The 51,458-nt window shown below is 71.7% G+C and carries 34 protein-coding genes and 1 pseudogene; 30 read left to right on the top strand and 5 right to left on the bottom strand.

All coding sequences use genetic code 11. The features are described 5' to 3' along the window. The first annotated feature begins 61 nt into the window (after positions 1-61). The 3 genes and pseudogenes from ACZ37P_RS26915 to ACZ37P_RS26925 all read left to right on the top strand — a co-directional run. Entirely contained in the window at positions 62-1,756 is a 1,695-nt protein-coding gene (locus tag ACZ37P_RS26915; RefSeq protein ID WP_467349010.1) for an aromatic amino acid ammonia-lyase, read from the top strand. Positions 1,757-1,922: 166 nt separating this feature from the next. Further along, entirely contained in the window at positions 1,923-3,425 is a 1,503-nt protein-coding gene (locus ACZ37P_RS26920) for an IMP dehydrogenase (protein ID WP_467349011.1), read from the top strand. Between the two features lie 194 nt (positions 3,426-3,619). Continuing rightward, positions 3,620-5,362 (top strand): annotated as a pseudogene (locus ACZ37P_RS26925) (AAA family ATPase); the annotation flags it as partial. 251 nt (positions 5,363-5,613) lie between these two features. Here ACZ37P_RS26925 and ACZ37P_RS26930 read toward each other — a convergent pair. Together ACZ37P_RS26930 and ACZ37P_RS26935 are read right to left on the bottom strand one after the other, a co-directional pair. Further along, positions 5,614-6,873 carry a hypothetical protein gene (locus tag ACZ37P_RS26930; protein ID WP_467349013.1) on the bottom strand — a complete coding sequence of 420 codons (1,260 nt, stop codon included), beginning with the start codon at positions 6,871-6,873 and terminating at the stop codon, positions 5,614-5,616. Continuing rightward, positions 6,870-8,108, bottom strand: a complete 1,239-nt coding sequence (locus tag ACZ37P_RS26935; RefSeq protein WP_391044476.1) for a DUF4032 domain-containing protein — start codon at positions 8,106-8,108, stop codon at positions 6,870-6,872. Before ACZ37P_RS26935 ends, ACZ37P_RS26930 begins: the two co-directional genes overlap by 4 nt. Positions 8,109-8,284: 176 nt before the next feature. Here ACZ37P_RS26935 and ACZ37P_RS26940 point away from each other — a divergent pair, with 176 nt between their 5' ends. The 15 genes from ACZ37P_RS26940 (at position 8,285) to ACZ37P_RS27010 (ending at position 30,427) form a co-directional block, all read left to right on the top strand. Then, entirely contained in the window at positions 8,285-10,006 is a 1,722-nt protein-coding gene (locus tag ACZ37P_RS26940; RefSeq protein ID WP_467349015.1) for a hypothetical protein, read from the top strand. Between the two features lie 368 nt (positions 10,007-10,374). Beyond that, positions 10,375-11,907: an MFS transporter gene (locus ACZ37P_RS26945; protein ID WP_467349016.1), complete on the top strand. Its 1,533-nt coding sequence runs from the start codon at positions 10,375-10,377 to the stop codon at positions 11,905-11,907. Between the two features lie 781 nt (positions 11,908-12,688). After that, on the top strand, positions 12,689-14,047 hold the full coding sequence (locus tag ACZ37P_RS26950) for a TrpB-like pyridoxal phosphate-dependent enzyme (protein WP_188281833.1): 1,359 nt from the start codon (positions 12,689-12,691) through the stop codon (positions 14,045-14,047). Further along, a complete protein-coding gene (locus ACZ37P_RS26955) occupies positions 14,044-15,648 on the top strand; it encodes an aldehyde dehydrogenase family protein (protein ID WP_355344320.1) in 1,605 nt (534 codons plus the stop codon). The genes ACZ37P_RS26950 and ACZ37P_RS26955 overlap by 4 nt, the downstream gene beginning before the upstream one ends. A gap of 4 nt (positions 15,649-15,652) precedes the next feature. Next, a complete protein-coding gene (locus ACZ37P_RS26960; protein WP_467349018.1) occupies positions 15,653-17,221 on the top strand; it encodes an NAD(P)/FAD-dependent oxidoreductase in 1,569 nt (522 codons plus the stop codon). Positions 17,222-17,223: 2 nt separating this feature from the next. Continuing rightward, positions 17,224-18,663, top strand: a complete 1,440-nt coding sequence (locus tag ACZ37P_RS26965) for a flavin monoamine oxidase family protein (RefSeq protein ID WP_355344315.1) — start codon at positions 17,224-17,226, stop codon at positions 18,661-18,663. After that, the gene (locus tag ACZ37P_RS26970; RefSeq protein WP_355344312.1) at positions 18,653-19,777 is read left to right on the top strand and encodes a saccharopine dehydrogenase family protein; all 1,125 of its coding nucleotides are present in this window, start codon (positions 18,653-18,655) and stop codon (positions 19,775-19,777) included. The genes ACZ37P_RS26965 and ACZ37P_RS26970 overlap by 11 nt, the downstream gene beginning before the upstream one ends. A 37-nt stretch (positions 19,778-19,814) precedes the next feature. Further along, on the top strand, positions 19,815-20,189 hold the full coding sequence (locus ACZ37P_RS26975) for a hypothetical protein (protein ID WP_188281828.1): 375 nt from the start codon (positions 19,815-19,817) through the stop codon (positions 20,187-20,189). Further along, positions 20,189-21,559 (top strand): flavin-containing monooxygenase, encoded by a 1,371-nt coding sequence (locus ACZ37P_RS26980; RefSeq protein ID WP_467349020.1) that lies wholly within the window; start codon positions 20,189-20,191, stop codon positions 21,557-21,559. Before ACZ37P_RS26975 ends, ACZ37P_RS26980 begins: the two co-directional genes overlap by 1 nt. A gap of 5 nt (positions 21,560-21,564) precedes the next feature. Beyond that, a complete protein-coding gene (locus ACZ37P_RS26985; RefSeq protein WP_355344300.1) occupies positions 21,565-23,274 on the top strand; it encodes a class I adenylate-forming enzyme family protein in 1,710 nt (569 codons plus the stop codon). 72 nt (positions 23,275-23,346) lie between these two features. Beyond that, a complete protein-coding gene (locus tag ACZ37P_RS26990) occupies positions 23,347-24,786 on the top strand; it encodes a flavin monoamine oxidase family protein (RefSeq protein WP_391044485.1) in 1,440 nt (479 codons plus the stop codon). A gap of 39 nt (positions 24,787-24,825) precedes the next feature. Beyond that, positions 24,826-25,557 (top strand): spheroidene monooxygenase, encoded by a 732-nt coding sequence (locus tag ACZ37P_RS26995; protein WP_355344294.1) that lies wholly within the window; start codon positions 24,826-24,828, stop codon positions 25,555-25,557. A 76-nt stretch (positions 25,558-25,633) separates the two neighbouring features. Beyond that, a complete protein-coding gene (locus ACZ37P_RS27000) occupies positions 25,634-26,479 on the top strand; it encodes an alpha/beta fold hydrolase (protein WP_391044487.1) in 846 nt (281 codons plus the stop codon). Positions 26,480-26,690: 211 nt separating this feature from the next. Next, positions 26,691-28,955: an FAD/NAD(P)-binding protein gene (locus ACZ37P_RS27005; protein WP_467349022.1), complete on the top strand. Its 2,265-nt coding sequence runs from the start codon at positions 26,691-26,693 to the stop codon at positions 28,953-28,955. Further along, entirely contained in the window at positions 28,952-30,427 is a 1,476-nt protein-coding gene (locus tag ACZ37P_RS27010; RefSeq protein ID WP_467349023.1) for a nitrosuccinate lyase, read from the top strand. The genes ACZ37P_RS27005 and ACZ37P_RS27010 overlap by 4 nt, the downstream gene beginning before the upstream one ends. Positions 30,428-30,465: 38 nt before the next feature. On the opposite strand, the gene ACZ37P_RS27015 is transcribed toward ACZ37P_RS27010, so the two are convergent. Together ACZ37P_RS27015 and ACZ37P_RS27020 are read right to left on the bottom strand one after the other, a co-directional pair. Continuing rightward, positions 30,466-31,005 (bottom strand): DinB family protein, encoded by a 540-nt coding sequence (locus ACZ37P_RS27015; RefSeq protein ID WP_391161562.1) that lies wholly within the window; start codon positions 31,003-31,005, stop codon positions 30,466-30,468. Positions 31,006-31,058: 53 nt separating this feature from the next. Beyond that, complete coding sequence (locus ACZ37P_RS27020) at positions 31,059-31,739, bottom strand: type 1 periplasmic-binding domain-containing protein (protein WP_355344279.1); 681 nt, start codon at positions 31,737-31,739, stop codon at positions 31,059-31,061. A 295-nt stretch (positions 31,740-32,034) separates the two neighbouring features. Here ACZ37P_RS27020 and ACZ37P_RS27025 point away from each other — a divergent pair, with 295 nt between their 5' ends. The 9 genes from ACZ37P_RS27025 (at position 32,035) to ACZ37P_RS27065 (ending at position 43,051) form a co-directional block, all read left to right on the top strand. After that, positions 32,035-33,297 (top strand): HupE/UreJ family protein, encoded by a 1,263-nt coding sequence (locus ACZ37P_RS27025; RefSeq protein ID WP_401852369.1) that lies wholly within the window; start codon positions 32,035-32,037, stop codon positions 33,295-33,297. A 120-nt stretch (positions 33,298-33,417) separates the two neighbouring features. Continuing rightward, positions 33,418-35,394 carry a purple acid phosphatase family protein gene (locus ACZ37P_RS27030; protein WP_401723674.1) on the top strand — a complete coding sequence of 659 codons (1,977 nt, stop codon included), beginning with the start codon at positions 33,418-33,420 and terminating at the stop codon, positions 35,392-35,394. A 126-nt stretch (positions 35,395-35,520) separates the two neighbouring features. Then, a complete protein-coding gene (locus ACZ37P_RS27035) occupies positions 35,521-36,585 on the top strand; it encodes a WxL protein peptidoglycan domain-containing protein (protein WP_355344270.1) in 1,065 nt (354 codons plus the stop codon). 130 nt (positions 36,586-36,715) lie between these two features. Next, positions 36,716-37,243 (top strand): hypothetical protein, encoded by a 528-nt coding sequence (locus ACZ37P_RS27040; protein ID WP_402711001.1) that lies wholly within the window; start codon positions 36,716-36,718, stop codon positions 37,241-37,243. 132 nt (positions 37,244-37,375) lie between these two features. Next, the gene (locus ACZ37P_RS27045) at positions 37,376-37,741 is read left to right on the top strand and encodes a WXG100 family type VII secretion target (protein ID WP_223186817.1); all 366 of its coding nucleotides are present in this window, start codon (positions 37,376-37,378) and stop codon (positions 37,739-37,741) included. 27 nt (positions 37,742-37,768) lie between these two features. Then, positions 37,769-38,083, top strand: coding sequence for a WXG100 family type VII secretion target (locus ACZ37P_RS27050; RefSeq protein ID WP_188281815.1), 315 nt, complete (start codon positions 37,769-37,771; stop codon positions 38,081-38,083). 162 nt (positions 38,084-38,245) lie between these two features. Beyond that, a complete protein-coding gene (locus ACZ37P_RS27055) occupies positions 38,246-39,592 on the top strand; it encodes an EsaB/YukD family protein (RefSeq protein ID WP_355344263.1) in 1,347 nt (448 codons plus the stop codon). A 208-nt stretch (positions 39,593-39,800) separates the two neighbouring features. Then, positions 39,801-42,590, top strand: coding sequence for a right-handed parallel beta-helix repeat-containing protein (locus ACZ37P_RS27060; protein ID WP_467349029.1), 2,790 nt, complete (start codon positions 39,801-39,803; stop codon positions 42,588-42,590). Between the two features lie 137 nt (positions 42,591-42,727). Beyond that, the gene (locus ACZ37P_RS27065; protein WP_355344257.1) at positions 42,728-43,051 is read left to right on the top strand and encodes a WXG100 family type VII secretion target; all 324 of its coding nucleotides are present in this window, start codon (positions 42,728-42,730) and stop codon (positions 43,049-43,051) included. Positions 43,052-43,094: 43 nt separating this feature from the next. Here ACZ37P_RS27065 and ACZ37P_RS27070 read toward each other — a convergent pair whose 3' ends face one another. Continuing rightward, complete coding sequence (locus tag ACZ37P_RS27070) at positions 43,095-43,718, bottom strand: hypothetical protein (protein ID WP_355344254.1); 624 nt, start codon at positions 43,716-43,718, stop codon at positions 43,095-43,097. Between the two features lie 147 nt (positions 43,719-43,865). Between ACZ37P_RS27070 and ACZ37P_RS27075 the strand changes: the two genes are divergently transcribed. The 3 genes from ACZ37P_RS27075 to ACZ37P_RS27085 form a co-directional block, all read left to right on the top strand. Continuing rightward, a complete protein-coding gene (locus ACZ37P_RS27075; protein WP_355344251.1) occupies positions 43,866-44,306 on the top strand; it encodes a WXG100 family type VII secretion target in 441 nt (146 codons plus the stop codon). Between the two features lie 62 nt (positions 44,307-44,368). Next, positions 44,369-48,721: a type VII secretion protein EccCa gene (gene eccCa, locus ACZ37P_RS27080; protein WP_467349031.1), complete on the top strand. Its 4,353-nt coding sequence runs from the start codon at positions 44,369-44,371 to the stop codon at positions 48,719-48,721. Then, positions 48,714-51,458: hypothetical protein (locus tag ACZ37P_RS27085; RefSeq protein ID WP_467349033.1), on the top strand; the 2,745-nt coding region annotated here is incomplete at its 3' end. The genes eccCa and ACZ37P_RS27085, both read left to right, overlap by 8 nt.

Raw genomic sequence — 51,458 nt, forward strand, 5'->3', positions numbered from 1 at the left:
CTCTGATTCCGAGACGCCGACGCACCGCACGACGGCACCCTCCGCCGAGGAGGGGGCCTTCGTGGTGCTCGACGGCGCCGGCCTGGACGCCGACGCCGTGACGCGGATCGCGGACCGGACGGCCGTACCCACCGTGCCGCCCGAGGCGCTGGCCCGCGCGGACCGCTCCTGGCGGGCCGCGCGGCAGGCCGCCGCCGCGGGCCGGATGTACGGGCGGCACACCGGCGTCGGCGCGAACCGGCTCGTGCCGGTCAGCGACGAGGACCAGGCGGGACAGGACCTGCGGCTGCTGCGCAGCCACGCGGGCGGGGTCGGGGCGCTGCTCCCGGCCCGCCAGGTGCGTGCCGCGCTCGCCGTCCGCGCCAACCAGGCGCTGGCGGGCGGCTCCGCGCTCCAACCGGCCGTCGTGCAGGCCCTGGTGGAGGCGCTGCGGCTCGGTGTGCACCCGGCGGTCAGCGAGTACGGGGCAGTCGGCACCGGGGATCTGACCGCGCTCGCCGAGACCGGTCTCGCGCTGATCGGCGAACGGCCGTGGCTGCACGAGGACTTGGGGCGGCAGCCGGATCCCGCGGACGCCTTCCGCGAGGGGCCGTGGCCGTCGCCGTCGCCGCAGTCCTCGCCGTCGCCGTTCTCGCCGCAGTCCACGCCGTCGCCCTCGCGGGCACCTTCGCCGTCGCCTTCGCCGTCGTCCGGTCCGTCGCCCGACGGTGAAGTGCCGCCGTCCGCCGGTGGGTTGGACCCGGCCGCCGCGCTCGACCCGGCCGCGGTGCCCGCGCCCTTCCCCGGCCGCGTCACCCTCCAGCAGGGCGACGCGCTCGCGCTGATGAGCAGCAGCGCCTTCACCCTCGGGCAGGCCGCGCTGGTCTGCCACGACCTGGACATCCTGCTGCGCGCCTCGCACGCCGTGACGGCCCTCTCGCTCGCCGCCGTCTCCGGCTCGCTCGAGGCGTACGCGGCGCCCGCCCTCGCCATCCGCCCCTATCCGGGCGCGCTGCACGCCGGGGCCGAGGTCCGCAGACTGCTCGGCGTCCCCGACCGGCCGCGCGCCACCGGCCGCCGCATCCAGGACCCGTACGGCTTCCGGGCCTTCCCGCAGGTGCACGGCCCGGCGCTGGAGGCGGCCTGGGCACTGCGCCGGATTCTGGACGTCGAGGTCAACTGCCCCTCGGAGAACCCGCTGATCGGCGAGGAGGGACCGGACGGCGGGCCGGTCGCGTACCACCACGGCGGTTTCATGGCCACGCCCGTCGGGCTCGCGCTCGACCACCTCTGCCTCGCCGTACTTCAGACCGCGCAGCTGTCCGCCGCGCGGCTGACCGCCTTCGGCGACCCCGAGATCACCGGCCTGCGCTCCTACCTCGCCGGGGGCTCGGCGGCCAGCTCGGGCATGATGATCCTGGAGTACAGCGCCAATTCCGCCCTCGCGGAGATACGCGCCAGCGCCGTACCGGCCTCGGCCGGGCACGCGGTGCTCTCGCGCGGGGTCGAGGAGGCCGCGAGCTTCGCCTCCCAGGCCACCCGGCAGGCGCTGCGCGCCGTGGACGCCTACCGGCTCGTGCTCGCCTGCGAACTCGTGGCCGCCGTACGGGCGTTGCGGCTGCACCCGGCGCTTCCCGCGCTGTCGGCGGGCGCCGGTACCCACGCGCCGGTCTTCGCCGTCCTGGACTCCGCGCTGCCGACGGCCACCGAGGACCGGGCGCTGACCCCCGACGTGTCGCTCGCGGTGGACCTGCTGCCGGAGCTGGCGGCGCTCTGACGTCCGCCGCCGGGAGCGGGCGGAAGCGGCGGCGCTCTGACATCCGCCGCCAGGAGCGCGCGGAGGCGGCGGCGCTCTGACATCCGCCGCCGGGACCCGCGGAAGGCGACTGACCTGCGGCAGGGCGCCGCGCGGCGGACGGGCGGCGCCTGTAGAGTCCGGGTGCATGGCTCAGATCATCGAAGGGGTCTCGCGCACCTTCAACGAGTTCCTGCTGCTGCCCAACCGGACGCGGACGGACTGTTCGCCGGAGGCGGTGGACCTGCGGACGCCCCTGGTCCGGCACGCGCGGGACGAGCCGTCGCCGATCGAGCTGCGGACCCCGTTCACGTCCGCGATGATGCAGTCGGTGAGCTCTCCTGAGCTGGCCATCGCGCTCGCGCGCGACGGCGGGCTGAGCTTCCTGCACCACAACCGGCCGGTGGCCGACCAGGTCGCGGACGTCCGCGCGGTGAAGAACTTCAAGGCCGGATTCGTGGTCAGCGACACCAACGTACGGCCGCAGGACCCGCTGGGCCGCCTGCGGGAGCTGATGCGGACCACCGGTCACAGCACGGCCGCCGTCACCCACGACGGCACCGGCACCGGGCGGCTGCTGGGCCTGGTGACCTCCCGCGACTTCCACCCGCAGCGCCACCGGTCCGACGAGCCGGTCTCCAGCCGGATGGTCCCGGTCGACGTCCTCGCGTGCGCGACCGACGACATCACCTTGTCGCAGGCCAACTCCCGGCTGTGGGACGAGCGTCTGGACTGCCTGCCGGTGGTCGACGCCGAGGGCTTCCTGCGCTACCTGGTCTTCCGCTCCGACTACTCGGACAACAAGCGCTTCCCCCACCAACTGGTCGACCAGGACAAGAGGTTGCGGGTCGGCGCGGGCGTCAACACGCACGACTACCGCGAGCGCGTCCCGCGACTGGCCGAGGCCGGGGCCGACGTGCTCTGCTTCGACTCCTCCGACGGCTTCAGCGACTGGCAGGCCCAGGCGATCGCGTGGTCGAAGGAGCACTTCCCGCGGATCCCGGTCGGCGGCGGCAACGTCGTGGACGGCGAGGGCTTCCGCTTCCTCGCCGAGGCGGGCGCCGACTTCGTCAAGGTCGGCGTCGGCGGCGGTTCTATCTGCATCACCCGCGACCAGAAGGGCATCGGCCGCGGCCAGGCCAGCGCCGTCCTCGACGTCGCCGCGGCCCGCGACGCCTTCGCCGAGCGGACCGGCCAGTACGTGCCGATCTGCTCCGACGGCGGCCTGGTGCACGACTACCACATGTCCCTGGCCCTCGCGATGGGCGCCGACTTCGTCATGATGGGCCGCTACTTCGCCCGCTTCGACCAGGCACCCGGCGCCAAGCTCCCCACCCGCGACGGCTTCGTCAAGGAGTACTGGGGCGAGGGCTCAAGCCGCGCCCGCAACTGGCAGCGCTACGAACAGGGCGGCCAGGGCCTGGTCTTCGAAGAGGGCGTGGACGGTTACGTCCCCTACGCGGGCGACCTCAGCGAAGGTCTCGCCGTCACCGTCGCCAAAATGAAGGCCACCATGGTCTCCTGCGGCGCCCTGACCGTCCGCGACTTCCAGGCCACCGCCCGCCTCACCGTCGTCTCCGAACAGAGCTTCCAGGAAAGCCACGCCACGGTCGCCCTCCGCGACCCCACCGACTCCTTCGACCGCGCCTGACGCTCGCGCGGTTGCGCCCGCGCCGGTCCGGAATGGCTGGTACCGGGTGCTCGGCCGGCCGTCGGACGGATAATCGCGGTGAGGGGGCAGCGATGATGGACGAGACGTGGCAGGCCGACCCGCGACATCCGCACCTGGAGCGTACTCGTCCGGATCCCGGCTCCGGCCTCCCGCGCTGGACCGCAGGCGACGCTATGCCGAGCCGGGACAATGACGGCCGTCCGTTCGCGGCAGGCCGTTCTGACCCGGGACCTGAGCGTCAGCACTTCCTGGAAGTCCTGGAACCAGACCATTTCCTCGGCCGCGAGCAGGATTTGGCACATCTCGACAATCTCTATGCTGCCTCCCTGGCCCACGCCGGACGCACGATCGCGCTGAGCGGCCCTGCGGGGAGCGGCAAGACCACACTCGCCGCTGCGTGGCTGCGCCGCCATGCCGACGCCTTCCCCGACGGCACCTTGTACGTGGACTTATGCGGCCATCAGCGCGGCCGCGAAGTCGAGCCGCCTGAAACTCTGGACCGACTGCTACGAGCTCTCGGATTCACGCCGGTGCCCTCCGAGCCCGCTGAACGAGCCCGGTTGTGGCGCTCGGTGACCCGTACACGGCGTCTTGTCGTCATGCTCGACAACGCGGGCCATTCCCGCCAGGTCGGTCCTCTGCTGTCCGGCCCCGGCGGCACCGTGGTCATGGTGGCCGGTCGCAATCGGCTGACCGAACTCGCGGCCGAGGGAGTCGCCTTCCACCAGTTGGGACCGCTCGAACCCGCAGCCGCCATGAAGCTGTTGGTGCGAGGCATGGGCCTCAGCGGCCAGCGCAGGGCAGAGCGCGAACCCGCGGCCGCACGGCAGGTGATCTCCTTGAGCGCCTGCTTGCCGCTGAACGTCTGCCTCGCGTCCGCCAGGTTGGCGTCGAGCCCGGTCCTGAGCATCAGCGAGGTGGTCGGAACCTTGGTCCAACAGGAGGCGGAGCCGGCCGCGGAATCGGCTGTCCCGTATGCGACATGGGCCTTCCTCGACGCGTCGTACAGGAGCCTGTCCCACGACGTGGCCCTTGCCTACCGCTGCCTCGGTCTGTCACCGGTGCAGGAATTCGACGAAAGCGTGCTGGCTGCGGCCTGCGACATCTCGGTCGCGGACGCCGCGCGCCGCCTCGACGTCCTGGTGGGGATGTACCTGGTCCAGGCTGCCGGGGGCGGCCGCTACCGACTCCACGACACGGTGCTGCCTCATGCCCGGAGGCACGCCGAATCGGAGTCGAGCCCGGTTGAGCGGAGCAAATCGGTCCGCCGCGTGCTCGACCTCTACCTCGCGACGGCCAGGACAGCAGAGCTTCTGCTCTGCCCTGGCCGACGCGTCCTGTGGAGGGACGACGAAGGCCTGCTGGCCACCACTCACTTCGCCGATTCCACGGATGCGGTGAGGTGGCTCAAGCATGGGCTCGGCCATCTCATGGCGCTGTTGCGCGCGGCGGACGACGCCGGCCGGCATGCCCTGGTCTGGCAGTTGGTGGATGCGATGTGGCCTGCCTTCCTGCGGCTGCGACCGCAGGATCTGTGGCTGGAAGCACACCGGCTTGGGCTGGCGGCGGCCCGGCGGGCCGGTCACCGGGAGGGCGTCTCCAGAATGCTCACCTCCGGCGGTGTGGCCCTTCGGAACAGCGGCCGTTTGGAGGAGTCAGCCGCGTGGTACGGCACGGCGCTGACCATGGCGATGAAAGACCGCGACCTATGGACGGAGGCCCAGGCACTCAACGGGATTGGCACGGCGCGGCTGCTCGACGGGCAGGTGGACGATGCTCGCAGTTTCCTGGGCCGGGCACTGACGCTGCGCGAGCGGATCGGCTACAAGCGCGGTGCCGCGCTGACCAGGATCAGCCTGGGCAACGCCGCCCGGGAGGAAGGCCGTCACGTCGAGGCGGCCGGTCTCTTCCAACACGCGTACGCCGCGCTGGTGGATGAGGGAGACCTCTACGACGCTGCACGGGCACAGGCGTTCCTGGGCCGCACCTATGCCGACATCGACCGCGCGGCGGAAGCCGAGCGGCAGTTGCTTCTGGCGCAGCACCGCTTCCACACTCTAGGGGCCGCCCCTTGGGAGGCGCGGGTGTGGGAAATGCTGGGAGAGATCACTGAACGGCATGCCGACGCCATGGCCGCACGACGCCACTACCAGTGTTCGTACAGCATCTATGAGCGGATGAGCCCGGACGACGCGGAACGGCTGGGGCGCAGGCTCAGCCGACTCAGGGCCGCCGGCAGTGGCAAGGGGCGTCGGGACGGTTCGGGCGGACCGTCGGGCGCGCCGAGCCCGAGGAGTTGGTAGGCCAACCGGCGGAAGTTCGCGTCGAAGCGGCCGGGCTCCGATGTGATGCGCTCGACGACGGATGCGTACCGCTGGCTGTCGTGTCCTGACGAGGGCGCGGCCAGCAGCTCGGCCAGTTGTTCGGCCGGTGGACGGGCCGGGTCCAACAGGGGAACGACACGGGCCAGTTCCGCCGCAGGTGACCTCGGATTGACGTAGGCGTGAGGGAAGTGCGAGAGCGCGATGGGGACGCCTGCCGCGGCTCCGTACACGGACACCGAGCCATGGTCACCGATGAGCAGATCCGCGGCTATGAGCAGTTGCCGCCAATCGGCCTCCGGAGCGATCACCTCGATCCCGGGGTTCCGGTCGGCGGCGAGTCGACCGTCGAGACGCCGGCCGTCCGGTCCTTCCCAGACGTTGGGATGGATCAGGACCGCGATCTTCACCTCCGGCGGAAGCACTCCACGTCGCAGCCGCGCGAGCAGGGCTCGCAGGTGGTCCACCGTCGGTCCGGGCCGCCAGGTGGCGTTGACGACGACGAGCCGGTGGTGTGAACGCAGCCCGAGCGCGCGGCGGTACGCGGCACGCAAAGGCAGGCTGTCCTTGATCCGGTCGAAGAACGGATCGCCCACGACCTTGGCGAAGGGCAATGCCTCCGGACACCAGCGTGCCAGGTCCTGTCGGTCTCGCTCGTGGGCCAGCACCACCGCGCGTGACGTGACTCGGCCGTCCCACATCAGGTGATCACGGCTCAGCCCCGGTACTGCCCGCTGCCCCGAAGGATCCCTGGAGCGCGCCAGCTTGATGTGTGATGCTCCGTGCGGCAGCCGGACCACAGGAGCGCGTACCTGCTCGATACCACGGGAACCGGCGGAGAGCGCGAGGTCGAAGGGCGTACGCACTGCCTCCTCCCAGGGAATCGACGCGCGGCCCGTCGCGCGGACGAAGCGTGTGGCTCCCGCGTCGAACTCGTGCGGCGCGACGCTGAGGACGAGCCGGATTCTCGGATCGGACTCCAGCAAAGGCAACAGATCCGCCAGCCGCTGCCCGTACACCAGGGTGTGCACGGCGACGAGGACTCTTCTGGTGCACGGTGTGTGCGGGCCGACGGCCAGTTTCTTGTCCTGCGAGGTCGGGCTCACTCGCCGTCCGTCGGCAGCGCCGGGTCGGGGAGGTGGGGGAGGACTTCGGTGGTGTAGCTCTCGACCGTGGCGTCGAGGCCCACGTCGCGCTGGGCGCGCTCGGAGAGGTACCAGCGGTGTTCGAGGAGTTCGTGGTAGACCTGCGCCGGGTCGACGCGGGCGCGCAGGTCCTGGGGGACGGAGCGGACGGCGGGGCGGAAGACGTCGCGCAGCCAGCGGTGGGCGAGGACTTCGGGGCGGGCGGCGGGCAGGCCGTCGGCGGGGGCGTGGTCGTCCTGGGTGGCCATCCAGGACTCCAGGTCGTTGAGGAGGCTGCGGGCCTGGTTCTCCTCGGTGTCGAGGCCGGTCAGGCGCAGGAGTTGGCGCTGGTGGTGGCCCGCGTCGACGACCTTGGGCAGGAAGGTCACGGTGTCGCCCCCGGGTGAGCGCTCGATCTGCATCTCGGCGACGTCGAAGCCGAGGTCGTTCAGGCGGCGGATTCTGCGGTCGATGTAGTGCCGCTTGCTGGCCGGGTAGACGGACTCGCGGGTCAGCTCGTGCCACAGGTCGGCGTAGCGGCGGACGATCGCCTCGCCGAACGGGACCGGGTCGACCGAGGGGTGCAGGGAGCCGCCCGCTTCGAGGTCCATCAGCTCGCCCGCGATGTTCACCCGGGCCAGCTCGATGTCGTACTCCCGCTGCCCGCGCGTGAGTTCGGGCTGGATCTGCCCCGTCTCGGCGTCCACCAGGTAGGCGGCGTACGCGCCCGCGTCACGGCGGAAGAGCGTGTTGGACAGCGAACAGTCGCCCCAGGCGAAACCGACCAGGTGGAGCCGTACGAGGAGGACGGCGAGCGCGTCCAGCAGGCGGTTGACGGTGTCGGGGCGCATCGTCGTCTCGAACATCGAGCGGTACGGCAGCGAGCCGTTCAGGTGCCGGGTGATGAGCGCGGGCTCCAGCGGGGTGCCGTCGGCGGCGGCCCGGCCGGTCACCACCGCGATCGGGTCCACGGCCGGTATCGCGAGCCGGTCGAGGTCGCGCAGCAGCCCGTACTCGCGCACGGCCGCCCACTCGCTGACCTCCTTGATCGCCACGACCTCGTCCCCGGCCCGCGCGAAGCGCACGACGTGCCGGGAGATGCCGCGCGGCAGCGCGACCAGTGAGGTGTCCGGCCACTCCTCCAGCGGCAGGTTCCACTCCAGGTCGAGCAGCGCCGACGGGTGCTCCGCGTCGGTGGCGGTGATCTGCAACGGCATGGTGTGCGCCTCTCGCTTCCTTGTCCGGTCCGGCCGTCCCCGATGCTGCCATGCCCCGCCGGGGAGGCGGTGGCGCCCACCCGGCCATACTCGGTATACATACTCAGTATGCATACCGAGTATGGCCTTTCCCGGCCGACCCGCTGTCCCCGCCGCTTCCGGGGAAGGCGTCCGCTATGAGTGATGTGTCGGTCGTTCAGCCCGCGGTGCTGCCGCGGCCCACGCAGCGGACAGGACAGGTACGGCCGGCCCCACGACGCAGGCGCTGGCCGGTCCCGGCGGTGGCGGTCGCCTGCGCGGCGCCGCTGTACGCGCTCTGGGCGTGGCTGCTGGCCACGGGCGGCGGCGACCTCGCGGCCCAGGTCGCGTGGGCCGGTTTCGCGGGGCGGCATCCGGGCACGCCGTACAACCTCGCCTGGTACGGCGGCATGCACACGATGGACTACAGCGTGCTCACCCCGCCGCTGATGGCGTACGCCGGGGTCCGGGCCGTCTCGGTCGCGGCCGGTCTGGCGGCGACGTGGGCGATGGCCGTGCTCTTCGTCCGCTCCGGCGTGCGGCGGCCGATGGTCCCGGCGCTGCTGGGCGCCGTGTGCCAGTGGTGCGACGTGGCCTCGGGGCGTACGACCTTCGCGGTCGGCGCGGCCTTCGGGCTGCTGGCGCTGTGCCGGGTGCGACGGGCGCCGGACCGCTGGGCGGGCGCCGCGGTCCTCGCGGCGCTCACGGCGATGTCCAGCCCGGTCGCCGCCCTCTTCTTGTGGGTCGCGGGCGCGGGTCTGCTGGCGGCGGGCCGCCGCGCCGCCGCGCTCGCCCTGGCGGCGCCGCCGGTGCTGGTGCTGGGCGCGGTGTACGTGCTCTTCCCCTTCCAGGGCGAGCAGTTGATGAGCGCCGACGCGGCGGTCTGCCCGCTGGTGACCTCCCTGGCGCTGGCCCTGGCCGCGCCGCGGTCCTGGCGCACGGTCCGGGCGGGCGCGGTCGCGTACGCGCTCGGCACGGCGCTCACCGCCTGCGTGGCCTCGCCCGTCGGCACCAACGTCGAGCGGTTGGCCGGGATCGCCGGACTGCCGCTGCTGGCCGCCGCGCTGATGGAACGCGTGGCCCGACGCCCGCGCGGCGGCTCGTACGTGCGCCTGGACCGGGGCCCGACCCGTACGGCCGCCCGCGCCCCCGTGCTCGGCGCGGTCCTCGTCGTCGTGCTGACCGGCGCGCTCGGTCACAACGGCTACGCGCTGGCCGCCAAGACCGGCAGGGAACTGCGCATGTCCACCGCCGTCCCCGACTGGGCCTCGCACACCGAGGGGGTGACCCGCGCGCTGCGCGGACTGCGCGCCGAGCGGCACCGTATCGAGGTCGTTCCGGCCCGCGATCACCGCGAGTCGACGCTCTTCGCCGACGTCGTCCAGATCGCCCGCGGCTGGAACCGTCAACTCGACGTGAAGAGGGACCGGTTGTTCTACGGCGGGACGCTGCCGGACGGGACGCTTCCGGCCGCCGCCTACCGCCGCTGGCTCGACGACTGGGCGGTGGCGTATGTCGTGCTGCCCCACGGCGACATGGGCGGTCCCGGCGCGGCGGAGGCCGCGCTGCTCGCGCCCGCCGCCCGCCCCGACTGGCTGCGGCCGGTCTGGCGGGACCCGTACTGGACGGTCTTCGCGGTGGAGCGCCCGGTGCCGCTGGCCTCGGCGCCCGCGCGCGTGCTGCGGGCGGGTGAGGCCGACGTGACGGTCCGGCTGCCGAAGGCCGGGAGCACCGTCGTCCGCGTCGCCTGGTCGCCCTGGTTCCGGGTGACCGGCGGATGCGTGAGCCGCGCGGGCCGCTGGACGCGGATCACCGCGCCGTCCGCCGGCGACTACCGCCTATACAGCATATACAGTCGCGCTAAAAGGAGTTGCGGATAAAAAAGACGCTGTCTTTGCGAACCCGCGCGCATATGCCGACACCCGACGGACATCTTCGTGCGGGTGCGCGCGAGCATGTGTAGGGTATACGTTGTACACATGCTCAACCATGCCCCATGGGGCAATTGACGGCACCGGCACCGACCGCGATCATCGGCCAGCACCCTGGATCGGCCTGTCCGCCGACGCGGGGCGCCTCGGCAGCGGTGCTTCCACCACGGCATGGTCACCATCCATAGTCAGCAGCCAGATTCGCCGGATACGGCGACTTTCCACACTCTGGAGTCGGCATGACCGAAACGCCCCACCCCCCCGCTGCTTTAAGGTGGTGGACCCTGGCAGTGGTATCCGTCGGCACATTCATGCTGATGCTGGACCTGAGTGTGGTCTCGGTCGCCCTGCCCGGCATTCATGATTCACTGCACGCCAGCTTCAGCGGTATGCAGTGGGTGTTCGACGCGTATGCGCTGACGCTCGCGGCTTTCCTCGTGACCGCCGGATCGGTGGCGGACAGGACCGGCCGCAAGCGGCTCTTCCTGATCGGCCTGATCATCTTCACCGCGGCTTCTCTCGCCTGCGGACTGGCCGGGGATATCGGGGTATTGAATGTCAGCCGCGGAGTCCAGGGTGTCGGCGCGGCCATCATGTTCGCCGTGGGCCCCGCTCTGCTCGGTCATGAGTTCCGCGGCAAGGAACGCGCCACCGCGTTCAGCGCGTTCGGCGCCGCGGTGGGTCTCGCCGTCGCCACGGGACCGCTGATCGGCGGCGCGCTGACCAATGGCCCCGGTTGGCGCTGGATCTTCTATCTGAATGTGCCGGTCGGCCTGATCACCGTCCTGATCGCGATGCGCCAGGTCCGTGAATCGCGGCTGCCCAGCGCCGCCGCCCCCGACTTCGTCGGCATGGTCTCCTTCACGCTCTCGCTGGCCGCCCTGGTGCTGGCCATCATCCGCGGCAACACCGACGGCTGGTTCTCCGGCAGCAACATCGCGCTGTACGCGGTGGCCGCGGTGTGCCTGGCGGTCTTCCTCGCGGTCGCGCGCTCCCGCGGCGAGCAGGCGATGTTCGACACCCAGCTCTTCCGCAACCGCACCTTCCTCGGCCTGTCCGCGACGACCTTCCTGGCCAACGCCGCGGGTCTGCCGCCGATCTTCCTGGTCACGACGTATTTGCAGAGCGTCGAGGGCGCTTCCGCCTGGTCCGCCGGCCTGCGCTTCCTGCCGCTGACGCTGGCGATGTTCTTCTTCGGCGCGCTGGCCGGCGGGCTCACCGGCAAGGTGCCGTTCCGGGTCATCATGGCCACCTCCCAATTCGCCCTGGGCATCGGCCTGTTGCTCATCCACCTCAGCGGCGCGGGCGACAGTTGGACCTCGCTCATCCCCGCCCTGGTGGTCATCGGCCTGGCCTTCGGCCTGTTCAACCCGACCCGCGCGGCGCTCGCCATCGGTGTCGCGGAACCGGCCAAGGCCGGTGTCGCCTCAGGTATCAGCGAGACGTTCCAGCAGGTGGGAACGGCTCTGGGCATCGCGGTCGCGGGCGCGTTCTTCGAGAACCACGTCACCAGCGCCTTCAAGGCGTCCGACGCCGCGGCCACGCTCACCAGCGCCCAGAGCGACAAGATCGCCAACGGGATCAGCGCGGGCAGCATCGACGAGGCCGCGCACTCGGCGGGCCCCGGCCTGGCCGACAAGGTGCTGGCCGCCGGGCGCGACGCGTTCACCACCGGCTTCCACGACGCCATGACCCTGTGCGCCGTGTTCGCCTTCGTCGCCGCGGTGATCGCCGCGCTGACGCTGCGCCACAAGGACCTGCACGAGAGCGCGTTGACCGGCATCCTGCCCGAGCTGCCGGAAGAGGGCGGGGAGTCCGTCCGCGAGACGGCGCCGGCCGGACAGCGCTGACGGAACCCGCCGGGCGGCACTGACCCGGCTCAGGAGGACGGTGCCGGGCGGCACTGACCCGGCTCAGGAGAACCGCCCGCGGCGCCGTACGACAGGCGTCCGCACGGCGAGCGTGACAGTGGCGGCGGGCCCGCGGAAGCGGCCCGCCGCCACTGTCGTTGTCGCCGGGCTTCACAGGAATTCACTTTGACCGATCTGGTCAGTAATGCGACGGCGTCCCGGTGACCAGCCCATTGTGACTCCCGCAGGGGAAATGCGCTGGTCACCGGGATGAGTTCCGGTCATCGGGACGCGTTCCAGTATGGTATTGCCATCGGAACTGCCGGACGCTAGGCTGTCAAACAATTCCAGTACTGATACGGGGGTATGCGAGTGCTGGCACGAGAATATTCGAGGTCCGACACCTGGTCGGCCTCTCATGCACGGTTGATCGACCCCGCACCACCAGGCCGTACGGCCGGTGACGTCCGGACATCCCGTCCCTCCGTGCCTTCGGGCACGAATCCACGGGAACAGCAATCCGTGATCTCGCACAACTCGTGACTTCGGCTGGAGCCTGACGCGCCGCCGAGGCACTGAGTAATCGTTGTGCCGAGGCACGACTCCACCGCGCTTCACCGTTCCTCCCGCCGAGATTTTTCGCACCCAAAAGCCCAATGCCTGACTTTGTCATGCCGGAAATCAATTCCCCACGAGGGTGCCGGCCCGGTCAGGCATGCGCAGGTCCGTACGAGTGTCACTGCATTTCGTCAGCAACCACGCTCTTAAGGGGACGCAAGGTATGAAGCCGCTCGGCTTAATCGACCGTGTCGATCTTCCGGTCGATAAGATTCCCACCCGTTGGTACAACGTCATCCCGGATCTGCCCCGCTTGCCCGAGGAGTACATCGACAACTCCACCGGCAAGAAGGTCACGCGGGAGTGGCTGGAGCGGCTGTTCGTCAAGTCGATGGCCGCGCAGGAGACCTCGCTGGAGCGCTGGATCACGATCCCCGAGCCGGTACGCGAGGCGTACAAGCTCTGGCGGCCGACCCCGCTGATCCGCGCCGTCGCGCTGGAGCGGGAACTGGGCACTCCGGCCCAGATCTGGTTCAAGTACGAGGCCACCTCGCCCAGCGGCAGCCACAAGCTCAACTCCGCCCTCGCGCAGGCGTACTACGCCAAGCGCGACGGCCACACCCGGCTGGTCACCGACACCGGCGCCGGCCAGTGGGGCAGCGCCCTGGCCATCGCCTGCCAGATCTTCGGCCTCGACCTCACGGTCTTCATGGTGCGGGCGAGCTACCACACCAAGCCGTACCGCCGGAATCTGATGGAGACCTACGGCGCCGAGGTGCGGCCCAGCCCCGGCGACACCACGGACTACGGCCGCAAGCTCCTCGCGGAGTACCCCGACCACCCCGGCAGCGAGGCCACCGCGGTCAGCGAGGCGCTGGAGTGCGTCGACGCCGACGAGGGCACCCGCTTCGCGGTCGGCGCCTTCTCCAACCACTGCCTGCTGCACCACTCGGTGATCGGCCTGGAGCTGAAGGAACAGCTCAGGATGATCGGCCGCACCCCCGACTACCTGATCGCCTCGGTCGGTTGCGGGTCCAACCTCAGCGGCTTCGCCTCGCCCTTCGTCGAGGACAAGCTCAACGGCGCCGACATCACCATCCTGGCCGCCGAGCCGGAGGCGTGCGCGCCGCTGACCTACGGCGAGTACCGGCTGGACTTCGCCGACTCCAACGGCCGCGGCCCCGGTGTGCACACCTACACCCTCGGCCACGAGTTCGTGCCGCCGCCCATCCACGCGGGCGGCCTGCGCTACCACGGTTGCGCCCCGATCGTGGGTCTCATGCGGCACGAGGGGCTGCTCGACGCCGAGGCGTACGGGCAGGTGTCCGTCTTCGACGCGGGCACCACGTTCGCGAAGCTCCAGGGCTACCTCCCGGCCCCCGAGACCTCGCACGCCATCCGGGCCGTCATCGACAAGGCCCTGGAGTGCAAGCGGACCGGGCGCGAGGCCACCATCGTGTTCAACTACAGCGGCCACGGCCTGCTGGACCTGGGCGCGTACGGCCGGTACAACGAGGGCCTGCTGCGCGACGTCGAGAAGGAAGACTTCGTCGCCCCCAGCATGGAGGGCCTCCAGGCATGAGGTCCTACCCTCAGTACATCGACGGCAAGGACGTCGAGGGTGCTCGATGGACGTACGTCCTGCGCGCCTCGGCGTACCTGAAGGAGAACCGCCCGACGTTCAACCTCAAGCGGGCGCTGGAACTCGGGCGGCCCGTGGAGTCGACCGAGGCCGTGGTGGCCCGGTGCGCGGTGGGCGCCCCCGAGGACAACGACCGGGCGCTGGAAGCGGCCCGCAGGGCGAGCCGGACCTTCCGGCTCCTCCCGCAGGAGACCCGCAGTCAGATCGTCCTGGAGTTCAACGAGACGCTGGCCGAACGGTCAGAGGAACTCATCGACATCCTGATCGCCGAGGGGCACCCGCGCCGGCTCGCCCAGTGGGAAGTCAGCGGCATGCTGCGCTGCTGCGACGAGCCGACGGTCCGCTGGTACGAGAGCCAGCTCCACCAGGAGTTCGCGCCGCAGGGCCGCACGCTGGAACTGGTGCGCAAGCCCGACGGCGTGGTGTGCGTCAACCCCCCGCAGAACGCGGCGGGTTCGAACTCCACGCTGGGCGTGCTCGCCCTCCTGGCGGGCAACACGCTGGTGGTGAAGGCGCCGCGCACCACGCCGCTGAGCGTGATGTTCGTCTACCGCGACATCCTCGCGCCGATCCTGGAGAAGCACGGCGCCCCTCCGGGGACGCTCAATGTGATCTGCGGTCACACCGAGGCCGTGCTGCGGACCTGGCTCGCCAGCCCGCTGGTGGACGACATCCTGTTCTTCGGCGACAGCGCCGCGGGCCTCAAGCTCGGCGAGGACTGTCTGCGCAACGGCAAGAAGGCGATCCTGGAACTCGCGGGCAACGACGGCTTCGTGGTCTGGAAGGACGCGGATCTCGAAGCCGCCGCGCGGGCCCTGGAGGAGTCGTTCTACGGCTCCAGCCAGATCTGCATGGTGCCGAAGTACGCGATCGTGCACCCCGAGGTCGCCGACCGCTTCCTCGAGGTGTTCGTGGAGCGCGCCAAGGCCATCGTGCCCGGCTACCCGGAGAACCCGGAGATCCTGCTCAGCCCGGTACTGAAGGTCGACGGCTTCTTCGACTTCCTGTCCGAGGCCGAGACCAAGGGCGCGTCCGTGCTCTGCGGCGGCACGCGCGTGGACGTCGACGGCGAGACATCGAGCACCGGGATGTTCTGCCTGCCGACGGTGGTCAGGGTCGACGGACTCACCGAGTCGCGGGACCTGTCCTGCGTACGCGAGGAGACCTTCTTCCCGCTGCTGCCGGTCGTGGTGCCCGAGGCGACCACGGACGACGACGCGCTGCTGGAAGACATCATCGACTTCCTCAACGCCAACAAGTACGGGCTGCGCAACTCGGTGTGGACCGGCGACGAGCAGACCGCTCACCGGTTCGCCGACGGCGTGACCAACGGCGGCCTGCTGAAGGTCAACGACTCGCACATCGGGTTCAACTCCATCCTCTCCACCCACGGTGGCAACGGCCTCACCGGCGGACCGTACGGAGAGCTGAACTACGCGGGACTGCGCACCACGCACCTCCAGGGCATTTCGTGGGGTGACGGTGATCCGCGTCCGCTGGACTCGCAGATCGTCCCGGCCGGCGAAAGGGCGCGGAGCTAAGACCATGACGACCAAGGGCCTGGCCGGGAGCGAAATCCGGCGAAACCGTACGGACGCCGAGCACTTCGACGTCATCATCGTGGGCGCCCGCTGTGCCGGGTCGCCGCTCGCCACGCTGCTCTCGCGCGCGGGCCTGAAGGTCGTCGTGGTCGAGCAGGCGACGTTCCCCCGTGAGGTGCTCTCCTCGCACCTCATGGAGGCCGACGGACTCCTGTTCCTCAAACGCCTCGGTGTGCTCGACTCCGTCGAGAAGACCGGTGTGCGTTTCATGCGCCGCGCCGACACCAAGCTCAACGACTTCCACGTCGTCTCGCAGTTCCCGCTGCGTTTCGACGACGTGGGCGGCGCGACCTTCCTGCGTCGGCACCTGCTCGACTCGATCCTCCACGAGGCCGCGGTCGAGGCCGGTGCCGACGTCAGGATGGGCACCAAGGTCGTCGAAATGATCTGGGAGCGCGGCCGGGTGGCCGGTGTGCGCGCCCAGCACGACGGCAAGGAGACGGTGCTGCGCGCGCCGCTCGTCGTGGGCGCGGACGGCCGCAACTCGACGGTCGCGTACATGGTCGGCTCGCGCAAATACAACGTTGTACCCAACGAACGCTCCTACTACTTCACCTTCTTCGAGGGCGCCCACCCGTCCTCCGACGACACCTTCGTCTTCCACCGCTGGGGCGACCGGATGGTGTGGGCGGGCCCCGCGGACAACGGCCTGTACCTGGTCGGCGTGTCTCCCGAGGGACACGAACGCGAGTACTTCCGGCGCAACACCGAAGCGGGCCTGCTGGCCCACATGCGGTCCTGCGAACCGACCGCGGAGGCGCTGGCCGACGCGAAGATCGCCACCAAGATCTCCGGGATCGTCAAATTCGAGGGCTACTTCCGGCAGTCCTCCGGACCCGGCTGGGTGCTGGTCGGCGACGCGGGCCACTTCAAGGACCCCTCCGCCGGCCGCGGCATCGGCGACGCCTTCCGCCAGGTGGAGCGCCTCGCGCCCGCCATCGTCGCCGCCCTCGGCCGCTCGGGCCCCGGTGTGTCGGCGCTCGGCCAGGACGAGACGCTGCGGCAGTGGACGCAGTGGCGCGACCGCCGCTTCGAGGGCCACTACTGGCTCGCGAACATCCTCGGCGAGGCGGGCGCGCTGCCCGCCGCCGTCCCCGAGGCGCTCAAGGGCATGGCCGAGCGCGGCGAGATCGGCCGCTTCCTCGACCTCTACCACCACCGCTCGAAGTACTACGAGGTCTTCCCGCTGACCGACATGGCCGTGATCACCGGACGGATGATGCTGTCCGGCAAGCACAAGCGGCTGCCGCTGGTGCGGGAGACCGTCAAGCTGCTGGCCCGCGAGCCGCGCCGCCGGTGGATCAACCGCCACCCGCAGTTGGTGTCCTCCGACGTCACCGCGGCCCCGCCGGTACGCGTACGGCCCGTCCCGTCCGCCGCCGCCGACCCGCTCCCGGCCCCGGCCCCGCAGAACGGCTCCAACGGCTCCGCCGGCGCGAACGGGACCACCGGCTCCAACGGCTCCGCCGGCTCCGTAGTGAAAGACGCCGATCAGAAGAACGCGGAGGTCTGAACGTGCTGCATGTGACAGACGAGCCCAGCGCGGAAGCCGATGTCATCGTCGTCGGCGCGGGCCTGGCGGGACTGACGGCGACCCGCGAGCTGAAAGAGGCCGGGTGGACCGTCAAGACGCTCGAAGCGCGCGAGCGCGTCGGCGGACGGCTCAAGGGCCTCGACGTGGGCGGCGGCAAGGCGGTCGACCTGGGCGGCGAGTACTTCGGCGACAAGAGCACGATGATCGCCGAGACCGCCAAGTCCGTCGGCGTGACCGGCTTTCGCAGCTACGACGAGGGCGAACGCCTCACCTTCGTCAACGGCCGCCGCCACGCGTACTCCGGCCTGTTCCCCTGGCGGATGGGCCCGGCCGCCATCGCCGACCTCGGCCAGGCGATCCTGAAGATCGAGCGCATGGCGCGCACGGTCCCGCCCGACGGCCCGTGGAACGCGCCGAACGCCGAGAAGCTGGACAGCCAGACCCTCTGGTCGTGGATGCAGCGCAACGTCACCACCTCCACCGCGCGGGCCTTCATCACCATGATGATCGAGGCCGCCTTCTGCGCCCGCCCGGCCGACCTGTCGCTGATGCACGTGCTCTACTACGCCAACGCCTCCGGCGGCTTCCGCTACCTGCTGGAGGTCAGCGGCGGCATCCAGCGCTACCGCTTCGACGGCGGCGCGCACAGCATCCCGAAGAAGATGGCCGCGCGGATGCCCGACGAGGTACGCGTCGGCGCCGCCGTCCGCACCATCGAGCAGCGCTCCGACTCCGTCGTGGTCTCGGGCCCCGGCTTCGAGTACCGCGGCCGGTGGGTCGTCGTCGCCATCCCGGTCACGCTCGCCGGACGCATCACCTACGCGCCCTCGCTGCCCGGCTACCGCGACCAGTTCGCGCAGCGGATGCCCGCGGGCGCCGCCATGAAGTGCCTGGCGGTCTACGACGAGCCGTTCTGGCGCGCCGCCGGGCTCAGCGGCCAGATCACCAGCAGCGACGGCCCGTTCCGGGTCGCCTTCGACACCTCGCCCGCCGACGGCAGCCCCGGCGTGATGTCGGCCTTCGTCACCGGCTCCGCCGCCCGCGCGCTGACCCGCCTGTCGCCGTCCGAGCGGCGTACCGCCGTACTCGACGGACTGGTCGCCGGGCTCGGCGCGAAGGCGGGCAAGCCCCGCGAATTCGTCGAACAGAACTGGCTGGACGAGGAGTTCACCCGCGGCTGCTACCACGGCTTCGGCCCGCCCGGACTGTACACGGCGTACGGCAAGGCGCTGCGCGAGCCGATCGGCCGGATCCACTGGGCGGGCACCGAGAGCGGTGTCCACCAGATGGGTTCGATGGGCGGCGCCGTCGACTCCGGCCGCCGGGTGGCCCGCGAGCTGTTCGCGCGGGCGGCGGAGGAGCGCGGCGAGGAGCGCAAGCCGGACACCACGATCAGCGGCGCGGTGAGCCATGGCCAGTAGACCCAGACGCGCCGCCGCCCGGCCGCCGCTGCTCATCGTGGGCGGTTACGGAGTGGTGGGCGAGCACGCGGCGCGGCTGATCCGGCAGCGCCACCCCGACCTGCCGATCGTGCTGGCGGGCCGCAACCCCGAACGGGCGACGGCGCTGGCCGCGCGGATCGGCGCGAGCACCGCCGTCATCGACGTACGCGCCGAACGCCCGCTGGGGGCGCTGCCCGAGCGGCCCGCGGCCGTCCTCGCCGTGGTCAGCGACCCCGGCGACCACCTCATCGTGGACGCCATGCGCCGGGGCATCCCGATCGCGGACATCAACCGCGCGGGCCACGCCGGGATTCTCGACGTCACCGTCGCGGTCTCGCGTGAACGGCCCACGTCCCCCGTGCTGTTGTCCGGCGCCTGGTACGCCGGGCTCAACGCGCTGATGGCCGCCGCGGCCGTCCGCGAACTCGGCCAGGCCGAGCGGGTGGAGATCGCGGTGCTGTCCTCGTCCGACGACAAGGTCGGCCCCGACTCCTGGGGCTTCGCCGAACGGCTGGCCTGGCCGTACTACGCGATGCGCGACGGCAGGCGGCAGCCCACGCACCCGCTGACCGGCCGCCGCCTGGTGCGCTGCGCCGACGGCAACGAGCGGCCCGCCGCGTATGTGAGCACGCTGGAGCAGACCACCGTGCCGCTCACCCTCGGTGTGCCGACGGTCGAGACCCGCATCGCGCTCCAGAGCGTGCCGTCGCTGTACGCGATGATCGGGCTGAAGCGGTCGGGCGCGCTGCGGGCGCTGACCAAGCCGCCGCTGCACGGGGTGCGCGCGGCGCTCTTCCAGAGCGCGGGCACCGGCGACTTCTGCGGGCTCACCGTCACCGCGCACAGCGCGAACCGCTCGGTCTCCATCGATCTGCTCGACACCCGCGGCCAGGGCCACCTCAGCGCGATGGGCGCGGTCCGCGCGGCCGAGCGCGTGCTGAGCCGGGACCTGCCGGCCGGGATCTCGTTCCCCGAGCAGTCCGCGGAACCCGAGACGGACATCGAGATGTTGCGGCAGGCCGGAGTCGTCGTCCGGCTCACCGGCTTCGCCAAGGAATTCCCACCGACACCGGCTCCCAGTGCCACGACGTGATGTCGATGGCCGAGGCGCGAGAGGAACTCGCATCACTATGAACAAGAGCGATACGCCGGCTGTTCTGCTCAGCACCCTGCGTACGGTCGGCGCGGCGGCGTTCCTGGCGCCCGCCATCGGGGCGAAGAAGCTGCACATCAACGAGGACGCCGACGGCGAGTACCTGGTCCGGCTGTTCGCCGCCCGCAACATCGCCCTGATCGTGGGCGTCCTGGCCAGCAGGGGCGAGACCCGCAGGCTGCTGCTCAAGGCCGGCATCCTCTGCGACGGCCTCGACGTCGCGGCCGGAATCCTCGGCCACCGCAAGGGCCGGCTGAAGAAGTCCACCGTGGTCGACACCAGCGCGGCGGCCACCGCGACCCTGCTCGGACTGCTGGCGCTGGCGAGCACCGAGCGCGCGGGGGAGTCCTGATGACCACCACGCACGAGCCGGTGGCCGATGCCGCGCCCGAGGACCGCAGGGACAAGGTCTGCGTCATCGGCGCGGGCTCCGCGGGCATCGCGATGTGCCGCTCGCTGAAGATCCGCGACATCGCCTTCGACGCCTACGAGCGGCGCTCGGAACTCGGCGGCTTGTGGCGGTATCCCGCGCAGGGCGGCAAGAGCTGCGCGTACCCGGCGCTGTTCGCCAACACCTCCAAGACCGTCATGCAGTTCCCGAGCTTCCCGATGCCGGACGACTACCCGGACTACCCCCACCACACCCAGGTGGCGCGGTACTTCGACTCCTACGTCGACCACTACGGGCTGCGCGAGCACATCCAACTGGACACCGAGGTCAGCCGGGTCGAGCAGGCGGCGGGCGGCGGCTGGGCGGTGACCTTCGGCGACGGCACGACGCATCTGTACCGCGCGGTGATGGTCGCCTCCGGCGGGCGGCACGGGCTGCCGCTCTTCGGCTCGTACGAGGGCAAGTTCACCGGCACCGAGATGCACTCCTACGACTACGAGGGTCCGGCGGACCTCGCGGGCAAGAAGGTCGTGATCATCGGTCTCGGCGCCACCTCCGCCGACATCGCCACCGAGGTGTCGCGCGTCGCGGAGGCCACGTACCTGTCGGTGCGCACCGGCCACTACGTCGTCCCGAAGATCCTCGAAGGCGGCCCGATCGACAAGCTGTCGCCGATGATGAAGAAGCTCTCGGTCGAACAGCGGCGCCCGCTGGTGACGTTGATGATCAAGCTGGTGCACGGCCACATGTCGGCGTACGGGCTGCCCGACCCGCCGTACAAGGTCGGGCAGGGGCCGCTGGTCGCCAGCAGCGAGCTGCTGCCCGCCATCGCGCACGGCAGGATCACCGCCAAGCCGGTGATCGACACGGTCGACGGCCGTACCGTTCGCTTCTCGGACGGCACCGAGACCGAGGCCGATGTGATCATCCACTGCACCGGCTACAAGATCGACTACCCCTTCCTCGACGACACGCTCGTCGGCGACGGCGAGGACGCGCCCGCGCTCTACCACCAGGTGGTGCCGCCGGAGACCGAGGGCCTGTACTTCATCGGCCTGCTGCACTCGATGATGTCGCTGATGCCGCTGGCCGAGTTCCAGTCGGAGTGGGTCGGCGACCTGCTGACCGAGACCGTCAGCCTCCCCTCGCGCGCGCAGATGTGGTCGGAGCTGAGGAACGCCCGCCGCCGCCAGGACAAGCGGTTCCACGACTCGTCCGGCCATCTGCTGGTCGACCCCAACGAATACGAACGGCTCATGGCGGACGAGCGCCGCAAGTACGCAACCACCGATCGCACGGGTGTCGGCACGGCAACCCGCAGGAAGGGATGAGTCGTATGGTTTCGATCGCTGGCGACCGGACACGGTCCAAGATCCCGCTCTCCGCCCGGCGTCTGGACGCGGCCAAGATGCTCAAGGCCCAGTTCAAGCCCGACCGGGTCGCCCTGGTCAAGCCGCTCAACGTCGGCCTGGTCGCCGAGCGCGCGGCCGAGAAGCACGGCCGGGTGCCGATCTACCTCGACCAGCCGTTCACCTGGGACCCCGAGCAGCGCGTCGAACTCGACTTCGTCGAATTCGCCACCCTGGTCGACCAGATGGCCGCCGTCCTGAAGTCCGCGGGCGTCAAGCGCTGGGACCGGGTCGCGATCGTCAAGTCGCCCAACTACGACATCCAGGCGCTGGCCTGGGCGACCGCCAGGATCGGCGCGATCCCCGCGCTGCTGTCGGCCCGCCTGGACCCGGACATCATCAACATCCTGCTGGAGCGCCTCCAGGCGAAATTCCTGGTCACCGACCCCGAGGTCGCCAAGTACGCCCGGCTGGACGGCGAGCGGCTGCGGCACCTGGGCATGACCGCCATCGCCGACATCGACGGCGGCATACCGGTGGCGGACCTGTGGGGCGGCCGGATTCCGGCGCCGAGTCCGCTCAAGGACGACGAGCCGATGCTGATCACCCACACGTCGAGCACCACCGGGGTGTCCAAGCTCGCCGAGGCGTCCGCCAAGGGCGTGTCCTACAACGCCCTGATGGAGTCGATCTTCCCCGGCTTCCACACCCCCGACGAGCTGTTCGCCAGCGCCATCTCGCACGTCCATGTGCGGGCCGCCATCACGCAGATGGCGTCCTTCTCGCGCGGCACCCCGCTGCTGGGCATCGCCAGGCCCGACGAGGAGACGATGCTGCGGCTGCTGCCCCAGTACCGGCCCACGATCCTGGAGTCGCATCCCAACAACTTCATGGGCTGGGAGCGGATCATCGACGATCCGTCGGAGCCGTTCTCCAGCATCCGGCTGTACTTCAACTCCTTCGACGCGATGCACCCGCGCACCATCCAGGCGCTGCTGGACGCGTCCAAGCGCAAGTACCCGGTCTGGCTCCAGTGCTACGGCATGACCGAGACGCAGGTGGTGTCGGTCCGCCCGTACACCCGTGGTTCGTTCGGCCGGCTCAAGGGTCGCGACACCCGCAGCGTCGGCTGGGAGGTGCCCGGCATCCGGGCCAGGATCGCCGACCCGGAGACCGGCAAGCGCCGCTCCGACCAGTCGGAACCGGGCATGATCCAGGTCAAGACCCCGGCCCGCGCGCTGTCGTTCGTGGGCACGCCGGAGAAGTTCGCCGAGCGGCGGCACGGCAAGTGGTTCGACACCGGCGACTGGGGGCGGCGCGGCCGGCTCGGGCAGATCGAGATCCTGGACCGCATCGCGGACCGGATCGAGGGCGTCGAGAGCTGCCTGTGGATCGAGGACGTGCTGCTGGAGCGGATTCCCAACGCCGAGGAGATCGTGGTCGTCCCCGACGAGCAGGGCAAGCCGGTCCCGGTGGTCTGCATGCGCGACGGGAAGTCCCTCGACCCCGAGGTCTGGAAGTCCGCCTCCGCCGGGATCACCGGCCTGGGCGTCCCGTTGGAGGTCACGCCCGACGACCTCCAGCGCACCGCGACCGTCAAGGCCCGGCGCTACCTCCTCACCGAGATGATCAAGAACCGCGACAACGGCGGTCTGGAGGCGGTCAGCCAGGACGTGGTGCTGCGCGACGGCGCGTAACCACGGTCCACGTCACGGCCGGTGCACGGCGGAACCCAGCGCGGATCGACACCCGAACTGTAGGAGAGGGCATTGCACGACATCAGCGAGTACCCATCGATAGAAGCCGATGTGATCGTCGTCGGTGCGGGTTTTGCCGGGATCACGGCCGCGCGCGAACTGAAGATGGCCGGGAAGAGCGTGGCGCTGCTCGAAGCCCGCTCCCGCCTCGGCGGCCGGTCGCTGAGCAAGCCCCTCGGGGACGGCAAGGTCGCCGAACTGGGCTGTGAGTTCTACGGCCAGGCCGGGACGATCAGCCACCGGGCCGCCCAGTCCGTCGGCATCAAGACCGCGAAGGTCTACGACACCGGCTACCGGCTGATCGACGACGGCGGCAAGATGCAGCCCTGGAAGGGCATGGCGCCCAAGGTCAGCGCGGCCACGCTGCTGGACTTCGGGCAGGCGGCGCTGCGCATCGAGCGGATGCGCCGCGAAGTACCGCAGGACGCCCCCTGGGAGGCCCCGCACGCCACCCAGTGGGACAGCGAGACCATGTGGTCCTGGACGCAGCGCAATGTCCGCACCAAGGGCGGCCGGGCCCTGATGCGGCTGATGATCGAGGCGGGCATGGCCGCCGCACCGGCCGACGTCTCCCTGCTGCACGTCCTCAACTACTCCAACGGCACCGGCGGGTTCAGGGCCATGACCCAGATCACCGGCGGCACCCTGGAGAACCGCTTCGTCGGCGGCTCGCACAACCTCGCGACGACCCTGGCGAAGACCGTCGACGACGAGACGTACCTCAACGCCGAGGTCCGCAGCATCCAGCACTCCGGTGAGCACGTCCGGGTGCGCGGCGCCGGATTCGAGGCGGTCGGCCGCTGGGTCGTGATGGCCGTGCCCGTGCCGCTGGCCGGGCGGATCGAGTACGACCCGCCGCTGCCCGAGCACCGCGACCACGTCAGCCAGCGCATGACGATGGGCGCCGCCATCAAGTACCTGGCCCTGTACGACGAGCCGTTCTGGCGCGCCGAGGGCTTCACCGGGCATGTGATCAGCCACTCCAGCCCGGTACGCGCCACGGTCGACAGTTGCCCGCCCGACGGCACACCCGGCGTCCTCACCGGCTTCGTCACCGGGCCGCCCGCCCGGCAGGTCGCCAAGCTGCCCGCGGGGGAGCGACGCGCCCTGGTCCTGCGGGAGCTGGAGCGCTTCTTCGGGCCGCGCGCGGGCAAGCCGTACGACCTGCTGGAACAGAACTGGATGGCGGAGCCGTACACCCGCGGCTGCTACCACGCCTACGCCCCGCCCGGTCTGTACACCGAGTACGGTCCCGCGCTCAAGCAGCCGGTCGGCCGGATCCACTGGGCCGGAGCGGAGTCCGTGCCCCACGAGTTCGGGTCGATGTCCGGGGCGATCTACTCCGGCCGCCGCGTCGCCACCGAGATCATCGGGCGCGAGACCGGCGAGGACCCCGGGCGGCTGCTGGTGACCCAGAAGACCGCCGTGCCCGTCGAAGAGCCCACGCGATGAGATCCGGAAGCGCCCACGCGACGAAAGGCGACTGCCAGCGTGCCTGAGAACCTGGAAACACCCCGTATCGGCTCGGGCATGATCATGTCCCTGCACCTCGCCGAGGTCGGCCCCGCCAAGGCCATGAGCGCCCTGCGCAACGGGCCCAAGCCCGAGGCGCACGAGGGCCTGCACTGGGCGAGCCCCTTCCTGATGAGCCCGCTGCGCTCGCAGAGCGCGATGTTCGACGTCAAGCCCACCGGCGCCGCGATGATCGCCGCGTGGGACAACGACGAGGCGCTGGACCGCTTCCTGTCGCACCCGGTCGCCAAGCCGTACGAGAACGGCTGGCGGGCCCGGTTCGAGCCGGTCCGCACCCTCGGCGCCTGGCCCGGCCTGCTGGAGCTGCCGCGCCGCGAGATACCCGTGGACGATCACCCCATCGGGGTGCTCACCCTGGCCCGCGTACGCCTCAACCGGGTGGTGCCGTTCGTCGCCGCCGCCTCGCACGCCGAGCGCGACGCCGCCCACCACCCCGCCTTCCTCGAGGGCACCTCGCTGATCAGGCCGCCCAATCAGGTGGCGACCTTCTCGCTGTGGCGCAGCGTCAAGGAAATGCGCCAGTACACGGTCGGTTCCTACCCCGGCGGCCACGTCAGGGCGATGAAGAAGCACGAGGAACGCGATTTCCACCACGAAACGCTGTTCGTGCGGCTCAGGCCGTACGCGGTCGACGGACATTGGAGCGGGCGCAATCCGCTCGATATGCTCAAGCCGCTGACCACCAACTGAGGCCAATGCGGGGAGTGCTGACGGAGCATCCGTCGAATAAACCCCGCCACGGCGAGCCGACAGACGGGTTTGACGTATGACCATGGAACAGATCGAACTCTCGGCCGGGACGATCGACTACCAGGACACCGGCGGCGACGGGCCGGTGCTCGTCCTGCTGCACGGCCTCCTGATGGACGAGACCCTCTGGGCGGACGTGGTCGCCGATCTGCGCGCCGACCACCGGTGCGTGGTGCCGGTGCTGCCGATGGGCGCCCACACCAAGCCGGTCAAGGAGGACGCCGACCTTTCGCCGCGCGGACTCGCTCGGCTGGTCGGGGAATTCCTCGAACGGCTGGATCTGGACAATGTCACCCTGGTCGGCAATGACACCGGCGGCGCCGTCGTGCAATTGCTCGTGGACGAAGGCGCGCCGCGCGTCGGCTCAATTGTGCTGGCGTCCTGCGACGCATTCGACAACTTTCCGCCGGGGCTGACCGGCAAGACCGTCGTGATGACCGGCAAGTTGTCGCCCACCTTCTTCGGCCTTTTCATGCAGCAGATGCGGCTGAAGCTGGTACGGCGCCAGCCGATCGCCTTCGGCTGGCTCACCAAGCGGGGCGACGCCGTCAGCAAGAACTGGATCAAGCCGATCCTCGCCCAGGCCGACGTGCGGCGCGACACGGTGCGGGTGCTCCGCGGTATCGCCGCCGACAAGAAGCTGCTGGTCGGCGTGAGCGAGGGGCTCTCCTCCTTCGACCGGCCCGCGCTGGTGGTGTGGGCCGAGAAGGACCGCGTCATGCCGCCCGCGCACGGCCGCCGGCTCGCCGAGATCCTGCCGCAGGGAAGCCTCGTCGAGATCGCCGACAGCTACTCGCTCCTCCCGCTCGACCAGCCTGCCCAATTCGCCACCGCGGTACGGGAGTTCACCCGCAAGAGCTGATCCTCCCCATGCCGTGACGACCCGGTGCCGGCGGTTCGGGGCACCGCCCCGAGCCGCCCGTACGCCTTGCCCTGCCCGAAAACACCCGCCCACAAGGTTCCCTCTCGCCTCCGCCTCCCCTCATGGCAACCGCCCGCGCCGGTCACCACCGGCGTATCGCGCCCGCACCCGTGCCCGGTCGGGGGACCAGGCCACCGGATGGAGAAGACCCATGAGCATTGCGGCGGACCTCGCCGTCTGCCTCGTCGGCGCCGGCCCGCGGGGCCTGTCCGTACTGGAGCGGCTCTGCGCCCACGAGCGCAAGTCGCCCTCCTGCTCCTCGCTGACGGTCCACGTGGTGGACCCCGCCGAGCCGGGGGCAGGAAGCGTCTGGCGCACCGACCAGTCGCGGCATCTGCTGATGAACACCGTCGCCTCCCAGATCACCGTCTTCACCGACGACCGGGTGACCATCGACGGCCCCATCGAGCCGGGCCCGAGCCTGTACGAGTGGGCGAAGGGCCTGCTGGGGCCGGGGGACGGCGATCCGGGGGCCGGGGCGCCGGGCGGTGCCGTGCCGGGGAGCCGTATGCCCGACGCGCACGACCCGGAGGACCTGGCCGAGGCCCGGCGGCTCGACCCCGACTCGTACCCCACCCGCGCCTTCTACGGCCGCTACCTGCGCTCCTGCTTCCTGCGGATCACCGGCAACGCGCCCGCGCATGTCACCGTCGAGGAACACCGCTCGCGCGCGGTGGCCGTCGCCGACGCCATGGGCGACCCGGACGGCCCGCAGAGCATCCGGCTGGACAACGGCGCATGGCTGCACGGGCTGGACGCGGTGGTCCTCGCCCAGGGCCATGTCGCCGCGCGCCCGACCCCGCGCGAGGAACGCACCGCGACGCTGGCCGCGATCCACCGGCTGACGTACATCACCCCCGCCAACCCGGCGGACGTCGACCTGTCCCGGATCGCTCCCGGCGAGACCGTGCTGCTCAGGGGCCTCGGCCTGAACTTCTTCGACCACATGACGCTGCTCACCGCGGGCCGCGGCGGCACCTTCCGCAGAGAGGGCGACCGGCTGGTCTATCTGCCCTCCGGGCGCGAGCCGTCGCTGTACGCGACCTCCCGGCGCGGGGTCCCGTACCACGCGCGCGGCGAGAACCAGAAGGGCGCGTACGGCCGTTACCACCCGCGGCTGCTCACCCCCGCCTACATCGCGGCCTCCCGCGACCGGGCGACCGGCGGTCCCGGACTGCACTTTCGGACCCATCTGTGGCCGCTGATCTCCAAGGAGGTCCAGAGCGTCTACTACCAGGCGCTGCTGCACGCCCAGGACCGCGCGGCGGAGGGCGCGGAGCTGGGCGTGCGCTTCCTGGAGACGGCCGGGTCGCGCGAGGAGACCGAACTCCTCGACAAGTACGGCGTCGAGCCGGAGGAGCGCTGGAGCTGGGAGCGGCTGCTGACGCCCTACCTGGGACGGCGGTTCGCCGACCGGGAGGAGTTCAGGGTCTGGCTGCTCGGGTACTTGGCGCGCGATGTGCGCGAGGCCAGGGCGGGCAACGTCAGCGGCCCGCTGAAGGCCGCGCTCGACGTGCTGCGCGATCTGCGCAACGAGGTGCGGCTGGCCGTGGACCACGGCGGACTCGACGGCACGTCGCACCGGGACGAGCTGGAGGGGTGGTACACCCCGATGAACGCCTTCCTGTCCATCGGGCCTCCCGCCTCCCGCATCGAGGAGATGATCGCGCTGATCGAGGCGCGGGTGCTGGTGGTCACGGGACCCGGCACCGAAGTGCGCCTCGACCCGGCCAGGCCCGCTTTCGTCGCCTCGTCGCATGTCGTGCCGGGGCCGCCGGTCGTGGCCTCCGCGCTGATCGAGGCGCGGCTGCCGGAACCGGACCTGCGCCGGACCGCCGAGCCGCTGCTGAACTATCTGATGGCGACCGAGCAGTGCGCGCCGTACCGCATCCCGACCGGATCGGGCGGCGGATACGAGTCCGGCGGCCTTGCCGTCACCGAGCGCCCCTACCGGCTGCTCGACCCGCGCGGGCAGGCGCATCCGCGCCGCTTCGCCTACGGTGTGCCGACCGAGTCCGTGCACTGGGTCACGGCGGCGGGCATCAGGCCCGGCGTCGACTCGGTGACGCTCGGCGACTCGGAGTCCATCGCGTGCGCGCTGCTCGCGCTGGCGGCGGCCGGCCGGGGCGCCGGTGACCCGGAGGCGCGGGGCGCGGTTCCCGCGGCCAGGCTGGCCGGGGCCGGGGCCGGGGCCGGGTCCGGGGTTTCGGGCAGCGGGGCTTCCGGGAGTGGGGTTTCCGGCAACGGTGTTTCCGGGAGGGGCGTTTCCGGCAGCGGGGCCGCGGGCAACGGGACTTCCGGCGAGGGGGCCACGGGTGCCGGTTCCGGCGTCGGCGCTTCCGCTGCTGTCGCCGGGGCTTCGGGCGCGGACCCCGCCGTACTGGCCGAGACCCACACCTTCGGAGTGATCGTATGAGCAGCCGGCCCAGTGAGCAGGACACCCTCATCGACGCCGGGCTGCTCTCGCCGGTCCGCGCGGGCACCCCGGTCGAGGCGGCGGTGTCCGACATCGCCTGGCTCCAGGCGATGCTGGACGCCGAATCCGCGCTGGCCCGCGCGCAGGCCAGGCTCGGCACGCTGCCGAAGTCGGCGGCCACGGCCATCGCGGCGGCGGCGCACACCGACCTGATGGACCTGCGCGCGCTGGCGCTCGCCTCCCGCGAGACCGCCAACCCGGTGGTCGGCCTGGTCCAGGCGCTGACCCGGGCGGTCGCCGAACACGACCCGGCGGCGGCCGAGTACGTCCACCGCGGCTCGACCAGCCAGGACGTCCTCGACACCGGGATGATGCTGGTCGCCGCGCGGGCGCTGCGGCTGATCCGCGGCGACCTCGCGCGGGTCGAGCGCGCGCTGGCCGCGCTCGCCGCCGAGCACCGCGACACCCCGATGGCGGGCCGCACCCTCGCGCTGCACGCCGTGCCGACCACCTTCGGCCTCAAGGCGGCGGGCTGGCGGCAGGGCGTACTCGACGCGGACGCCCGGCTGGCCGCGCTGCTCGACCACGGGCTGCCGGTCTCGCTCGGCGGGGCCGCGGGCACGCTGGCCGGATACCTCGCGTACGCGCGGGTCGACGGGTACGGCGCCGGTGCCGGGGACACCGCCGCCGGTACGGGAGTCGACGGCGGTGGGCAGGCCGGTGACCCGGGGGAGTATCTGGACGAGCTGGTCGCGGCCTTCGCCGACGAGACCGGCCTCGCCAGGCCCGTACTGCCCTGGCACGCGCTGCGTACGCCCGTCGCGGACCTGGCGGCGGCGCTCGCGCTCACCGCGGGCGTCCTCGGCAAGATCGCGGTCGACGTGCAGTCGCTGGCCAGGACCGAGGTCGCGGAGGTGGCGGAACCGGGAGTCGCGGGGCGCGGCGCGTCATCGGCGATGCCGCACAAGCGCAATCCGGTGCTGTCCACGCTGATCCGCAGCGCCGCGCTCCAAGTCCCGGTGCTGGCGGCCGGTCTGACGCAGTGTCTGGTCGCGGAGGACGAACGGTCGGCCGGGGTCTGGCACGCCGAGTGGCAGTTCCTGCGCGAGTGCCTGCGGCTGGTCGGCGGGGCCTCGCACACCGCGGCGGAACTGGCCGAGGGGCTCGCCGTCCACCCGGCCCGTATGCGCGACAACCTGGACATGACGGGCAGTCAGGTCGTCTCCGAGCGGATCGTCGCCGTCCTCACCCCGCATCTCGGCAAGGCCGCCGCCCGCGCGTTGCTCACCGCGGCCTCCACGGAAGCCGCCGACTCCGGCCGCCCGCTCGCCGACGTCCTCGCCCAATCTCCTGACCTGGCCGGCCACTTCGGCCCGGACGAGCTGGCCGCCCTGTGCGACCCGACCGCGTACCCGGGCGCGGCGGGCGCCCTGGTCGACCGCGCGCTGCGCGAGGACGGGCCGAGGCCGTAGCGGGGACCGCGCCGGCCGCGGGCGTGGCGGCGCGCTCGCTACTCCCCGGTGAGGCCGTCCACCGACTCGCGGATCAGGTCCGCGTGGCCGACGTGCCGCGCGTACTCCTCGACCATGTGGAAGAGGATCCAGCGCAGGCTGGGCGCCCGGCCCGCCGAGTCCGCGCGCCGCGAGAGCGTGTCGAGCCCGCCCTCGGCCAGCGCCGCGGCGGTCAGTTCACGCGAGCGCGCGACGCAGTCCTCCCAGAGCGTACGGATCTGCTCCGGGGTGTCGTCCGCGGCCGAGTGCCAGTCCCAGTCGGCGTCCGCCGACCAGTCGACCGTGTCCCACGGCGCCTCCGGCGACCGCCCGGCCAGCCACTGCGAGAACCACCACTGCTCCACGTACGCCAGGTGCTTGAGCATGCCGCCCAGCGTCATGGCGGAGGTGGGAAGGGCCGCCGCGAGCCCGGCCGCGTCGAGTCCCGCGCACTTCCACGCCAGCGTCGCCCGCTGGAAGTCGAGGAAGCCCAGCAGTGTCTCGGTCTCCCCGCCCGTCTCGGGGGGAAGCGGCCGGCCCTGCTCGTCGATGTCGGTCATGAGCAGGGAGTATAGGAGCCGTTCGCGGTTCCGGGCGGTCGCCGCGGCTCCGCCTACACCTTGTCGAGCCAGATCACGATCCCGGTCAGGTCGCTGAGCACAGCCGCGACCCCCGCCCTGATCGAGGCCGCGCAGCGCGCGGCGGTGAACGAACCGGCGTCGTACGTCGAGGACATGCCGAGCCCTTCGCCGCGGAAGGACGCGCCGGACCAGTCGACGGCGGTGACATTGTGCGTCGGCTCGGCCAACTCCGCGCCCACGACGAGGAATTGCTGCGACAGGTGGTTCGCGGTGACCGGCACGAGCGGGTCGATCAGGTCGTTGCCCGCGCTGACGATGAGGTCCGCGTGCATGTCGAGCGCCCTGGTGACGCTCGGCAGCAGGTCGGCTGCACCGTCCGCGACGACGGTCCTGAGCTTGACGTGCTCCTCGTCCGCCCACTTCTTGACCGCGTCGACCAGCGACCGCGTCGGCCGGTCGGTGCCCGCGCTGAGCAGCACCACGCGGTAGCCCTTCGGCGGGTGGACGCCCTCCCACGAGCCGGGCGCCGGGGTGACGGTCGACTCGGGCGCGGGCGGCGACACGCTGTCCACGAAGCGCGGGCCGAGCGTGCCGACGGGCGAGGGTTTGGCGCGCGGCTGCGACCAGTCGTCGTCGGAGCCGCATCCGGCGGTTCCGAGGGCCAGCGCGGTGACCGCCGCCAGCATGGCAACGGCCCGAAGCGGGGGGCGCACGTCGATCGTCCTCCGAGATGAGTGGTGAGCGGTGAGCGGTGAGTGCTGAGCGATAGGTGCTGAGCGCTGAGCGATAAGGGGTGAGCGAGGTGCCGAGGGCTTGCTGTGAACGGTGTGACGAGAGAACGCCCTGGTGAGAGCGATGGGCGGGTGCCGCGGGTCCATCCTGCGACGCCGATCGCCTCCGTGGGGAACCTCGAACGCCTTTGCGGACCTTGTTGGCCCAGGGTTCGCCGACCCGCCGGTTTCAGTTCACCCGTGACGTGCAGCGTGCTCCTCCTACCCAAGGAGTCCCATGTCAGAGCGGGTCCGTCGCGCCGTCATCTGCATCGCCGCGGCGCTGATCGGTTTCCTCGGCGCCGTCCAACCGGCGTTCGCCCACGGCTTCTCGTCCACCGCGTACGTCCATGTGACGGCGGCGGACGAAGGCCATGTCCGTACTTCCCTCAAGCTTGAATACGACCTTTTCGTCATATCCGCTGCCGATGCCGAACATGACGACGACCTCTTCCGCACCGGCAACGGCGCCTTCGACGCCGGTGACACCACAGCGCAGGCCGCGGCCCTCAACGCCCACAAGAAGTCGGCCGTCGCCTATGTCACCCAGCGCTTCTCGGTCACCGCCGCGGGCAAGGCGTGCGCGCCGGAGCAGGTCGGCGACTTCACGATGGACCGGCAGGAGGGCGTGCCGTACACCGTCCTGCTGCTCGACTGGGACTGCCAGGAGCTGGCCGGTGACCACCGGGTCCGCAGCGGCCTGTTCCCCGACAGCGAGACATACGTCCGCGGTACGAAGACGATCGTCACGTACGACCTGGACGGCCGCTCCGGCAGCGCGGCGCTCGACGCGGCGCACCCGTCCTTCTCGATCGATCAGCCCTGGTACGCCTGGTTCTGGGAGTTCTTCCGGCTGGGCGCCGAGCACCTGCTGACCGGCACCGACCACATCCTGTTCCTGCTGGCGCTGATCGCCGGGTCGCGGCGGCTGCGCGAGATCGTGCTCGCCGCCACCAGCTTCACGCTCGCGCACTCGGTGACCTTCATGCTCGCCGCGCTCGGGGCGGTCGACGTGCCGTCGCGGCTGGTCGAGCCGGTCATCGCGCTGTCGATCGCGGTGGTCGCGGGCTGGCACCTGTGGCGGATACGGCAGCGCGGCAGCCACGCCTCCGACCTGGATCCGGGCGCTTCGGTCCGGGGCGCCTCCGGCTCGGGGCCCGGCTCCGGCGGGCGCGGCTTCCTGCGCGACCACGTCGCCCTCGACCGGGCGGGCTGGCTGCGGCTCGCGGTGGTCTTCTGCTTCGGCCTCGTCCACGGCCTCGGCTTCGCGGGCGCGCTCGGCATCGACCAGGCGTGGTCCTGGACGCTGCTCGGCTCCCTCCTGGTCTTCAACGTCGGCATCGAGGTCGTGCAGTTGTCGATCATCGCCGTCGTCTTCCCGCTGCTGGCCCTGCTGCGCCGCCGTTCGCCGACCGCGGGGCTCTGGGTGACCGGCACCGTTTCCGCAGGTGTAGCGCTTATGGGACTTGTGTGGTTCCTGCAACGGGTGGGCGGTGGCTGAGCCTTCAACTGAGGTGAAGTTCAGGTCAGGCGAAGATCGCATTTGCCGCCTGTTTACCAACCGATGGGAGCTTGATGACCTCAGCTCCATGCAGTTCCGTCCAAAAAGGAACAAACACAGATGAGATCGATCAGATCGGTACGGACCCACGGGTCCGTACGACGCCGCGTGGTCACCGGGGCCACCGCGGTCACCATGGGTCTGGCGCTCGCCGTCGGCGCGGGACTCACCTCCCCCGCCGTGGCCGCCGACCCCGCCGCCCTCACCAGCATCATCCTCGGTGTCGGCGCGAACGAGACGCAGCGCACGGTGACCTGGTACTCCTCGGCCGACACGGCCCAGGTCATCCAGGCCGCCCCGACCGCGACCCTGGTCAACGGTGAATTCCCGGCGGACGCCGCCACGTTCGACGCCATCGGCGGGGCGAACATCGCCACCAGCGGCGGCTTCAACCGGCACGCCACCATCACCGGCCTGAAGGAGAACACGGCGTACTCCTACCGTGTCGGCTCCGTGGGCAACTGGTCGCAGACCTACGCCTTCAAGACGCAGGACTTCGAGGGCGACTACGACTTCCTGTTCTACGGCGACCCGCAGATCGGCTCCTCCGGCAACCTCGCCAAGGACCAGGCGGGCTGGAAGGACACGCTCGACGTCTCGCTGGCCGCCAACCCGAACGCCGAACTGCTGGTGTCCGGCGGCGACCAGGTCGAGACCGCGAACACCGAGGCGCAGTGGGACTCCTTCCTGGCCCCCGACAAGCTCCGTCAGTACCCGTGGGCCGCGACCATCGGCAACCACGACGTCGGCGGCAAGGCGTACGAGCAGCACCTGTACACCCCGAACACCGACCGCTCGGCGCCGTACTACGCCAACGGCAACCCGGGCTCGAACACCTCGGGCGGTGACTACTGGTACATCTACAAGGACGTGCTGTTCATCGACCTGAACAGCAACAGCTACGCCGCCTCCTCGGGCGGCGGCGGTGACGAGGCGCACGTCAAGTACGTCACCGACATCATCAACAAGCACGGCTCCGAGGCCAAGTGGAAGGTGCTCACGTACCACCACGCGATCTACTCCCCGGCCAGCCACGCCAAGGACTCGGACAACAAGCAGCGCCGTACCGACTTCACCACCGCCTTCTCGCAGCTCGGCGTGGACGTCGTCCTCCAGGGCCACGACCACAGCTACTCCCGCAGCTACCTGATCAAGAACGGTCAGAAGGCGGACGCGGCCGAGCAGCCCGGCCAGGCGGACGTGTACCCCGGTCCCGGCGGTGTGCTCTACGTGACGGCCAACTCGGCGTCCGGCTCGAAGTACTACGACATCACCAAGCCGGACAGCAGCGGCACCGGTGTCACGGGCCAGGGTCCCGACCCGCTGAACCCGGACAGCTACTGGTACAACTCGGTGCAGAACCAGGAGCACGTGCGCTCCTACGTCAAGGTCCAGGTGCGCAACGACAAGCTCGTCGTCGAGAACCTGCGCAGCGGCACCTGCACCGCGCCCAACGCGGCGGTCGAGCTGGGCCAGGTCTCCTGCGTCAACACCCCCGAGGGCCAGCCGATCGGCTCGGTCGTCGACAAGGTGACGGTGCACCCGTACCACGGCACCGGCCAGGACCTCGCGGTCAAGGTGCCCACCGCGCCCCCCGGCGAGTTCGGCTGGACCATCGACGGCTACAACGGCCTGGTGGACCTCGGCACCGCCAAGGACCACGACGGTGACTACTTCGACGCGACGGGCACGATCAACCCGATCGTCGTGTCGGACAGCCGCCGCTCGCTCGCTCCCTGGTCGATCTCGGCCAGCGTGGGCGACTTCACGGACGGCGCCAAGAAGTTCTCCGGCGCGTACCTCGGCTGGACGCCGAAGATCCTCGCCCCCGGCGCGGGTGCCAAGGCCGGCGGCACGGTCAACTCCGGTTACGACGGCGGCTCCGGCCTGTCCGTCTCGCGCGGCCTCGGCTGGGCGGACCAGGGTCACACCAAGGGCACGGCCAAGCTCGGCGCCGACCTGGATCTGAAGATCCCGGGCAGCGTCGCCAAGGGCGACTACCGCGCGACTCTCACGATCACCGCGCTCAGTAGCTGATCCCGCCCGCTTGACCGCTCCACCTGAGTGACCCCGCACCACCCGGTGGGGCAGGCGCCCGCGGGCGCCCGCCCCACCGGTTCCTCAGCTCCGACAGCTCCGACCAGAACGCCCGAGGACCCCGACATGCATGTGCCCGTGACCCGCCGGACGACCGTCGTCGCCACCTTCGTCCGTACCGCCGTCCTGGCGCTGCTCCTCGCCCTCGCGGTCACCGGTCTGTCCGCGCGACCGGCCGCCGCCGCCGAGGGCGACGTCGCCTGGACCGTACGCACCGCGTCCAACAGCTTCGGCGCCGACCGGTCCAGCTACAGCTACGCCGTCAATCCCGGCGGCAAGGTCGAGGACGCGATGGTCGTCGCCAACCGGGGCAAGGCGCCGGTCGACCTCGGCGTGTACGCCGCCGACGGCTTCACCACCGACAAGGGCCAACTCGACCTGCTGCCCGCCGACAAGAAGTCCCGCGCGATCGGCGTGTGGGCGCGCGCGGCGCGCGAGCGCGTCGTGGTCCAGCCGGGCAAGACCGTCGAGGTGCCCTTCACCCTCGCCATCCCGGCCAACGCGACGCCCGGCGACTACGTGGGCGGCATCCTCACCTCGCTGACCCAGCCCGACGACGCGCAGGGCATCAACGTCGACCGGCGGCTCGGCATCAAGATCAAGCTGCGGGTCAGCGGCGCGATCAAGCCCACGCTCGCGGTGGAGGACCTGCACGTCTCCTACGGCGGTACGGCCGCCCCCTTCTCCAAGGGCGACGCCACCGTCACCTACCGCATCCGCAACACCGGCAACGCGATCATGTCGACCCGTCAGTCGGTCAAGCTCAAGGGCCTGTTCGGCTGGTTCGCGGTCACCGGCGGCAAGACGGCCACGCCGCCCGAACTGCTCCCCGGCGAGAGCTGGAAGGTGAGCGTGCCCGTCCACGACGTGGCCCCCGCCGTCCGCCTCACCGCGACCGTGACCCTCACCCCGCTGTTCACCGACGCCTCCGGCTCCACCACCCAGCTCAAGACCGTCCAGGCCACGGCCCACACCTGGGCCTTCCCCTGGACCCTCACCGCCCTCGTCCTCGTCCTCCTCGCCCTGGCCGTCGCCGCCTTCCTCCACACCCGCCGCACCCGCACCAAGCGCAAAGCCGCCGAGGACGCCCGCGTCCGCACCGCCGTGGAACAGGCCCTCCGCGAGGCGTGAGCCACCTAGGACACGCCCTGGGGCCTCCGGGGCAGGCACCAGCGGCGCGGCTGTCAAAATTCTTTGACAGCCGCGTGCGTTGTCAGGGAACCTTGAGGAACGTTTTTCCCGGTGCGGAGAGGGCTGAGCCATGGAGTGGGTGGACGAGACCCGGCGCCACACCGGTTATGTGACAGCGGTGTTGGCCGACGGCGCGGAACCGGCGGCGCCGCCCGAGGGCCGTCAGCCCTGGTGGTCGTACAACGGAGCGGACGGCCCCCGCGCGATCGGCGTCAAGGGCGCCTGCGAGTGCGGCTGGCGCGGCGCAGAGACCCACCCCATCATCCGGGGCGACGACGACGCCACCGAGGGCAACGACTCCCGCACCGGCCCGATGGCCGACTGGGAGTACCACGTCACCGCGACCGAAGGCGCCGTCCCCCACGACGTCGAGCAGATGCTCGCCGCCCTGCGGCGGCGCGTCGAGGAACTCTCCCGCGACCAGCCCCTCACCGCGCTGCGCGTCGTCGCCCGCGTCGAAGAGACCGCCCCCGCGCTCAGCCGCGAAGCCGTCCGCGCCGCGCGCCGCTCCCTCGTCTCCTGGGAGGCCATCGGCCGCGCCTTCGGCACCAGCCGCCAGACCACCCACGCCCGCTTCGCCCGCCACCTCCCCGACTGACACCGGCCCGGCCCCCCCGCTCCCGACGCGTTCAGAACCTGCTCAGACTCTGCTCACTGCGGCTCGTGCGGCCCGGACCGGGCCCAAACGGTGTTTGACTGCCGGGGTATCGGGCGAGGAAGGGCGGATTCCATGGCTGACCAGCCTTCTGTGAGCGTCGGTGGCGTCACGTACCGGGTCACTCCCGAGTACCTGGCCACCGCCTCCAGCAACACGATGTCCACGGCGAGCGAGATCGCCGGGCAGTTGGCGGAGCTGAAGACGTATGTGAGCAGTCTGGAAGCGAGTTGGCAGGGCATCGCCCACAACCAGTTCCAGACGCTGATGGCGGAGTACGACGTCTACGCGCGGATGCTGCACGACGCCCTGGAGGGAATCTCCAAGGGCCTCCAGGGCAACTACGTGAACTACAAGGACTCCGAGCAGCAGAACCTCAACAACCTCGCCGCGCTCGGCGAGGACCTGCCGAAGGCACCGTCCGGCACCAACTTCAACTGATCCGGGCCGCACAACGAGGAGCGATTCATGGCCGATATCGACGGCACGCCGATCTACGTCGGTGAGGGACTGGCGGCGGCGGGCGGCGTGATCAACGCCAGGGCCGGGGAGATCTCCGGCGAACTCCAGTCGCTGAAGTCGCAGTTGGCGCCGATGGTGGAGGCGTGGCGGGAGAGCCAGGCCGCCACCTACTACCAGGACATGCAGAACGAGTGGGACCTGGCGGCCGACGGCCTGTTCGGACCCGACGGTGTGCTCGGCCGCATCGCCCAGGCGATGCATGTGAACTGGAGCAATTACAGTGACGCCGAGTGGTCCAACATCTCCACCTGGCGCCACTGAGACCGGAACCACGAAGACCACGCGTCACAAAAACCCCACGCCACCGAAACCAGGCGCCGCCGAACGCCGTCTTTGACGTCGGTGTCTCCGAACCCCGGCGGCACCGACCCACCGCGGCCCGCGGACGCGCGGCCGTGAGGTCCGACACCGAAGGAAACATCCGTGCCCGATGAACGCTGCCGGGTTACCGTGGTCGGCGAACGCAGGCGGATCGACCTCGCGCTTCCGGCGCAGGCCCCGATCGCCGAGTACGTTCCCCGACTCGCCTCCCTGTGCGGGCAGTCCGAGTCCGAGGCGCTGCCGCCGGTCTGGTCGCTCGCCGAGTCGGGCGGCGCTCCGATGGCCCCCGGCGACTCGCTGTCGGCGGCGGGCATCGTGGACGGCGCCACCTTGTACCTGCGCGACCAGCGGGCGGCGGAACTGGGCGAGTTGACCGTCACCGACCTCGACGAGCAGGTCGCCAGCGCCCAGGACGACGGCGGCCTGTGGAGCTCCCGCCGCCGCGCCCAGTGCGTCGTGGGCGCGGGCCTGGTCTTCATGGTGGCCGCGGCGGCCTGGCTCGGCGCGCTGCGGCCGGCCGGCCCGTGGGCGGCGCTGTTCGCGCTCGCCGCGCTCTGCTCGGCGCTGCTCGCCTGGTACGCGGAGCGCAAGAACTGGCCGCTGCCGCGCGCCGTACGGCAGTTCTTCGCGCTCGCCACCGTCCCGCTGCTGGCCTGCGTCGGCCTGGACGGACCGGTGCACGGCCCGGTCGCCACCCCCGTACTCGTCTCCGTCTTCGCCGTGCTCGGCGCGGTGATCGGGCTGGTCGCGCTGCCGTCGCCCGCCACCGTGGTGCTCAACCTGCTCACACTGGTGGCCGCGCTGCTCACCGTGGCGCTGACCGCCTCGCACGCCGGGCTCACCGGCTCCGCCGCCGTCGTGTCCGTGGCGCTGTTCCTGACCGCGGGTCTGCTGCCCAGGGCCGCGGGCCAGATCGCGGTGCTCGTGCCCTCGGGACCCGACGTCAGCGCGCCCGCGCTGGACGACGGGACCGTGGCCACCGTCGTCCACCGCAGCAACGCGCTGCTCACCCTGCTCAGCGTGGTGAGCGGGGTGTTCCTCGCGGCGGCCCTGCTCACCCTGAGCGCCTCCCACGACGTCTACGCCCTCGTGCTGGCGGGCTGCGTCAGCGTCGGACTGCTGCTCCAGGCCGCCACCGTACGCGTACTGAGCGCGGTGGTACCGCAGTTGGCCGCCGGGGTGCTGGGGCTCGTGGCGCTGACCGTACGGGTGCCGCTGTACGCGTTCGACTCGCGGCTGGCGGGCCCGCTGGCCGCCTTCGGCGTGGGCGCCGTCCTGGTCGCCTGCGGACTCTTCCTCGCCTTCGGCGCGGCTCTGCGGCCCATCGAGCCGGACCGCCCGACCTGGCCCGCGGCCGTCACCAGCGTTCTGTTCGTGGCCGCCGTACCGCTGGCCGCCGGGGTGTTCGGCCTCTTCGGCTGGCTGGCGGACCTGGGGAGCGGCCTGTGACCGAGCGACCCGCGGCCGAGCGGTCGGTGAGGGAACGGCCGGTGACGGAACTGCCCCTGGCAGAAGGGCCGTTGACCGGGCGGCCGGTTGTCGAGCGGGCGCCGTATGAGCGGCCCGCGTCCGGTCGGCCCGGGACCCGGCACGTCCGCCCTGTGACGCGCTCCTTGACCCGCCCCGTGACCCGGCGGGCGACCCCCGGGAGCGTCCGGTGAAGGCCGCCGCCCAGCGCGTGGCGCCGGGCAGTTGGGGCGGCCACCGCACCATCGCGGCGGCCGTGCGGAGCGCGGACACCGGCGCCGTCATCACCGTACAGGCGGGCACGTACAGCGAGAGCCTGCTGCTTGACAAGGATGTCACCCTGGTGGCGAAGGGCGCCGTACGGCTGGTCGCCGTCCGCGGCCCGGCCGTCACCGTGCACGCGGGCCGCGCCGAGATCCGCGGCTTCACCCTCGTGTCCGCCGTGCCCCGCGAGGCCGCGCTGCTGGTGCGCGCGGGCGAACCGGTGCTGCGGGACTGCGAGATCACCGGCGGCCGGATCGAGGTCGCGGGCACCGCCGCCCCGCTGCTGAGCGGCTGCTCGGTACGGAAGGCCGAGGGCGCGGCGGTCCGGCTGACCGGCACCAGCCGCACCACACTGGAGAATCTGACCGTCGGCGGCTGCGTCGGCGACGGCCTGGTGGTCGAGGACGAGGCGCGCGCCGAGTTGACCGACGCCCTGGTGGACGGCGCCAGCGGGCGCGGCGTCCTGCTCACGGGCGGCGCGCACGCGACGCTGACCCGCTGCGACGTCCGCGGTAGCGGCGGCACCGCCGTCGTGGTCGAGGGACACGCCACCGCGGCGCTGCGCGACTGCCGCCTGCACGAGACGGGCGCCGCGGGCGTCTGGGTCCGCGAGACGGCGGGCCGCCTGACCCGCGCGGCCTCCGGCGCGGGTCACCGGCCCCCCGCCCACGGCGAGGACGCCGAACCGGCCGCGCCCGCCACCGGATCCGCCGCCCGCCCGGGCCACGACACCCCGGGCGTACGGCTGCGCGACTGCGAGATCTTCCGCACCGAGGGCGCCGGCGTACTGGCCGACGGCAGCAGCTCCGTCCTGCTCGACGGCTGCCATGTGCACCACACCACCGGCGCCGCGATCCTGGTCACGGCCGAGGCCACGGCCGAGTTGACCGGCGTGCGGGCCGTCGACTGCCAGGACACCGCGCTGGCCGTCAGCGGGGCCGGCCGGGCCACCGCGCACGACTCCACCTTCGCCCGCAGCGGCGCCAACGGCCTGTACGCGGTGGCCGAGGCGGAGGTGACGCTGACCGGCTGCACCGTACGGGACACCGCGTACACCGGCGTGCACCTCGGCGGCGGGGCCCGCCTGCACGCCAGGGGCTGCACCGTCAGCGGTTCGCCCGAGTACGGCGTGCGGGTCACCGAACGGTCCGAACTCCTCGCGGACGACTGCGAGATGACGGACGCGGGCCTGGCCGGGGTGTACGTGCAGGGCGGCGACGCGGCCGTCCGCGGCTGCCGGGTGTCCGGCGGCCGGGAAGGCGTACACCTGCACACCACGCACCGCCCGCTGCTCGCGGAGTGCGAGATCACCGCCTCCGGCGAGACCGGCGTCCGGGTCGGCCGGGACACCGGCGCCCGGCTGGAGAACGTCACCGTCACCGGCAGCGGCACCGCGGGCCTGCTGCTGGAGGAGGGCAGCACGGCCGTCGTGGAGGGCGGCGCGGTCCGCGAGCCGCGCGGCAGCGGCGTCGTCGTACGCGCCGGGGCCCGGCCCCGCGTACGCGGCCTCACCGTCGAGGGCGCGGCGAAGAACGCGCTGTTCGTCGAGGAGGGCGGCGAGGGCCTGTACGAGGACTGCCACCTCTCCAAGAGCCGCTTCCCCGCCGTCTACGCCGGTGCCCGCTCGCGTTTCCTGCTGCGCCGCTGCACCGTGGACGGCACCGACACCGACCTGCTGCGGGACGACGAGGCCGACGTGCGGGCCGAGGACTGCCTGGTCCAGGACGCGACCGATCCGCTCCTGCCGACCCTCGCGCCCCCGGCGGCGGGGGAGGAGGGGCGCGTCGCGGTGCCCGCCGTCGCCGGAGCGCCCCGCTCGGCCGCGGAGAAGGCCGAACAGGCCGCCGGTGAGACCGAGTCGACCGCGGAGGCGGCCCGCGCGAAGCTCGCGGAACTCCATGTGGAGCTGGACCGCCTGGTCGGCCTGGACAGCGTCAAACGCGACGTGGTCACGCTGACCAAGCTCATGCAGATGGTCAAGGTCCGCCAGGAGGCCGGGCTCGCGGCGCCGCCGCTGAGCAGGCACCTGGTCTTCGCGGGCAATCCCGGCACCGGCAAGACCACGGTGGCCCGCCTGTACGGCGGCTTCCTCGCCGCCCTCGGCCTGCTCGAACGCGGACACCTGGTCGAGGCCGACCGGGGCGACCTGGTCGGCGAGTACGTCGGCCACACCGCGCCCAAGACGACGGCGGTCTTCCGGCGCGCGCTGGGCGGGGTGCTCTTCATCGACGAGGCGTACTCCCTCGTGCCGCAGGGGCAGTTCACCGACTTCGGCTCCGAGGCCATCTCGACGCTGGTGAAGCTGATGGAGGACCACCGCGACGAGGTGGTGGTCATCGTCGCCGGATACCCGAGCGAGATGAACCGGCTGCTGGAGTCCAACGCGGGCCTGGCCTCGCGCTTCACCCGCACCCTGCTCTTCGACGACTACACCTCGGAGGAGCTGGTGCGGATCGTGGAGCACCAGGCCGTCGACCACGAGTACACCTTCGCGCCGCAGACGACGGCCGCGCTGCACGACTACTTCGCGGCCGTCCCGCGCGGCGAGCAGTTCGGCAACGGGCGCAGCGCGCGGCAGGTGTTCCAGCGGATGACCGAGCGGCACGCGTACCGCGTGGCCGAACTCGACCTGAGCGCCGTCGATCTCGCGGCGGCCGACGTGGAGTTGCTCACCACACTGCTGCCCGCCGACCTCCCCCCGGGAGGCGCCGCTTGACCGCGCGGGCGGACGTACGCCCCGCTGCCCGGCGGGCGGACCGTACGGCGGCGGCCCCGGCACAGGACTTCGGCGCAGGACCGGCACAGGACTTCGGCACAGGACTTCGGAGCGGCTGAAAGGAAGGTGACCCGCGGATGTCGGACCAACCGACCCCGGAAGAGTGGCGCGCGGACCTCGCGGCGCTGAACGACGCGATCGGCGTGGTGAAACGCGAGTCCGGCACGATCACCACCACCATGAACTCGATCGACGCCAAGGTGAAGCAGATCGGCGCCGACTGGTCCAGCCCGTCGCACGAGTCGTTCGCGGCGATGATGACGTGGTTCCACAAGGTCCAGCACGAACTGGACGAGTTGCTCAAGGACATCGCCTCGCGGATGACGACGTCGTACAACAACTACCACGACTCCGAGCACGTCAATCTGAACAACCTCAGCGACGGCGGGACCCATGGCTGAGAGCCGCCGCCGCGCACCGCGTGGGCGGTACGCGGCGGCGCGTTCAGCCCGCGGGCGGCGGCGGGAAGCGCGACTCCCGGTCGGTGTGCGCGTACACCTGCCCCGAGTGGTTGAGCAGCGCGATGTACTCGCCGAGCTTCTCCAGCGTCGAGCCGATCTGGAGCAGGGCGCGGTCCTGGGCCGGGTTCATGTCCGCGCCGAATTTCACGCCGGTCTCGGCGAACGGGTTGTCGTGCGTCTTGCCGACCGACGGGTCGTACCCGGACGAGAGCGAGGTGTGGCCCTCGCCCTCCGCGTTCTTGTCCTGGGCGCCCTGCCCGAAGACATGGCCCTTGACGGCCATGACCCGCTTGCGCAGCTCCTCGTACCGGTCGACCGCGCCGCGGGCCTCCGTGAGCATCGACTTCTCCGCGACGCGTACCGCGCTCAGGTCGATCTTCAGGTCCGCCGCGGCCTCGTACGAGTTCGGGTCGGGGCCGGAACCCTGGTCGGACTGGCTGTCCTTCGGGTCGATGTTGAAGGACGGCGGGGTGGACCAGATGACCTTGTCGGTCGGCACGAGACCGTCGAGGTTCTTGTCGTGGTCGGGGTTGGGCGTCTCCGACCCGTCCGCGGGCGGATCGGGCAGCGGAGTGGTGTCGTATTTCGAGGTGATCGGATCGGTCACGTCGTCTGCCTCGTCTCTCTCGCGCCGACCGCACGGCCGGTTCGCCAAGCATGGGCCCGGCAGGACACCGCCAGGTTTACCACTTATATGAGGAATTGTCAGCATGCAGGTGCCGCACCGGTATCCGCTCCCCGAGAAAGGCGCGTCATGGCCGACTCCGGCACCGCCGACTACGACACCTCCGTCCTCAACATCTCCCCGACGGGCCTGAAGTCCGACGCCAACGACCTGGTCACCCTCAGCAAGACCGTCCTGTCGAGCCTCACCACCATCCGGGGCCAGTTGGAGGGACTGCACGTCGCCTGGCAGGGCCAGGCCGCCTCGGACGCCGACGAGGTCAACAAGAAGTGGGTGTCGGTCATGACCGAGCTGTTCGGCACGGAGGACGACCCGCACAAGGGAGTTCTGTCCGCGCTGGCCGACGGGGTCGGCATGGCCGCGTACAACTACACCACCGCCGAGGACGGCATCGCCGACGCCTTCAAGTCGTTCCGCACGGCCTTGACCAGTGACGACGGGAAGTCCAGCGACAAGCCGCCCGCCGCGGTCACCGACCCCAACAAGACCGCGGTCACCATGGAGTTCTAGTGCCGGCGCACCGCCCCCGCCACCTCGCCCCCACCGCCCCGACAGCCCGCTAGGCAGCCATCGTGAGTCGAATCCCCTTCCACCGCCCCGTCCGCATCACGCCCCCGCCGATGCCGGAGGGCCGGACGAAACTGGCCGGCCTGCCCCAGCGGCCACAGCCGCAGGGCGCCGCGGGCTGGCTGATGCTCCTGCTGCCCCTGCTGTCCAGCATGAGCATGGCCGCGTACATGATCGCCTACGGCAAGGCGTGGATGATCCTGCTGGGCATCGCCTTCGTCGTGGTCTCCGTGGGCATCACCATCGGTGTCCGGATGCAACTGCGCAGCCACCGCCGCCGCAACCAGTACCGGCAGCGGGAGCGGTACCTGGAGTATCTGGCCGGGGTGCGCAAGCAGGTCATGCGCTCCCAGCTCGGCCAGCGCGCCGCCGACGCGTGGCGGCACCCGCACCCGGACCGGCTCTGGGCGATCGCCACCCGCCGCCGCCGAGTCTGGGAACGCCGCCCGGGCGACGACGACTTCCTGCACCTGCGGCTCGGCACCGGCACGGTGGCGGCGGCCGACGCGCTCCAGATGCCGGGGCAGAACGACCCGACCATCGACGTCGACACGCCCTGCCAGCACGCCGCGGCCGAACTGGTCCGCGCGCACGGCACCGTCGCCGACCAGGCCGCCTGGCTCGACCTGCGCGCCGCGGGCGTGGTGAGCCTGCTGGGCCCGCGCGACCGCACCCGCAAGCTCGCCCAGACCCTGCTGCTCCAGCTCTCCGTGCTGCACGCCCCCGACGACGTGCGGATCGCCGTCGTCACCGGCGGCAACTCCGACTGGGACTGGGCCAAGTGGCTGCCGCACGCCCAGCAGCCCGACCAGGCCCAGCGCCGTGAACAGGAAGTCGTGCCGCTGCTCGCCGACGACCTCGCAGGACTCCAGGACCACCTCCAGGCCACCCTCGACCGGGCGGTCGCCGCCCGCGCCGAGCGCAACGCCCGGCTGATCTCCCAGCGCGACACCAGGCCCCGTAGTCACGTGGTGGTCTTCCTCGACGGATACGAGCCCGACGCGCCGTGGGCGCGCTCGGCGCTGCTGTCCGACCTGCTCACCGAAGCGGGCCCCGACCTCGGCGTGCACGTGGTGTGCCTGGTGGAGGAAGAGGGCTCCGAGCCGGGCCGGGTGGACGTACGCGCCCGCACGGACGCCCGCGGCGGCCTCGCGCTGGAAGGCCGTACGCCCGCGCTGCACGCCCCGGTCGAGCAGGCCGTCGTGGACGAGGTCGCGCCCGGCGTCCTGGAGGCCACCGCCCGTTCGCTGGCCCCGCTGCGGCTGACCGGCGAGCGTGAACAGGTCCTGTCGGAACACGTCTCCCTCTCCGACATGCTCGGCGTCCCCGACATCGCCCACTTCGACCCGGCCGCCCTGCGCCGCGCACCCGACGACAGGGAACTGCTCTCCGTCCCCATCGGCGTCACCGGCACCGGCGAACCGCTGACCCTGGACCTCAAGGAGTCCGCGCAGGGCGGCATCGGCCCGCACGGACTCATCGTCGGCGCCACCGGCTCCGGCAAGAGCGAACTGCTGCGCACCCTGGTCACCGGACTCGCCATGGCCCACGCGCCGGAGCACCTGGCCCTGGTCCTGGTCGACTTCAAGGGCGGCGCCACCTTCGCGGGCGTCACCGAACTGCCGCACGTCTCCGGCCTGATCACCAACCTCGCCGACGACCTCGCGCTCGTCGACCGGATGCGCGACGCGCTGCGCGGCGAACAGCAGCGCAGGCAGCGGATGCTGCGCGAGGCGGGGAACGTCGACTCCGTCCGCGAATACCAGTTGCGGCAGGCGGCGGGCGCCACCGACATCAACGGCAAACCGCTGGAGCCGCTGCCCTATCTGCTCATCATCGTCGACGAGTTCGGCGAACTCCTCTCCCAACGCCCCGACTTCATCGACCTGTTCGTGCAGATCGGCCGGGTCGGCCGCTCGCTCGGCATGCATCTGCTGCTGGCCACCCAGCGGTTGGAGGAAGGCAGGCTGCGCGGCCTGGAGTCCCACCTGTCGTACCGGATCTGCCTGCGCACCTTCAGCGCCGCCGAGTCCCGCGCCGTCATCGGCACCTCCGACGCGTACACCCTGCCCGCCATCCCCGGCTCCGCCTACCTCAAGGTGGACGAGTCGGTCTACGAACGCTTCCGCGTCGCGTACGTCTCCGCGCCCTACCAGGACCACGACGCCGACAGCGCGGGACCGGCCCTGGAACCCGTGCCCTTCGCCGTGCACGGCGACCTCGCGCCGCTCGCCGCGGACGAGGCCGAGACGCCCGGCTGGGACTGGGACCCGGAGGGCGGCTCGACCGAACTCCAGCTCGCCGTAGAGCGGTTGGCCGACAAGGACACCGCGGGCCACCAGGTGTGGCTGCCGCCGCTGCCCCCGCGCTTCACCCTCGACCCGCTGCTCGGCGAACCGGAGGCCGACCCGGAACTGGGCCTGCGCTGCGCCCTGTGGCCGTACTCCGGCGAGCTGAAGTTCCCGGTCGGCGTGCTGGACGTGCCCTCCCGGCAGGAACAGCAGCCCCTCGTACTGGACCTGGCGGGCCGTCAGGGCCACATCGCCCTGGTCGGCGCCCCGCAGAGCGGCAAGTCCACCTTCCTGCGCACCGCGATGCTCAGCGCCATGCTCACCCACACCCCCGACGAGCTCCAGTTCTACGGGATCGACATGGGCGGCGGCTCGCTGCACGGCCTCGGCGACGCACCGCACGTGGCGGGCATCGCGGGCCGCCGCGACGACGAGCGGGTCCGCAGGGTGCTGGCCGAGATCACCGGCCTGGTCACCGCGCGCGAGCAGATGTTCCGCGACCTGGGCATCCAGTCCGCGGCCGAACTGCGCGCCCGCCGCGCCGCGGGCGAAGTCCCCGACGGCGTATGGTCGGCCGACGTCGTGCTGGTGGTCGACAACCTCGCCGCCCTGCACACCGCCGACGAGAACGCCGTCGTCACCCTCACCGAGATCGCCACCCGCGGCCTCGGCGTCGGCGTCCACCTCTGGCTGACCGCCAACCGCTGGGCCGAGGTACGGATCGGCCTGCGCGACAGCATCCCCGGCCGCCTCGAACTGCGGCTCAACGACCCCACCGAGTCCGAGATCAGCCGCCCCGCCGCCCGCGCGCTCGGCCAGAGCATCCCCGGCCGGGGCCTTGCCGCCGCGGGCCTGACCCACCACATCGCGCTGCCCCGGCTCGACGCCGTCGACAGCGTCGAAGGGCTCGCCGAGGCCGGGCAGGCGCTGGTGGCCCGGCTCGCCGAGAGCTGGCGGCGGCCCGCCGCCCCGGCGCTGCGCGTGCTGCCCGCGCGGATCACCGTCCGCGAGCTGACGGCCGCCGCCGCGCTGCCGCCCGCCGAGCGCTGGGAGGGCCACGGCCCCGCCCTCGGCGCCCGCGAAGTGCCCATCGCCCTGCGCGAGTCCGACCAGCGCCCGGTCGGCCTCGACCTGACCGCCGACGCCCCGCACTTCGTCGTCTTCGGCGACTCCGGCTCCGGCAAGACCGCGTTCCTGCGCGCCTGGATGCGCGGCCTGGCCGCCCGGCACAGCGCGCGCGACCTGCGCTTCATGGTCGTCGACTACCGGCACAGCCTGCTGGGCACCGTGCCCGACGAGTACATCGGCGCCCGCGGCGGCAACGCCGACCTGGTCGCGGCCCAGGCGCAGGCCCTCGCCGAGACACTGCGCACCCGGATGCCCCCCGCCGACGTCACCGCCACCCAACTCGCCGCGCGCGACTGGTGGCACGGCCCCGAGCTGTACGTCGTCGCCGACGACTACGACCTGGCCGCGGGCACCATGGGCCACGGCCCGCTCGCCGCGCTCGCCGAATTCATCCCGCAGGCCGCCGAGTTGGGCTTCCACCTCGTGCTCGCCCGCCGCGTCGGCGGTGCCAGCCGCGCCCTGCTGTCCGACCCCCTGCTGAGCAAGCTCAAGGAGATCGGCACCGACGGGCTGCTGCTGTCCGGCGACCACCGCGAGGGCGTCCTGATCGGCGACCAGCGCGCCTACCGGCGTCAGCCGGGCCGCGGCACGCTGATCCGGCGCAGCTCCGCCGTCCCCGCCATCGTCCAGGTCGCCATCGACGAGCTGGGCGAAGAGGCCCCCGGCGTAACGGGCCCTGGCGCTACGGCCCCTGATGGAACGGCTCTTCGTGAAGGCGGCGAGCCGGTGAGCGTACCGGGCCCCGCCGCCGAGCCGGTGCCCGCGGGCGTCGTGGCGGGGCACGGCGACGATCCGGGGTCCCCCGAACCCGCCGCCAGGCAGCCCGACGTGGCCCGGTACGTCACGGGACCGGTGACCCGCCTGGGCGGCGGCCCCGAGAACAGCACCCGTCCGAGTAGCAGCGGTACGCCCGAGGAAAGCGGCCCCGACCATGGCTGACGCGGATTCCGTACTCAACACCATCAAGCTCGACGACATCTACGAACTGGGCAACGCCTGGATCCGGATGGGCGACGACCTCCACGAGCGCAAGGTCGCCGTCAACGGCTACGTCTCCGAGCTCGGCATGACCGGCAAAGCCGGTGACGAAGCGCGCCTGGCCTGGCAGGAGGGCGTCGCCCCGACCATCGACAGCGCCGCCGAGACCGCCTGGACCATCGGCCAGACGATCAACCGCTACGCCGACGAACTGCACAAGGCCGCGGCGGAGTACGCGAAGAAGCTCAACGCCGCGATGTGGGCCGACATCCTCGGCGCCCTGCTCGGCGCCGTGTTCTTCGCCCTCGGCCCGCTGCTCAGTGGACTGCTCGCCATGATCGGCCAGTTGCTGGCCCGGCTGATCCCGATCATGGCCCAGATGGCCGCCCGGATCGGCTCGGTGGCCACCGCGGTCATCGAGATCACCGGCAGCGCCGTCATCGGCGCCGCGTCCAACCTCGCCTTCGACATCGCCGTCGGCAAGATCGGCGCGGACATCGCCGGTACCGACTACGAGGTCGACTGGAGCATGGAGGCGTGGAGCCTGGGCATCGGCGGTGCCTTCGGCGGCATCAGCGGCGGGCTCGGGGCCTTCCACTACACCCCGCGTCCGGGAAAGCCGGGCTCCGGCCCCAAGACCGGGGCCCCGCCGCCCGTCTCACCTCCGCCTCCCACGCCGATCGGCGGCAATCCGCTGGGCGGCGGTGGCGGCGGCGGGAAGTCCCCGATCGGTCCGCCCCCGTCGCGGATCGGCGGCGGCGACCACGCGACGCCGATCACCGACGGATCGGGCAAGGGCGGTCCCGCCCCCGACTCGGGACCGATCGTCACCAAGAACTCCTCCGGCGGCGAGTTCAGCGGCACCAACAGCGGACCCGGCGGCGGCCACCACAGCAGCGACGTCGGCGCGCCCGCCCCCAAGGGCGACGACTCCGCCGGGGGCTCGAAGGACCCCGGCAGGACGCTGGGCGCTCCGCCGGCCAATCCGTACGGGGTGAAGACCCGTCCGGTCGGCGACGGCGGTTCGAACGGGTCGTCGGGCTCGTCCGGTTCATCGGGTTCATCGGGTTCGTCGGGTTCGTCGGGCAGGGGCGACTCCGATCCGGGCAGGACGCTGGGCGCTCCGCCCGCCAATCCGCACGGGGTGACGTCCCGCCCGTACGGTGACGGCGGTTCTAACGAGTCGTCGGGCTCTTCGGGCAAGGGCGACGGCTCACCGGGAGGTGCGAAGGACCCGGGCAGGACGCTGGGCGCTCCGCCCGGCAACCCGCACGGCGTGAAGGACCGCCCGTACGGCGAGAGTTCCGGCGGTTCCAACGGGTCCAAGGGGTCCGGTGGATCGGCCAAGCCGCTGAGCCCGAATCCGATGGACAATCCGGGCAGGCGGCTGGGCGGTCCCGGCGAGAATCCGTTCCCCGGCCCCGGCACGAAGGCCGAGGGCGGCGGGCCGGTCAAGGCCCAGCCGACCGGGCCCGGTTACGACTACCCGGCGACCAGTTCCCACGGCCGTCCCGACGGGTCGGGCTCCGGCAACCCGATGGACGGGCCGGGGCACCGCCTCGGCGGTGGCAAGCCGGACCCCAACAGCCTCTGGAAGGAACCGAATCCGGACGCGCCGGGCAGCAACGGTCCGTCGAAGGCGCAGCCGACCGGGCCGGGGTACGACTATCCCGCGACGAGTTCCCACGGCCGCTCCGACGGATCGTCCGGATCGGGCACCGAAGGGAAGCCCGGCGGGCCGGGCGGGTCGAATCCGATGGACGGGCCGGGGCACCGCCTCGGCGGCGGCAAGCCGGACCCCAACAGCCTCTGGAAGGAACCGGGTTCTGGCAACCGCGGCGGTGGTCCGCGCGACAACGGATCGACGGCGCCGCCCGCGCCGAAGGCTCCGGCGCGCACGGGTCCCGGTCATGACCAGCCCGCGACGCTCGGCGACAAGCCGGGCGGGCGGCAGAACGGCGGCGACGCGGCGGGCTCGGGCGACGGCGGCGGCAATCTGCGGTCCAACCAGGGCAACAGCAGCCACACGCAGATCGAGACCGCGCCGCCACCGCACGAGCCCGGTTCCGGCACGAACTCCGGTTCCGGCAAGGGCAGTCACTCCGACAGCGGCCAGAGCGCGCCGCCGCCCCGGAAGGAGACGACGGAGACCGCACCGCCTCCGGGCGAGGCCCCGCCGACCCCGGTGGCCCCCGCGCCCAAACCGCCGGTGCCCTCCGGCAAGGAGGGCGGGAACCCGCAGGGAGGGAATTCCCAGGGCGGCAACACGCAGGGAGGCGACCACCAGAGCGGGAATCCGCAGGGCGGAAACTCCCAGGGCGGGAACTCTCAGGGCGGGAACCGTCAGGGCGGGACATCGAAACCCCCGGCTTCGAGCGGCACCGGCCCCGACCCGATGGCGAATCCCGGCCGGACGCTGGGCGACGGGAAGCCGGTACCGGCCAGGGAGCCGCGTTCGGGTGGTTCTTCTGAGTCGTCGCCGGTGCCGTTGAGTCCGAATCCGATGGACAATCCGGGGCGTCGGTTGGGTGGTCCGGGTGAGAATCCGTTCCCCGCGCCGGAGTCGAAGCCGCAGGGTTCCGGCGGGCCGGAGTCGCACTCCGACCCGATGGCGAATCCCGGCCGGACGCTGGGCGACGGGAAGCCGGTACCGGCCAGGGAGCCGCGTTCGGGTGGTTCTTCTGAGTCGTCGCCGGTG

The organism is Streptomyces sp. NPDC024632, assembly GCF_055559175.1.

Excerpts from the sequence above, each read along its gene's own strand:
- ACZ37P_RS27015 (WP_391161562.1), bottom strand. The coding sequence starts at position 31,005 with ATGACCGACATCGACGAGCAGGGCCGGCCGCTTCCCCCCGAGACGGGC.
- ACZ37P_RS27040 (WP_402711001.1), top strand. The coding sequence starts at position 36,716 with ATGGAGTGGGTGGACGAGACCCGGCGCCACACCGGTTATGTGACAGCG.
- ACZ37P_RS26980 (WP_467349020.1), top strand. The coding sequence starts at position 20,189 with ATGACCACCACGCACGAGCCGGTGGCCGATGCCGCGCCCGAGGACCGC.
- ACZ37P_RS27010 (WP_467349023.1), top strand. The coding sequence starts at position 28,952 with ATGAGCAGCCGGCCCAGTGAGCAGGACACCCTCATCGACGCCGGGCTG.
- ACZ37P_RS26955 (WP_355344320.1), top strand. The coding sequence starts at position 14,044 with ATGAGGTCCTACCCTCAGTACATCGACGGCAAGGACGTCGAGGGTGCT.
- ACZ37P_RS27030 (WP_401723674.1), top strand. The coding sequence starts at position 33,418 with ATGAGATCGATCAGATCGGTACGGACCCACGGGTCCGTACGACGCCGC.
- ACZ37P_RS26945 (WP_467349016.1), top strand. The coding sequence starts at position 10,375 with ATGCTGGACCTGAGTGTGGTCTCGGTCGCCCTGCCCGGCATTCATGAT.
- ACZ37P_RS26975 (WP_188281828.1), top strand. The coding sequence starts at position 19,815 with ATGAACAAGAGCGATACGCCGGCTGTTCTGCTCAGCACCCTGCGTACG.
- ACZ37P_RS27035 (WP_355344270.1), top strand. The coding sequence starts at position 35,521 with ATGCATGTGCCCGTGACCCGCCGGACGACCGTCGTCGCCACCTTCGTC.
- ACZ37P_RS26960 (WP_467349018.1), top strand. The coding sequence starts at position 15,653 with ATGACGACCAAGGGCCTGGCCGGGAGCGAAATCCGGCGAAACCGTACG.
- ACZ37P_RS27005 (WP_467349022.1), top strand. The coding sequence starts at position 26,691 with ATGAGCATTGCGGCGGACCTCGCCGTCTGCCTCGTCGGCGCCGGCCCG.
- ACZ37P_RS26920 (WP_467349011.1), top strand. The coding sequence starts at position 1,923 with ATGGCTCAGATCATCGAAGGGGTCTCGCGCACCTTCAACGAGTTCCTG.
- ACZ37P_RS27065 (WP_355344257.1), top strand. The coding sequence starts at position 42,728 with ATGTCGGACCAACCGACCCCGGAAGAGTGGCGCGCGGACCTCGCGGCG.
- ACZ37P_RS26935 (WP_391044476.1), bottom strand. The coding sequence starts at position 8,108 with ATGCCGTTGCAGATCACCGCCACCGACGCGGAGCACCCGTCGGCGCTG.
- ACZ37P_RS26940 (WP_467349015.1), top strand. The coding sequence starts at position 8,285 with ATGAGTGATGTGTCGGTCGTTCAGCCCGCGGTGCTGCCGCGGCCCACG.
- ACZ37P_RS27025 (WP_401852369.1), top strand. The coding sequence starts at position 32,035 with ATGTCAGAGCGGGTCCGTCGCGCCGTCATCTGCATCGCCGCGGCGCTG.
- ACZ37P_RS27075 (WP_355344251.1), top strand. The coding sequence starts at position 43,866 with ATGGCCGACTCCGGCACCGCCGACTACGACACCTCCGTCCTCAACATC.
- ACZ37P_RS27045 (WP_223186817.1), top strand. The coding sequence starts at position 37,376 with ATGGCTGACCAGCCTTCTGTGAGCGTCGGTGGCGTCACGTACCGGGTC.
- ACZ37P_RS26985 (WP_355344300.1), top strand. The coding sequence starts at position 21,565 with ATGGTTTCGATCGCTGGCGACCGGACACGGTCCAAGATCCCGCTCTCC.
- ACZ37P_RS26950 (WP_188281833.1), top strand. The coding sequence starts at position 12,689 with ATGAAGCCGCTCGGCTTAATCGACCGTGTCGATCTTCCGGTCGATAAG.
- ACZ37P_RS27000 (WP_391044487.1), top strand. The coding sequence starts at position 25,634 with ATGACCATGGAACAGATCGAACTCTCGGCCGGGACGATCGACTACCAG.
- ACZ37P_RS27050 (WP_188281815.1), top strand. The coding sequence starts at position 37,769 with ATGGCCGATATCGACGGCACGCCGATCTACGTCGGTGAGGGACTGGCG.
- ACZ37P_RS26970 (WP_355344312.1), top strand. The coding sequence starts at position 18,653 with ATGGCCAGTAGACCCAGACGCGCCGCCGCCCGGCCGCCGCTGCTCATC.